Consider the following 55563-nt stretch of genomic DNA (forward strand, 5'->3'; position numbering starts at 1 on the left):
TGGCGCCGGGCGAGCGCATCGAGCGGCGCGGCCAGCCGGCGCCGGGCGATCAGCTCGCGCGCCGACTGCCGTCGCAGCCGCGCCGCGATCGGCGCCGCGACGAGATTGGCGATCAGCGCGCCGTAAAGCGTGGCGAGCAGCGCGGTCGCCATCGCCCCGCCGATCGTCGCCGGGTCGTCCATCGCCCGGAACATCCTGACCAGCCCGAACAGCGTGCCGATCATCCCCATCGCCGGCGCGGTCTCCGCCGCCGCCGCCCAGAATTCGTGAACGATGCCGTGGCGCCCGGCCCGCGCGGTCCGCTGCTCGCGCAACAGCGCCTCCATCGCCTCCGGCCCGGCGCCGTCGCCGATCGCGGCGATCGCCTCGGCCAGATCGGGGTCGGCGAGCAGTTCGGCGTCGACCGCGACCAGATTGCCGCGCGACACCCGCTCCGCCTTCACCACCCGCGCGCGCGCGGCGTCGGTGTCGAACGGCCGGCCGAACATGCGCGGCAGCGCGCGGAACGCCGCCAGCGTGTCGGCCAGCGGCCCGCGCGCAGCGGTCGCAGCCAGCGTCCCGCCGACAACGATCGCCAGCGCGGTCGGGTCGACGAAGGCGGCAAGGAGGATCGGGCTCGTCATCGCTCCGCGCGTTGCAAGGGGCGGGCCAACCGCTCCCCCGGCACCCGTCGCCCCTCGCCCGCCGCCCCGCCTTGCCGCCGACCGGCAAAATCTTGCCGCCCGTTGCCGGTTGCTTGCCGTCTCAGGCGGCTCGCACCCCGTTTCGGGCAGTTGGCACGGGCGTTGCTAGGAAGCGGGCGAACGATTGCGAGGACCCGAAGGCCATGGCTTTCAACGACGACCTGTTTGGAGTGAGCGGAAAGGCGCTGGCGCTCAGATCGCAGCGGCTGGGCCTGCTCGCGTCCAACATCGCCAATGCCTCCACCCCCGGCTTCAAGGCGAAGGACATCGACTTCGCGGAGGCGCTGCGCGCGGCGGAACGGCCGGGCGCGTCGCTCGGCACGGCCACCGCCTCCGCCACCAAATTCCGCATCCCGATGCAGCCGTCGCTCGACGGCAACACGGTCGAACTGAATACGGAACAGACCGCCTTCGCCGAGAACGCGGTCGCCTATCAGACCACCCTCTCCTTCCTCACCGGGCGGATCGGCACGATCACCCGCGCGCTCAGGGGCGAATGAGCATGGCCCAGCCGCTTTCCATCTTCGACGTCGCCGGGCGCGCCATGTCGGCGCAGCTGACCCGGCTCAACACCACCGCGTCCAACCTCGCCAATGCCGGCGGCGTGTCGGGCAGCGAGGCGGAAGCCTATCGCACGATGAAGCCGGTGTTCCGCACCAGCTTCGACAAGGCGAGCGGCCTGTCCACCGTCGACGTCGCCGGCCTGGTCACCGCCGGCCCGGCGCCGACCAAGCGCCACGACCCGACCCATCCGATGGCCAATGCCGACGGCGACGTGTTCGACGCCGCGGTGGACGAGACAAGGGAATTCATCGACATGCTCGAAACCGCCCGCAACTATCAGAACAATGTCGAGGTGATGCAGACCGCCAAGGGCCTGATCCTCGATACGCTGAAGCTCGGCCGATGAGCACGGTCGACAGCAGCGCGGCGTTCGATCAGGCGCTCGCCGGCCTCGGCATCAGCCGCTACGGCGTGGCGGGCGATACGGAGGTCAAGACCGCCGCGCAGGCGCAGACGCTGGGGCAGAAGGATTTCCTCGCCCTGCTCACCGCCCAGCTCAACAATCAGGATCCGTTCGATCCGGTGAAGAACGAGGACATGGTCGCGCAGATGGCGACCTTCTCGACCAACGCCGGCATCTCGGAAATGAACACCACGCTGAAAAGCCTGGCGGCGCAGATGCAGGCGCAGGTCGCCGGCCAGGCGCTCGGCTATGTCGGCAAGACGGTGCTGGTCAAGGGCGACACCGCCTATCCGCAGACCGGCGGCGGCTTCGCCGCATCGGTCGATCTCGGCGCCGACGCGAGCGCGGTCGAAGTGACGATCAGCGGCAGCGACGGCAATGTGCTGCGCACGCTCTCGCTCGGCCCGCAGGCGGCCGGCCAGGTCGATTTCGACTGGGACGGCAAGGACGAGGCCGGCAACGCGGTCGACGGCGGGCCGTTCAAGGTCGCCGCCCGCGCGGTCACCGCCGACGGCGGCGTCGCCGTGCCGGTGCTGGTCTGGGCGCCGGTCACCTCCGTCACCATGGGCAGCGACGCACAGGCGCCGATGCTCAACATCGTCGGCCTCGGCCAGCAACCGCTCACCGCCGTCCGCGAAGTCGGCTGAACCCCATCCCCCCAAGGAGTAACTCCCGATGTCCTTCTACACCTCGCTTTCGGGCCTGCAGGGCGCCCAGACCGAATTGTCGACCATCTCGCACAATCTGGCGAATGTCGGCACCAACGGCTTCAAGCGCAGCCGCGTCGAATTCGGCGACGTCATCGCCTCGTCGGTCACGCGCAGCCCGACGCAGATCGTCGGCTCCGGCACCTTCGTCAAATCGATCACCCAGCAGTTCGGGCAGGGCGGGCTTCAGCAGTCGCAGTCGTCACTCGACATCGCGATCAGCGGCGAAGGATTCTTCGTGATCAAGCCCAACGCCAATACCGCGCAGGTCGCCTTCACCCGCAACGGCGCCTTCTCGGTCTCGGCCGACCGCTATGTCGTCGACGCGCAGGGCTCGGCGCTTCAGGTCTATCCGGTCGACGGCAGCGGCACGGTCGTCGCCACCGGCATCGGCTCGACGGAAAGCCTGCGCCTGCCGCTGACCAGCGGCACCCCGCAGGCGACGCAGGACGTGCAGATCTCGGTCAACCTGTCGGCCAACGGCAAGGTGCCGTCCGCCGATCCGGTCTATTCGGCGACCAATCCCTATCAGTTCGATCGCTTCGATCCGGATACCTACAATTATTCGGCGGCGACGGTGATCTACGATTCCGTCGGCAATCCGATGACGCTGACCAGCTATTATGTCCGCGAAACCACGCCGACCTCGGCCGATCCGTCGAGCAACTGGACGGTCTACAACTTCGTCGGCGACAAGCAGTTGTCGTCCGATCCGGCGGACCCGGACGGCGGCGTGCCGGTCACGCTCAGCTTCGACAATAACGGCGTGCTGACCAACCAGAGCGGTCCGGTCCAGTTCGCGACGATTACCCCGGCCGGCGCCGCGCCGCAGGACCTGACGATCGATTTCTCGATCTCGACCACCCAGCGCGCCGCCGCCTATTCGATTACCGCGCAGAACCAGGACGGCGAACCGGTCGGCCAGCTGGAAGGCGTCACCGTCGATCCCAACGGCATCGTCCGCGCCAGCTTCTCCAACGGCCAGACCCAGGCGCTCGGCAAGATCGCCCTCGCCCAGTTCTCCAACCCGCAGGGCCTGCGCCAGCTCGGCAACAGCTACTGGTCGGCGACCGGCATCTCGGGCGAGGCGCGGCTCGGCGAACCCGGCCTCGGCGGCTTCGGCAATCTGATGTCGGGCGCGATCGAGCGGTCGAATGTCGACATCACCGAGGAACTGGTCGGCCTGATCGCCGCCCAGCGCAATTTCCAGGCGAATGCGAAGGCGATCGATACCGCCAACACGCTCAGCCAGACGATCATCAACATCCGCGGATAACTGACGGAGCGGATGGAGCGGCACGATGGATAAGCTGATCTACACGGCCTATTCGGGACTGCGCGGCCACATGGCCGCGCAGGCCGCGATCGCCAACAACATCGCCAACGGATCGACCACCGGCTTCAAGGCTGACAAGGTCGATTTCGAACGGCTGACGCTGACCGGCCCGACCTTCGAATCGCGCGCGCCGACCTCGGAAGAAGTCATCGATGCCGACCGGCAGGCCGGCGCCGTCACCCATACCGGCCGCGATCTCGACGTCGCGGTCAACGGCGACGCGTGGCTGGCCGTGCAGGCGGCGGACGGCACGGAAGGCTATACCCGGCGCGGCGACCTGACGATCGCGCCGTCGGGCGTGCTCCAGACCGGGGACGGCTTTCCAGTCATCGGCCAGAGCGGGCCGATCACCATCCCGCCCGCCGCGAAGGTGACGATCGCCGGCGACGGCTCGATCCTGGTCGTGCCGCCCGGCGGCGACCTCGACAAGCCGCAGATCCTCGACCGGCTGAAGCTGGCCAGCCCGAAGGGCACGGAAACGCTGAAGGGGCTGGACAACCTGCTGCGCGTCAAGGGCGGCGGCGCGCTGCCGGCCGATCTCGACGCCTCGGTCACCGCACAGTCGCTGGAAGGATCGAACGTCAACATGATGGAATCGCTGGTCGCGATGATCGAGAACCAGCGCAGCTACGAGATCCACGCGAAGCTGCTCTCCACCACCAAGGACATGGACGAAAGCGGCGCATCGCTGATGCGCATGCCGGGCTAAGGAAGGATTGAACGATGACCTCTGCCGCGATGCACATCGCCCGCACCGGGCTGGATGCCCAGAACGAGCGGATGCGCGTGATCTCGAACAACCTCGCCAACGTCAACACGACGGGGTTCAAGCGCGACCGCGCCAATTTCGAGACCCTCGCCTATCAGACGATCACCCAGAGCGGGGCGCCGTCCACGGCGGAAACCAAATACGCGACCGGGCTCAACCTCGGCACCGGCGTCCGGCTCGCCGGCACCTCGCGCATCGAAACCCAGGGCTCGCTGCAACAGACCGGCAACGCGCTCGACATGGCGCTCGACGGCGACGGCTATTTCCAGGTGCAGCTGCCCAACAGCCAATTGGGCTACACCCGCGCCGGCAATTTCGGCCGCTCGCCGGAAGGGCTGCTGGTCACCGCCGAGGGCTATCAGGTGATGCCCGGCATCACCATCCCGGAAGGCGCGACGGCGATCGCGGTCGGCAATGACGGCACCGTCTCTGCGGTCGTCCCCGGCCAGGCCGAACCGGCCCAGCTCGGCCAGATTCAGGTCGCCAGCTTTCCCAACCCGGCCGGGCTGACGCCGACCGGCGACAACTACCTGCTCGAAACCGCCGGCAGCGGCCCCGCCAATATCGGCATCGCCGGGCAGGACGGCCGCGGCCGCATCCGCCAGAACATGCTGGAAGGCTCGAACGTCAACGTCGTCGAGGAACTCGTCGACATGATCGAGACCCAGCGCGCCTACGAGGTCAATTCGAAGATGATCTCCGCCACCGACCAGATGCTGCAATATGTCAACCAGACCCTTTAAGCTCGCCCGCCATGCCGCCGTCGCCGGCGTGCTGGTCGCCCTCGTCGCCGCCGCTCCGGCGCTGGCGAAGAAGCGCCCGGCCGCCGATTACGCACCGACGCTGGCACCGGCGCCCGTCGCCGCGCCCGTCGCCAACGGCGCCATCTATCAGGCGTCCGCCGGCTATTCGGCGCTGTACGAAGGCACCCGCGCCCGCCGCGTCGGCGACATGATCACCATCCTGCTCGTCGAGCAGACGGTGGCGCAGAAGGTCGCCGGCTCGACGACGGCGCGGCAGGGCGGCATCGGCCTGACCCCGCCGAAGGTCGGCCCGCTGTCCTTCGTGCCGGACGGCGCGCTGCAGGCGTCGGGCGATCAGGGCTTCAACGGCAAAGGCACCGCCGAGCAGTCGAACAAGCTGCAGGGCGAAGTCAGCGTCACCGTCGCGGACGTCTTGCCCAACGGCATCATGCGTGTGCGCGGGCAGAAACAGGTCACGCTCAACCGCGGCGACGAATACATCCAGATCTCCGGCCTGATCCGCCCGGCCGACGTCGACGCCTACAACCGGGTGCTGTCGACCCGCGTCGCCGACGCCCGCATCACCTACACCGGCAAGGGCGACGTTCAGCGGGCCAGCCGGCAGGGCTGGCTCCAGCGCTTCTTCTCCGCCGTCAGCCCCTTCTAGGAACACCCATGCGCCCGATCCTCATCCTCCTCGCCGCGCTCGCCGCGCTCGCCGCCCCGGCCCATGCCCAGCGGGTCAAGGACCTCGGTGCCTTCGCCGGCGTCCGCGCCAACCAGCTTGTCGGCTACGGCATCGTCGTCGGCCTCGCCGGCACCGGCGACGACAATCTGGAATACACGATCCAGGGGATGAAGGGCGCCGCCGAACGCTTCGGCCTCGTCCTGCCGCCCAATGTCAACCCGACGCTGAAGAACGCGGCGGCGGTGATGGTGACGGCGGAACTGCCGCCCTTCGCCAAGCCGGGCCAGCGCATCGACGTCACGGTCGGCGCGATCGGCAAGGCCAAGAGCCTGCGCGGCGGCAGCCTGCTGATGACGCCGCTGCGCGGCGCCGACGGCCAGGTCTACGCAATGGCGCAGGGCACGCTCGCGGTCGGCGGCCTCGGCGTCGAGGGCAGCGACGGGTCGAAGGTGACGGTCAACGTCCCCTCCTCCGGCCGCATCCCGGACGGCGCCTCGGTCGAACGCGAAGTGGCGACCGGCTTCGCCGACAGCGCCCATCTCGTGTTCAATCTCGCCAAGGCGGATTTCACCACCTCCGAACGCGTCGCCGCCGCCATCAACGCCCGGCTCGGCGCCGGTACCGCCCGCGCGGTCGACGCCGTCTCGGTCACCGTCGCCGCCGCGCCGGGCGCCAGCGTCCGCACCGCGCTGATGAGCGATATCGAGAATATCCAGGTCGTCGCGGCGGAGCCGCCGGCCCGGGTCATCGTCAACGCCCGCACCGGCACCGTCGTCATCAACTCGGCGGTCCGCGTCGGCCCGGCGGCGGTCAGCCACGGCCGGCTGACGGTCAAGATCGACGAAAAGCCGCGGATCAGCCAGCCGATGCCGTTCAGCCGCGGCGAAACCGCGGTCGAACCGTCGAGCCGGATCGCGATCGAGGAGGAACGCCGGCCGATGTTCATGCTCGATCCCGGCCCGCAGCTCGGCGACATCGTCAAGGCGGTGAACGGCGTCGGCGCTTCTCCGGCCGACCTCGTCGCCATCCTCGAAGCGTTGAAGGAAGCCGGCGCGCTGCGCGCCGAGCTGATCGTGCTGTGACGGCGCCGGTCTCCGGCGTCGGCGGCGCCGCGCCCGACAGCAGCCGCCTCGCCACCGCCGACAATCTGAAGGCGGCCGGCGAGAAGTTCGAATCGCTGTTCATCGGCATGATGCTGAAATCGATGCGGCAGGCGAAGCTCGCCGACGGCCTGTTCGAAAACGACGCGCAGAACCAGTTCCGCGACATGCAGGATACTAAGCTTTCCGAAGCGATGGCCGTTCATACGCCCATGGGGATCGGCAAGGCGATGACCGAATTCCTCGCCCGCAGCCAGCCGGCTCTGGCCGATCCCGGCCAGCCGCCGCCACAGGGGAGTAAGGAATGAGCGATCTACTCTCCATCGGCGCCAGCGGCGTCCGCGCCTATCAGAGCGCGCTGAACGTCATCGGCGAGAATATCTCGAACGCCAGCACCACCGGCTATATCCGGCGCGACGCCACCTTGCGCGAGGTGGCTGGCGCCAGCGGCGGCATCTTGCAGATCAACGCGCCGATCGGCCACGGCGTGATCTCCACCGGCGTCACCCGCAGCTGGGATCAATTCCGCGCCGCCGAGGTCCGCACCGCCACCTCGGAATCGCAGCGCAGCCAGGCCGGCATCGTCTGGCTCCAGCAGATCGAGAGCAGCCTGACCAACGGCGGCCTCGCCGGCGCGATGACCGCCTATTTCAACGCCGCGCAGGGCGTCGCCGCCGATCCGACCGGCATCGCCCCGCGCCAGACGATGATCGACGCCGGCAGCGCGCTGGTCGGCGCGTTCAACCGCACCGCCGCCGGTCTCGCCGCCACCGCCGCCGATCTGGAAGCGACGGCGCAAAACAGCGTCGACAAGCTGAACGGCCTGCTCGGCAGCCTGGCCACCGCCAACGCCGGCATCGGCCGCGCCGCGCCGGGCAGCAACGCTCAGGCGCAGTTGTTCGACCAGCGCGACCAGCTTCTCGACCAGATCAGCGCGCTGGTGTCGATCAGCGTCACCACCGACGCGCGCGGCGCCGCCACCGTCAGCCTCAACCAGCCCGGCGGCCCGGTGCTGGTCGACAATGTCCAGACCCGGACGGTGTCGGTGGCGACGAACAGCGACGGCACCATCGCCTATACCCTGAACCAGAGCGGCGGACCGCAGGCGATCGCGCCAAAGGGCGGCTCCCTTGCCGGGCTGGCCGACGCCGCGCTGCGCGTCGCCGACGCCCGCCAGACCATCGACGCAATCGCCACCGATTTCGCCGACCAGACCCGGCAGGTCCAGCTTGCCGGCGTCGACCTCGACGGCAACGACGGCGCCGCGCTGTTCGACGCGACCGGCGGCGCCGCCGGGCTGGCGATGACCACTGACAATCCGCGCGCGATTGCCGCTGCCGCCCGCTGGGCGATCGGCGGCGCGGCGGGCAATGGCGGCAACGCGACAATCAGCGTCACCGGCGGCCCGGCCGGCGGCGCCTACGGCGTCACCATCGCCGGCGGCACGCTGACCCTGGTCGATCCGGTCACCGGCAGCGCCCTCGCCTCCGCCGCCTACACGCCCGGCACCGCCGTCACCCTCGGCGGGATGAGCATCACCGTCACCGGCACGCCGGCGGACGGCGACAGCTTTTCCGTCGCGCGCAGCGCGGCCAACAGCCGCGACAATACCAACCTCGCCGCGCTCGCCGCGCTGCGCACCAGCGCCGGCCTCGAAGCCGGGATCGCCGGGCTGACCTCGTCCAACGCGTCCGCCCTTGCCTCGCGCAAGTCGGTGGCGGCGGCGCAAAGCGCGATCCTCGACGGCGCGGTCGCCGCGCGCGATTCCGTCTCCGGCGTCAACCTCGACAACGAGGCGGTGGAGTTGATGCGCTTCCAGCAGGCTTACGCCGCGTCGAGCCGGATCATCCAGGTTGCGCGCGACACCTTCCAGACCATTCTCGATATCCGCTGAGGAGCCCGGCGATGCAGATCGGCACCAGCTATTCCTACGATCACGGCAGCGCCCTGCTGCGCAGCCTGTCCGATCGCGCGGCCAGCCTGCAGACAACGATCAGCCTCAACCAGCGCATCCAGACGCCGTCGGACGATCCGGTGGCGGCGGCGCGCATCGCCGTCATCGACCGCAAGCTCGGCGACATGCAGCAATACAGCACCAACATCACGCTGGCCTCGGCGCTGATCGCCCAGTCGGACAGCGCGCTCGAATCGGTGCAGACCCAGCTCCAGCGCGCCCGCGAACTGGCGATGCGCGCGGCGAGCGACACGATGAACGACGGCGACCGCGCCGCGATCTCGGCCGAACTCAGCGGCATCGTCGACGACCTGTTCGCCATCGTCAATCAGCGCGACGCGCGCGACACCCCGCTGTTCGGCGGCACCGGCACCGGCGATGCGTTCGTGCGCGGCGCCGGCGGCACCGTCAGCTATGCCGGCACCGGCACGCCGCCTGCGGTGCCGATCAGCGCCACCGGCAGCATCGCCGCCACCGACGCCGGCGACAAGCTGTTCGGCGGGATCAGCGTCAACGGTGTTTCCACCGACATGTTCGCGATCCTGACCGACCTCGCCGCCGCGCTCGCGCCCGGCGGCACGCCCGACGCGGCAACGCTGCGCGCGCGGATAGAGGATGGGCTGGCCGGGCTCGGCGCCGCCGACACGCGGGTCGCCACCGCCCGCGCCTCATTCGGCGCGCGCGGCGCCCGGCTCGATCTGGAAAGCGAAAGGCTGGCCACCGCCACCGCCGACGCCAAGGTTGACCGGACGACGATCGACGGCTTCGACCTGCAGGACAGCGTCGTCGAGCTGCAGCAGATGATGCTGACCCTCCAGGCCAGCCAGGCCAGCTTCTCGCGCCTGACCCAGCTCTCGCTGTTCGACTATCTGCGCTAGTTTGCCGCGCGCGGCGCGGGCCGGCGCGGCCGCCCGGACAAAAATTTCATTCAAGAACGGCCGACGATAGCCGTTTGTAAAGAGGGGGGACGGCATGGTCCTCCCGCACGCTTACCAACGGGGGGTTGTACAGACCGATGTTTCCGGCGATCGGCCTTGTTGTCCTCCTGTTCATGGTTTTCGGCGGCTTCGTTTTCACCGGGGGCGCGCTCGGCCCGATCATGCACGCGATCCCGCACGAGATGCTGATCATCGGCGGCGCCGCCGCCGGCGCGCTGATCATCGGCAATTCGATGAAGGAACTGAAAGCGCTGGGCGCCGGCGTCGCCAAGGTGTTCAAGGGCCCGACCTACAAGAAGCAGGACTTCCTCGACGTCATCTTCCTCGTCTCGCGGCTGATGAAGGTGCTGCGCAACGACGGGCCGGTCGCGCTTGAACCGCATGTCGAGGATCCGGCGAACAGCCCGATCTTCCAGGAATTCCCCCGCCTGCTGAAGGACAGGGCGCTGGTCGACCTGATCTGCGACACGCTGCGGCTGGTCGTCGTCTCGTCCGGCACGCTCGACGTCCACGCGGTCGAGGAGGTCGTCGACAATTCGATCAAGACCCACCACCACGCGGTGATGGCGCCGGTGACGACGCTGTCGACGCTGTCGGACGGGCTGCCGGCACTCGGCATCGTCGCGGCGGTGTTGGGCGTGGTCAAGACGATGGGCTCGATCGACAAGCCGCCGGCCATTCTCGGCGCGATGATCGGTTCCGCGCTGGTCGGCACCTTCCTCGGCGTGCTGCTCGCCTATGGCGTCGTCGGCCCGCTCGCCACCCGGCTGAAGCAGGTGCTCGATGCCGACACCGCGATCTACCACACGGTCAAGCAGATCATCATCGCCTCGCTCCACGGCCACCCGCAGCCGCTGGTCATCGAAGCGGCGCGCTCGGGCATCTCCCACGTCAACCAGCCCAGCTTCGCCGAGGTGTTCGACGGGCTGAGGGGCCGCTGAGCCGTGGCGTCGCGGGCAAAAGCCGGCTCGAACGAGCCGCCGAAGATCATCATCGTCAAGAAGGTCGTCAGCGACGAACATGGCGGCCATCACGGCGGCGCGTGGAAGGTCGCCTATGCCGATTTCGTGACGGCGATGATGGCGTTCTTCCTGCTGCTGTGGATTCTGGGCGCGACGACGGAGAAGCAGCGCAAGGCGCTCGCCGACTACTTCAGCCCGACGCTGGTCGAGTTCAAGCAGAACAGCGCCGGCTCCAACGGCCTGCTCAACGGCTCGTCACTGGTCGACGCCGACAATTATCCACACAAGGCGGCGCAGACCGGCTCGCGCCAGTTGACCGTGCCGATCGGCGCGCGCGGCGGCGTCGACGCGGGCAGCGGCCCGCAAGGCTCGCTGAAGCGGATGGAGGAGGATCGCGCCGCGTTCAACCGGCTGCGCCAGACGCTGACCGCGCGCATGGCCGGCCGCGCCGAGCTGCGCCAGATCGCCAAGAATGTCAGCTTCACCCAAACCCGCGAAGGGCTCCGCATCGACCTGATCGACGATGCCGATTTCTCGATGTTCGCGCTCGGCACCACCGCCCTCGCCCCGCGCGCCACCTCGCTGATCGACCAGATCACCGATCTCGTCCAGCCGATGGCCAATCAGTTGGCGATCCGCGGCCACACCGACAGCGTGCCCTACGGCAACCCCAACGCGATGAACAACTGGATGCTGTCCAGCGGCCGGGCGGAGGCGACACGCCGCCGCCTGCACGCCGGCGGCCTCGGCGACGGCCGCTTCGAACGGATCGAGGGCGTCGCCGACCGCGAACCCTATGTGCCTCAGGACAGCGCCGATCCGCGCAACCGCCGCGTGTCGATCACCCTACTCTACCGGCGCGGCTGACGGCGTCAGGCCGAAGGCCGTGGCGGCCAGTTCGTAACTCCGCCGCCGCGCCGCATGGTCGGGCATGATGTTGACCAGCATCATCTCGTCGGCGCCGTAGAGCGCCGCTACCGCCGCGATGCCGTCGCGCACCGCCTCCGGCGTGCCCAGCACCGTCCGCCGCCGCCGGCTCGGCCCGTCCGGGCTGGCCGCCAGCCAGGCCCGCGCCTCGTCGACCGTCGGCACCGGGATCAGCCGGCCACGGATCAGATGGGCGAACATCATTCGCGCCGGCAGCGCCAGCGCCTCGGCCTCCTCGCCGCTGTCGGCGGCGATCGTCCAGGTCGCAACCATCAGTTCCGGCTGCTCCAGCCGGGCGGAGGGGCGAAAGCTGCGCCTATACAGGTCGGCCAGCGGCACCGCATCGGAATTGATGAAATCCGCGATGCAATAGGGCAGGCCCATCTCGCCGGCCCAGCGCGCGCTGTCGGGCGAACTGCCGAGCATCCACACCACCGGCCGGCCGCCGACCGGCATGGTGTCCTGCAACACCCGGAACACATGGTCGTCGGGCATCGTCCCTTCCAGATAGGCGAGCAGCTCGGCGACCGAATCGGGAAAGTCGCTCGGCGGGATCTGCCGGCTGCGGTCGCGCTGCAGGGCAAAGGCGGTGCGTTGGTCGCTGCCCGGCGCCCGGCCCAGCCCCAGGTCGATCCGCCCCGGCGCCAGCGCGGCGAGCATCGCGAACGTCTCGGCGATCTTGAACGGCGAATAATGCGGCAGCATGATCCCGCCCGATCCGACGCGGATGCGCTGCGTCGCCAGCGCGATCGGCCCGATCAGCGCCTCCGGCGCCACCCCGGCCAGCGCCGGAGAGGCATGGTGCTCGGCCAGCCAGTAGCGGTGATAGCCCAGCCGGTCGGCGGTCTGCGCCAGGTCGATGCTGTTGGCGAGCGCGGCGGTAGCGGTCGATCCGGACGCGATCGGCGACTGGTCGAGGACGGAAAGACGGAACGGAGCGGTCATGGCCGGCAAGATAGGGCCCGCAAAGCCGCAGTTTAAGGGGCCGGCTCGTCGATTCCGCCGTTCGCGTTTACCATTTCGTCAGCACCGCGCGGGCAAGACGGCGGCATGGACCTGTCCTTTCATCTCGGCAAGGCGCTGGCCGACGGGCGCGCCGGTGGCTGGAAGCCGGAATCGCGCGAGGAGGTGCTGCTGCGCCTGCTGCGCAAACGGGCCGCCGCCCACCGCGCCGGCCTGTCCGAACAGGAATCTGCACTGCGCGACCAGATCGCCTGGGCGCTGCCGATCCATCGCCCCGACGAAGACTCCGACGCCTGATCTCACGCCCGGCACTCCCGCGAAGGCAGGAGCCCAGCCAGACTCTGACGCCATTGGACTGCCCCCATCGTCATTGCGAGCGCAGCGAAGCAATCCAGCGCAGTTTCACGCACACTCCGGATTGCCGCGTCGCTACGCGCCTTGCCATGACCATCCCAACGCATGACATCACAGTCCAGGCGTGAAACCGGGACGGCATCGGCCCGCCGCCGCACCTTCCACCCCCGCCCCGCAGCCCCTAGATAGGCGGGCCATGCCGCCGCTTCCCCCAACCGACAGCACCGAACCCGCCGGCTGGGTGCCGTTCCGCCGCTTCCTGCCCTATCTGTGGCCGGCCGACGACACCGGCCTGCGCGTCCGCGTCGTCGCCGCGCTGCTGCTGGTGCTGGTCGCCAAGGCGACGACGCTGTCGATGCCCTTCGCCTACAAGGCGGCGATCGACCGGATGGCGCCGGGGCTGGAACCGGGGGTGGCGATCGCCGTCGCGCTGGTCGTCGCCTATGCCGGCGCCCGCTTCGCCGGGGTGCTGTTCGACAATCTGCGCAACGCCGTCTTCGAACGCGTCGGGCAGCAGGCGACGGCGCGGCTCGCCGCCCATGTCTTCCGCCACCTGCACGCCCTGTCGCTGCGCTTCCATCTCGAACGTCGCACCGGCGCCGTCACCAAGGTCATCGAGCGCGGCACCAAGAGCATCGACACCATGCTCTATTTCCTGCTGTTCAACATCGCGCCGACGCTGATCGAGCTGGTCGCGGTCTCGGTGATCTTCTGGGTCAAGTTCGGCCCCGGCATGGTCGCGGCGACGCTGGTGATGGTCGTCGCCTACATCGCCTTCACCCGCTTCGTCACCGATTGGCGGACGCGGCTGCGCGCCGAGATGAACGATCTCGACACCGGCGCCGTCGCCAGCGCCGTCGACTCGCTGCTCAATTACGAAACGGTAAAATATTTCAACGCCGAGGAGCGGGAGGCCGCCCGCTACGCCTGCGCCGTCCAGCGCTATGCCGACGCCGCGGTCAAGAACGAGACTTCGCTCGCCTGGCTGAATGTCGGCCAGTCGGCGATTACCAACCTGATGATGGCGGGCGCCATGGGCTATACCGTCTGGGGCTGGTCGACCGGCCGCTTCACCGTCGGCGACGTCGTGCTGGTCAATACCCTGCTCGCCCAGCTTTTCCGCCCGCTCGACCTGCTCGGCATGGTCTACCGCACCATCCGCCAGGGGCTGATCGACATGGCGGCGATGTTCGACCTGATCGATACGGCGGCGGAGGTGGTCGACGCCCCCGGCGCCCAGCCCCTCGCCGTCACCGCCGGCGCCGTCCGCTTCGACGACGTGCATTTCGGCTACGACTCCGAACGCCCGATCCTGAAGGGCGTCAGCTTCGCCATCCCGCCCGGCGGCACGCTGGCGGTGGTTGGCCCGTCCGGCGCCGGCAAGTCGACGCTCGCCCGCCTGCTCTACCGCTTCTACGATCCGATCGGCGGCCGCATCCTGATCGACGGGCAGGATATCAGCGCCGTCACCCAGGCATCGCTGCGCGCGGCGATCGGCATCGTCCCGCAGGATACGGTGCTGTTCAACGACACAATCGGCTACAATATCGGCTACGGCCGCGCCGGCGCCGATCAGGCGGCGATCGAAAACGCCGCCGCCGGCGCCGCGATCGCCGATTTCATCGCCAGCCTCCCCGACGGCTACGCCGCCCGCGTCGGCGAACGCGGGCTGAAGCTGTCGGGCGGGGAAAAGCAGCGCGTCGCCATCGCCCGCACCCTGCTCAAGAACCCGCCGCTGCTGATCCTCGACGAAGCGACCAGCGCGCTCGACAGCCGGACCGAGGCGGAAATTCAGGCGACGCTGAAGACGGTCGAGCGCGGCCGCACCACCATCGTCATCGCCCACCGCCTGTCGACCATCGCCGACGCGGACGAGATCATCGTGCTCGACGCCGGTCAGGTCGCCGAACGCGGCACCCACGCCGCCCTGCTGCGCCACAACGGCCTCTACGCCGAAATGTGGCAGCGCCAGCAAGCCGAATCCGAAACCGTCCCCGCCTAGGACCGCCCCCCGCCGTCATTGCGAGCCTCCGAAAGGGGGCGCGGCAATCCACCCCGCAACACACCGCCCCACCCCAGTGCTCCTGCGAAAGCAGGAGCCCACCCCCCACCCACCGTCCTCGCAAATCCCCGCAGCACCGCCCGGCGACACGCCTTCAGGCCAGCATTACCGGATCCTCCAGCGCCGCCAGCATCGCCGCCACCGGCCGCTCCGCCGCCGCCTGGGCATAGACTTCCGTGAAAATGCCCGTCAGCCACCCGGCCAGCTCAGCGCGGCCGATCGGCCGGTCGCGCCCGTTCAGGTGAGCCAGAAGCTCCATCGCCGGCGGTCGCGCAGCGTTCAGCGCCGGCATCCGATAGGCAAGCCCCGCAATCTCCACGCAGCCCAGCCGGCGGTAAAAGCGCTTGCGCCGCCGCGCCGGGTCGTCCTCCGTCGCCGCCCGGTCCGAATCGACCTCGATCAGCATCGGCCGTCCCTCCGCCGCCGCCAGCGCCGCCGCGAATAGCTGCCCACCCAGCCCGCCGCCGCGCGCGTCCGGGTGCGTCGCCATATATTCGAGCAGCGCGACGCGCGCCGCGACGTACAGGATGGCGAAGCCGATCAGCCGCCCATCCGCCGCGCGGGCGCCGATCACCCGCCGGTCGGCGCGCCGCGGATAGGCGAGGATCGCCGCCGACGGCTTGCGCTCGGCGGGCGGCAGCGCGTCTTCGTACAGCGCGATCAGCGCCGCGCCGTCCTCCCGCCGCAGCGGGCCGATCGTCACCGCCGTCCGGGTCAGCGCGGAAGCCGGTACGGACCGGCCGGCATGTCCTCCAGCAGCAGCAGCAAAGGCTCGCGGCTGCGCGGAAAGCGGGTGGTCAGCAAATGCAGCGCTTCGGCGATCTGCAATTGCCGGTCGGCCGGCGACAGCGCCGCGCGCGCCCGCCCTTCCCAGCGGGCGATGACGGCGCCCAGCCGTTCGGCCAGCTCGCGGGCCGGCGGATCGTGGTCGGAACAGTCCATGGCCGCACCTTCCGTTGCATATTGGCCCGGCCCGGCCGGGCGCTTCGCCCCGCTGTCATCTTCTCACGTCCGGCGCCGGTCCGCTACCACCCTTGCAACGGCGCGCCGCCGGCCTGCCCTCGACTTGGCGCACCCGTCGTCGCTATGGAGCCGGCCATGCCTGTCGACGCGCGCGCCATTCTCCAGCAGACTTTCGGCTTTTCGGACTTTCGCGGGGTGCAGGCGCGGGTGATCGACCGCGTCCTCGCCGGCCAGCGGACGCTGGCGGTGATGCCGACCGGCGCCGGCAAATCGCTATGCTACCAGCTGCCCGCCGTCGCCCTCCCCGGCACCTGCGTCGTCATCTCACCGCTGATCGCGCTGATGCATGACCAGCTTCGCGCCGCCACCGCCGTCGGCATCCGCGCCGCCGCGCTGACCTCGGCCGACGACAATCGGGCCGAAACCATCGCGCGTTTCCGCGCCGGCGAGCTGGACCTGCTCTACGCCGCGCCGGAACGCGCCTCGGGCGAATCGTTCCGCGCGCTGCTCCAGCAGGCGCCGGTCGCGCTGTTCGCGATCGACGAAGCGCATTGCGTCAGCGAATGGGGGCATGATTTCCGGCCCGACTACCGGCTGCTCCGCCCGCTGCTCGACGCGTTCCCGGCCGTCCCCCGCCTGGCGCTGACCGCGACGGCGGACGCCCACACCCGCGCCGACATCCTCGTCCAGCTCGGCCTGCCGGACGACGGGTTGATCGTCGCCGGCTTCGACCGGCCAAACATCCGTTATGCGATCAGCCCGCGGCAGGGCACGACCCAGCAGATCGCCGCCCTGCTCCGCGACCATCCCGGCCCCGGCATCGTCTATGCCCAGACGCGCAGCGGCACCGAGAAGCTTGCCGCCGCTCTCGCCGCAACCGGACGGCCGGTGCGCCCCTATCATGCCGGGCTTGACCCGACGGTCCGCGCCCGCAACCAGGCGGATTTCGTCGCCTCGGAAGACATGGTGATGGTCGCCACCGTCGCCTTCGGCATGGGCATCGACAAGCCGGACGTCCGCTTCGTCGCCCATGCCGGCCTGCCCAAGTCGATCGAGGCCTATTACCAGGAAACCGGCCGCGCCGGGCGTGACGGCGACCCCGCCGTCGCCCATCTGTTCTGGGGGGCGGAGGATTTCGCCCGCGCCCGCCAGCGCATAGCGGAGGTGGAGGCGGACCGGCAGGGCAGCGAGCGTGCCCGGCTCGACGCGCTCGGCGCGCTGGTCGAAACCGCCGGCTGCCGTCGCCGCATCCTGCTCCGCCATTTCGGCGAGGAACCGCCCGAGCGCTGCGGCAATTGCGACAACTGCCTCAACCCGCCCGCCGCGGTCGACGCGACCCAGGTCGCGCGCAAATTCCTGTCGGCGGTGTTCCGCACCGGCCAGATGTTCGGCACCGGCTATCTCCACGACCTGCTGGTCGGCAAGTCGAACGAACGCAGCCTGATGAACGGGCATGAGGGGCTGTCGGTGTTCGGCATCGTCGGCGACGACGAAGCGCCTTTGGTCCGCCCGGTCGCGCGTGCGCTGCTGCTCCGCGACGCGCTGCGCGCCAACCCGCATGGCGGGCTGGAATTCGGCCCCGAAGCCCGCGCGATCCTGAAGGGGGAGGCGGCCGTGTCACTGATCGTCCCGCCCAAGCGTGAGCGCAGCCGCCGGCGCGGCGCCGGGGCGGGCGGCGGCGCCAACCCGGTCGGCGATCCGCTGTTCGAGGCATTGCGCGCCTGCCGCCGCGCGCTGGCGGCGGAGGCGCAGGTGCCGCCCTACGTCATCTTCCACGACGCGACCCTGCGCGAAATGGCCGCCGCGCGCCCGACGACGCTCGACGCCCTCAGTGCCATCTCCGGCGTGGGCGAGCGCAAGCTCGACGCCTACGGCGCCGCCTTCCTCGCCGTCATCCGCGACCAGGGCTGACCCGCGCCGCGGCGCTCAGATCACGCCCAGCGCCTGCATCGCGTCGGCGACGCGGACGAAGCCGGCGATATTGGCGCCCAGCACGTAATTGCCCGGCGCGCCATATTCCTCGGCGGTGGTCGCGCAATTGTCGTGGATGTCGCGCATGATCTGGGCCAGCCGCGCCTCGGTCTGCTCGAAGCTCCAGCTGTCGCGCGACGCGTTCTGCTGCATTTCCAGCGCGGAGGTAGCGACGCCGCCGGCATTGGCCGCCTTGCCGGGGGCGAACAGCACGCCGGCTTCCTGGAACAGCTCGACCGCTTTCGGGGTCGACGGCATATTGGCGCCCTCGCCGACGACGATCACGCCGTTGCTGATCAGCTTGCGCGCGTCCTTGGCGGTCAGCTCGTTCTGGGTGGCGCAGGGCAGCGCGACGTCGCACGGCACGTTCCAGATCGTCCCGCCCTCGACATAGCGCGCCTTGTCCTTGCGCAACTCGGCATAGTCGGACAGGCGGCCGCGCCGCACCTCCTTCACTTCCTTCAGCAGCGCCAGGTCGATGCCGGCCTCGTCAAGCACATAGCCGTTGGAATCGGAACAGGCGACGACCTTGCCGCCGAACTGGCGGACCTTCTCGATCGCATAGGTCGCGACATTGCCGGAACCGGAAACGACAACGATGCGCCCGGCAAGCGCGGTGCCCTTCGTCCCCAGCATCTTCTCGACGAAATAGACCAGGCCGAACCCGGTCGCCTCGGTCCGCGCCCGCGACCCGCCATAGGTCAGGCCCTTGCCGGTCAGCACGCCGGCCTCATAGCGGTTGCTCAGCCGCTTGTACTGGCCGAACATATAGCCGATCTCGCGCCCGCCGACGCCGATATCGCCGGCCGGCACGTCGGTATATTCGCCCAGATGCCGGTGCAATTCGGTCATGAACGCCTGGCAGAACCGCATGATCTCGCCGTCGGATCGGCCGCGCGGGTTGAAATCGGACCCGCCCTTGCCGCCGCCGATCGGCATGCCGGTCAACGCGTTCTTGAAGATCTGCTCGAAGCCAAGGAACTTGATGATGCCAAGGTTGACCGACGGGTGAAAGCGGATGCCGCCCTTGTACGGGCCGAGCGCGGAATTGAACTGGACGCGAAAACCGCGGTTGATCTGCACCTGCCCCGAATCGTCGACCCACGGCACGCGAAAGATGATCTGCCGTTCCGGCTCGCAGATGCGCTCGATCAGCGCGTGCTTGGCATAATCGGGGTGTTTGGTAATGACATGGCCCAGGCTTTCCAGCACCTCGTGCACCGCCTGGTGGAACTCGGCCTCGCCCGCGTTACGGCGCAACACTTCATCAAGAACCGGCTGCAGATTTTCATCAATCTTGCCCAACAATGCCTCCCGACCGCTCGTTTCGGTCGCGCCTGTGGACCATTTATCCTCCCTCCCGCAAGCCGCCGGACGCGGCACCGCGCTGCCCCGGCGCCGCCGTTCGACAATTATTCTTTTTAATACAGGGAATTATTACGATCCTCTCGGGCGACAATATATATTGCAGCGCAATAAAATTGCGCGCGAGCGCGGGTGCCTCCCGGCCGCGCTTTCCCCGCCGCCGTCCTTTCGCTACAGCCGGCGCAGGCAGGGAGTATCGCGATGTTCAGGACGTTGGACGACGGGTTGCTGGTTGCGCCGCAGATCAGCGCCGACGCGGTCGCGGCGGCGGCGGCGCAGGGCGTGACCCTCATCATCAACAACCGCCCCGACGGGGAGGAGGCGGGCCAACCCTCCGGCGACGTGATCCGCGCGGCGGCGGAAGCGGCCGGCATCGGCTATGTCGCGATCCCGGTCGGCCATGCCGGCTTCTCCCACCCGCAGATCGCCGCGATGCAGGCCGCGCTCGCCGGGGCGGACGGGCCGGTGCTCGCCTATTGCCGGTCGGGCACCCGCTCGACCTTCCTCTGGGCGCTGGCGCGCGCGCAGGCCGGCGACCCGGTCGACGCGATCGCCGGCAAGGCGGCCGCCGCCGGCTATGACGTCGCGTCGATCGCGCCGATGCTTCAGGCGCTGGCCGCACGGTAAACTCATGGGCGCCCGGCGGCGGAAGCGCGGGGCGGGGCGTTACGGCTGCGGCACCATCGGCCCCAGCGCGAACATGTCCTGGGCAATCCGCCAGCTGCCGTCGACGCGCTTCCACACGAACAGGCTCTTCGTCTGGAAATCGGGCTGGCCGTCGGCAAGGGCGACGGTCCACGTCACCCAGGTCGACGCGACGTCGGGCGCAAGCTGCTCGGCGCGGTAGATGGCGATGCTGACCGCCCTGGTGCCTTCCATCAGGTGGGAAATCAGCGCCGTCATCGCAGCGCGCCCTTCGGCGGGGGCCGGGTTCTGCTCGCCGGTCGCCACCGCATCGTCGGTGTAGACGGCGGCAACCGCCGGCGCGTCCCACTTCGCCCAGGCGTTCTCGATCGCCGCGAGGCGCGGCTGCAGCGCGGCGGCGATCGGCGCGGGGTCGGGCGCCGCAAGGCCCGCGCTGCCCTGCAGGCCGCCGATCGCGACGGCGGAAACGAGAAACGGAAGCGTCAATATGCGTGCCATGGTCCTGCCTTTCCTGGTGTCGGCGCCGCCCTATCCGCGGCGCAATGCGTCATGGACGATCCGGGCGGTGGCGATGCCCGTCTCCAGCGCGCCGTCGATGAAGCCGCGCCAGTGCGCCGCGATGTCGCCGCCGGCGAAATGGACGACGCCTTCCGCGCGCCGCAGCGCCTCGAACGTGCCGTCGGTCAACTGGCCGGGGCGGTAGAAGGCCCAGGTGCCAAGCGCATAGGGGTCCGCCGTCCAGGAATAGCTGACCGAATCGACCACCTCGGCGCCCGGCAGCAGCCCGCGCAGCGCCGCCTGCAACGCGTCCCGGTCGCCGGTGTTCAGGCTGTCGCCGGCGCTGAACGCGCACAATATCGTGCCGTCGTCCCGCTCCTGCTCGGTGAAGGCCAGGGTGATCGGGCTCGGATACGGCGCGCAGGCCAGCCAGGCGCCAACCTTCTGGCGGATATGGACATAGGTCTTGCTGCCGGTGCCGGTGACGCCCGCGCGGGATGCGGCCAGCTTGCGCGGGTCGAGGCCCGGCTCGAAGCGGATGCCCTTCAGCAGGTTGACCGGCAGCGCGCAGATGACCGCGCCGGCCGAATAGGCGCCGCCGTCGACGCTGACCGTCGCCAGCCCCCGCGCCTGCCGCACCGCCCGAACCGGCGTGCCAGGCAGGAAGTGGAAGCTGCCGTCGGCGAAGATGGCATTGGCGAGCGCCCCGGTGCCGTCCGCAAACTTGAAATGGCCGGAGCAGTCGAACAGCCGGCGCAGGTTGAAGTCGCCGCGCGCCCACCAGTGGAGCTGCTCGGCAAAGGAGGCGCTGCCGGGGTCGCGATGCGCGTTGATCGTGAAATTGGGCGCGACCAGATCCTCGATCTCCGGCGCAAGGCCGATCTGCGCCAGCCGGTCGTTCAGCGTCATGCGGTCGAACGGCCGCACCTGGTCGACGGCATGGAGCGGTTCCGGCGAACGCGGGAAGACGCTGTGGGCCAGGTCGCCGTCGACATCGCAATAGCGCTGCATTCCGTCGCTCAGCAGCGCGAAACCCTCCTCGCCCGATTTCTCGATCAGCCGTCCCCGGCTGAGCCACGCCATCCGGTCGGGCGTCGCCCCCGGCGTCTCGCTGAGCGCCAGGCCGTAGCGGGTGATCTCCGTCCAGACATGCGCCTGCTCCCAGTGGATCCAGGTGCCGCCCAGCTCGATGCGGTGGCCCTGGAACGCGCTGGTCGCGGTGCGCCCGCCGATCCGGTCGCGCGCCTCGATCAGCAGCACCCGCATGCCGCGCAGCGAGCAGTCGCGCGCCGCCACCAGCCCGGCGAAGCCGCCGCCGATGACGATCACGTCATAGGACGCGGCGCCCGTCGGCGCCCGCGCACCATCGGGCGCCGCCCGCTCCGTCGCCGCCGCGCGCGCCGGCGCCGCTGCCGAGGCCGCGCCGACGAGGGCGGCCATCCCTTTCAGGATCGCGCGCCGTCCTGCATCCGCGCGCCGCCCGGGCACGTTGCCACCGTCCATCCCGCCGTCTCCCCTGATCATTTTTGGTCAATTGACCAAATCAGGTTTAAAGCCGCCGCTTGCGATGTCAATCGGCTGTTGCGAAAGGGGAGCGCGGGGACGCCGCACCGTGCATCGCGGCAGGAAGGGACGGAATGGCGGCCGAACGCGCGACGACGGGCAGAACGGGCAACGCGACCGCGCGCCGGATCGTCGAAGCCGCGCTGGAAACACTGAGCGTCGCCGGCATCCGCGATTTCACGATGCGCGGCATCGCCAAGCGCGCCGGCGTCCGCCTGTCCGGCGTTCAATATTACTTCCCGACGATGGAGGCCCTCGTCCTCGCGCTGATCGACCACGTCGTTCAGCGCTACCGCGACGCCTACGCCGCTGCGCTCACCGGCGAAACCGACGCCGCCGCGCGGTTGAAGGCGGTCATCGCCTTCAACCTCTCCGATATCGCGCGGGAAGACACCAGGCGGCTGTTCGTCAATCTCTGGCCGCTGCTCGAAACCCAGGCGGACTATTCGGGCAGCCTCACCCTGAAGCTCTACGCGCCGCAATTCGCGTTGCTGGGCGAGCGGATACTGGATCTCCGGCCGGGCATCGGCGCCGACGAGGCGCGGCGCCGGGCCGAACTGATATCCGCCGTCATCGAGGGGCTGTTCGTCACCCTGCCGCCCACCGCCGAAAGCAGCGGCGACATCGCCCATCTTCAGGATCGCGTGATCGCCCTTTGCCTCGCCATAGCGACGGGGGATGCCTGACGCGCTTTGCTCCGCCGCCGCCCTTTCGCTAAAGCCTGTCCGCTTTAGGCGGCACCAGCCCGCTCCCCCACCCGGCCTCCCAACGGCAGTATTCTGAAATGGGAGGCCGGGTGGGGGAGCAGGCGGAAGCGCCCAAGGTTCCGGCGATGCATGGCATCGTTGGAATGGCGCTGGAGGGTGGTGCCGATTCCGCTTGAAGCGGGCAGCCTCCAAAGCGCGGCGGGCAGGGAGGATCGCGATGGGCGGGATACCGGATGATCGATGGCCGGCAGCGCGGCGGAGCGGCGCGACATGCGCCGCGCCCGGCGGCACCGGCGTCTCGTCGGCGCGGGCGGCGCAATGAATCCGTGGGTGCTCCTCGGCTCGCTGGCCGGGGTGCTCGGGCTTGCTGCCGTCGCCCGGCTGCTCGGCCTTGGCGGTGGTCGGATCGCGGACGCTGCGGAGGCGTGCCGGCTGGCGGAGGCGCATGTCAGCGGCTTCGTCGCCGGACAGGGCATCGCCTCGCTTGACGGCCAGGCCGCGTTGGTTCTCGCCGCCGCCGGCCCGCCGGTCGTCCTCAAGGTCCACGGTGCCCAACCAGCCGCTCGCAAGCTGCCTGAACATTTCCGCATAAATATCGTGAACAACACGATAATCATCGAGACCGGCGACCGCCCGTTCGGCGCCGTCATCCTCACCCTTGCCGATGCCGCCGCCGCGCGCGATACTGCTGACATTCTTGTCAGCAGCGGCGGAACACCCTGTGTTTGACCCGATAACCCATGCGGTACCCTTCTTCATCGCGCTGGTGCTCGCCGAAATGCTGGTCGCCCGCCTGCGCGACCGCCGCCGCTACTGCCCGCGCGACACGCTGACCTCGCTGATGCTCGGCTTCGGCAGCACCGTCGCCGGTGCCCTCTCCGCCGGCGCGGTGTTCTGGCTGGCGATGCAGGTCTGGCAACTGGCGCCGGTCCACATCCCCTATACCTGGTGGGCCTGGGCGCTGTGCTTCGTCCTCGACGATCTCGCCTATTACGCCTTTCATCGCTCGGCCCATCGTGTCCGCTGGTTCTGGGCCAGCCACGTCATCCACCATTCCAGTCAGCACTATAATCTGTCGACGGCGCTGCGGCAGACCTGGACCGGCTTCTTTTCCGCCGCCTTCGTCTTCCGCCTGCCGTTGTTCCTGCTCGGCTTCCCGCCGGCGATGGTGTTCGTCTGCGGCGGCATCAACCTGATCTACCAGTTCTGGATCCACACCGAGGTGATCGACCGGATGCCCCGCTGGTTCGAAGCGGTGATGAACACCCCCTCCCACCACCGCGTCCACCACGCCACCAACCCGCGCTACCTCGACCGCAACTATGCCGGCGTGTTCATCGTCTGGGACAAACTGTTCGGCAGCTTCGTCGCCGAGCGGCCCGACGACCGCCCGCGCTACGGCATCGTCAGGAACCTGGGCAGCTTCAACATCCTGTGGGCGGCGTTCCACGAATGGGTCGGCATCGCCCGCGACATCGTCTCGGCGCGCGGCTGGCGCAGCCACCTCGGCTATCTGTTCGGCCCGCCCGGCTGGACTCCGGACGGCAGTCGCGACACGTCGGACAGCATCCGCGCGCGCTGGCTGGCGCAAGGCGGCGGGGTATCGTAGCAACGCAGGCTCGGCTTTCGGGGAGGCTCAGCGATGACGACGATACCGCCCATTTTCTTCCGGCACCTGCGGCTGCTCGGCAGCCTCTCGATCCTGCTCAGCCTCGTCACCTGGGGCGTCGACCTCGCCGATCTCGTCTACCACTGCCCCTATTGCCGGGTGCAGCGCAGCGTCATCGGCCTGCTCGGCATCCTGATGCTGCTGCCCAACCCACATCACTGGCTGGCGCGCTACTGGGCGGCGGTGTTCGGCGTGCTCGGCCTGGTCGTCGCCGCCACCCAGCATTTCAACGGCTGGAAAAAGGTATTCGCCGGCACGTTCGAACTGGGTGCCAACTGGTACGTCAATTCCTTCATCCTGTCCGGCTTCGCGATCCTGATCATCGTCGGCCAGCTGAAGCTGATCCACGAAGGCCCGCAGGCGGAAGCGGCACCGGCCGAACCGGCATTTGCCTGACGCGACGACCGGCGGGCGCTACAGCCGTTCGACGATCGTCACGTTGGCGATGCCGCCGCCCTCGCACATCGTCTGCAGGCCCCAGCGCTTGCCGCGCTGCTTCAGCGCGTTGAGCAGCGTCGCCATCAGCTTGACGCCGGTCGCGCCGAGCGGATGGCCGAGTGCAATCGCGCCGCCGTTGACGTTCATCCGCGCCGGATCGGCGCCGATATGGCGCAACCAGGCGAGCGGCACCGGCGCGAACGCCTCGTTGACCTCATACAGATCGATATCGTCGATCGTCATGCCCGCGCGCTTCAGCGCTCGGTCGGTGGCGTAGAGCGGTTCCTCCAGCATCACCACCGGGTCGCCGCCGGTGACGGTCAGTTGGTGGATGCGGCCGATCGGGGTCAGGCCATGCGCCTTCAATGCCGCCTCGGACACGATCAGTGCCGCCGACGCGCCATCGCACATCTGGCTGGCGTTGGCGGCGGAGATCACCCCGCCTTCGCCGAGCAATTTGACCGATCCGATCCCCTCCAGCGTCGCGTCGGCGCGGATGCCCTCGTCGGTCTGGTGCAGCACGGTGCCGTCATCGGTCTCGACCGGGATCGGCACGATCTCGTCGGCAAAGGCGCCGGCCGCCGTCGCGGCGGCGGCCCGCCGGTGGCTTTCCAATGCGAAGGCGTCGAGCATTCCGCGGTCGAAACCGAACTTGCGGGCGATCATCTCGGCGCCGGTGAACTGGCTGAACGCGATGCCGGGGTAACGCGCTTCCTGGCGCGGGCTCTTCGGCTCGCCCAGCCCGGCCTTGGCAAACAGCGCCACCGGCGAGCCCATCGGCACCCGAGTCATCGACTCGACGCCGGCGGCGACGACCATGTCCTGGGTTCCGCTCATCACCGCCTGCGCGGCGAACTGGATCGCCTGCTGCGAACTGCCGCACTGCCGGTCGATCGTCACCGCCGGCACGCTTTCCGGCAATTTCGACGCCAACACCGCGCCACGCCCGACGTGGAAGCCCTGTTCGCCGGCCTGGCTGACGCAGCCCATGATGACATCCTCGATCGCGGCGGGGTCGATGCCGGTGCGATCGACCAGCGCGTCCAGCGTCGCCCCCGCCAGGTCGGCCGGGTGCCAACCGGCCAGCCGCCCGCCGCGCCGCCCGCCGGCCGTCCGCACCGCATCGACGATATAGGCCGTCGCCATGTCCTTCTCCTTACGTAAAGGGTAATTCACCCTTCTCCCTTGTCGCAACCGGCGCGCCGGCACAAGGGGAAGGGCGACGGGCGGAGGACGGACGTGGCTGCATCGGAAACCGGGGCAAGTACAGGGCGGCGCGGCTGACATGGCGCTGCCGAAGCTCGATCGCCGCGACCTGCTGCTGCTCGGCGGCGCGGTCGGCGTCGGCACGCTGGTCTCCTTCGCGCTGCGCCGGGGGCGCGACCTCGGCATCGACGTCGGCGACAACGCGATCGCCCAATCGGTGCTCCACGATACCGATTCGCCCCGCCTGCGCGCGGCGAACGCCGACCTAATCGCCGTCGTCTTCACCGATTACCTATGCCCGGTGTGCAAGGTCTCGGCCCCGGCGCTGGCGCGCGCGATCGCCGACGACGGCCGTGTCACCCTCATCTATCGCGACTGGCCGGTGTTCGGCGAACCGGCCGTCGCCGCCGCCCGCACTGCCCTCGCCGCCGCGCCGCAGGGCATCTATCCGGCGCTGCACGCCCGGCTGATGGCCGAACGCCGCCGGCTCGATCCACCCGTCCTGCGCCAGGCGGTCGAGGCGGTCGGCGGCGACTGGCCGTGGCTGCTCTCGGTGCTCGAATCGGGCGGGCGGGTCATCGACCAGCGGCTGGCGCGCAACGCCGCCGACGCGCGCGGCCTTGGCCTTGCCGGCACCCCGTCGATGCTGATCGGCCCGCTGCTGGTGCAGGGCGCGCTCGACGAACCCACGCTGAAACGCGCGTTTGCCGAGGGCCGGCGGCTCCAGATAAATCGTTGATCGCGGGGCGCCTCTCCCCTCTCGCGCGCTGCGTTGAAATATTATAACAAGGGCGCACAACGATGCGTCCGCCGGAGTCGGCCGAGCGGACCCGCCTGTATCGGGAGCAAGGATGCCTGTCGATCGTCCCAACGCCAACCTCAGGCCGCTCAGCCTGCACGTGCCGGAACCGAAATTCCGGCCCGGCGATACGGTTGATTTCAGCGACCTCGCGGTGCCGCCTGCCGGTGCCGCGCCGCGCCCCGCTTCCGATGCGGCGCCGGATTCGTTCCGCGACCTTGCCTATGGCCTCGTCCGGGTGCTCGGCGAAGACAACCGCGCCGTCGGCGCCTGGGATCCGAAGCTGTCGCCGGACCGGCTGCGCGCGATGCTGCGCGCGATGGCGCTGACCCGGGCGTTCGACGAGCGCATGTACCGCGCCCAGCGCCAGGGCAAGACCAGCTTCTACATGAAGTCGACCGGCGAGGAGGCGGTCGCCGTCGCCGCCGCCTTCGCGCTGTTGCCGGACGACATGTGCTTCCCCAGCTATCGCCAGCAGGGCCTGCTGATCGCCCGCGACTGGTCGCTGGTCGACATGATGAACCAGATCTATTCCAACCGGGCGGACCGGCTGCACGGCAAGCAGCTCCCGATCATGTATTCGGTCCGCGAAAAGAGCTTCTTCTCGATCTCCGGCAACCTCGCCACCCAGTATCCGCAGGCGGTCGGCTGGGCGATGGCCAGCGCCGCCAGGGGCGATACCCGCATCGCCGCCACCTGGTGCGGAGAGGGGTCGACGGCGGAGGGCGATTTCCACTCCGCCTGCACCTTCGCCAGCGTCTACCGCGCACCGGTGATCCTGAACGTGGTCAACAACCAGTGGGCGATCAGCAGCTTCTCCGGCTTCGCCGGGGCGGAGGCGACGACCTTCGCCGCCCGCGCCGTCGGCTACGGCATCGCCGGGCTGCGCATCGACGGCAATGACGCGCTCGCCGTCTACGCCGCAACCGAATGGGCGGCGGAACGCGCCCGCACCAACCAGGGCCCGACGCTGATCGAGCATTTCACCTACCGGGCGGAAGGCCATTCGACCTCCGACGATCCGTCGCAATACCGCTCCGCGCACGAGGCGGCGGAATGGCCGCTCGGCGACCCGATCAAGCGACTGAAGGACCACCTGATCGCGCTCGGCGAATGGGACGAGGAGCGCCAGGCGGCGATGGACCTGGAGTTGGCCGAAACAGTCAAGGCGGCAGCGCGGGAGGCGGAGAAGAACGGCGTGCTCGGTCACGGCCTCCACCAGCCGCTGGAAACGATGTTCGAGGAAGTGTTCGAGGATATGCCCTGGCACCTCGCCGAGCAGCGGCAGGAGATGCTCGACGAGGCGAAGGCCGCCGGGCTGGAGATCGGCCGATGACCCGGATGAACATGATCCAGGCGATCAACTCGGCGATGGAGGTGATGATGGCGCGCGACCCCGCCGTCGTCGTCCTCGGCGAGGATGTCGGCTATTTCGGCGGCGTGTTCCGCGCCACCGCCGGCCTGCAGAAGAAATTCGGCAAGACCCGGGTATTCGATACGCCGATCACCGAATGCGGCATCATCGGCGTCGCCATCGGCATGGGCGCCTATGGCCTGCGCCCGGTGCCGGAAATCCAGTTCGCCGACTATATCTACCCCGCGCTCGACCAGTTGGCGTCGGAAGCGGCGCGGCTGCGCTACCGCTCGGCAGGCGAGTTCACCGCGCCGATCACCATCCGCTCGCCGTTCGGCGGCGGCATCTTCGGCGGCCAGACGCACAGCCAGTCGCCGGAGGGCATCTTCACCCACGTCTCGGGCATCAAGACGGTGATCCCGTCCAACCCCTATGACGCGAAGGGCCTGCTGATCGCCGCGATCGAGGACAACGACCCGACCCTCTTCTTCGAACCGAAGCGGATCTACAACGGCCCGTTCGACGGCCATTACGACCACCCTGTCCAACCCTGGGCAAAGCATGACGGCAGCGAGGTGCCGGAGGAGTATTACCGCATCCCGCTCGGCACCGCGAAGGTCGTCCGCGCCGGCGAGGCAGTGACCATCCTCGCCTATGGCACGATGATCCATGTCGTCTCCGGCGTCGTCGCTGCCAGCGGTGTCGATGCGGAGATCATCGACCTGCGCACCCTGATCCCGCTCGACATCGACACAATCACCGCCTCGGTCGAAAAGACCGGCCGCTGCATGATCGTCCATGAGGCGACGCGGACCAGCGGCTTCGGCGCCGAATTGGCGGCGCAGGTGCAGGAACGCTGCTTCCACTCCCTGGAGGCGCCGATCGAGCGCGTCACCGGCTACGACACGCCTTACCCCCACAGCCTCGAATGGGCCTATTTCCCCGGCCCGGTCCGCATCGGCGAGGCGCTGAAGAAAATCCTGAAGGACTGATCGCGATGGCCCGTTTCACCTTCCGCCTGCCGGACATCGGCGAAGGCATTGCCGAGGCGGAGATTGTCGCCTGGCACGTCAAGCCGGGCGACCGGATCGAGGAAGACGGCAAGCTCGCCGACATGATGACCGACAAGGCGACGGTCGAAATGGAATCGCCGGTCGCCGGCACCGTCGTCGAAGTCGCCGGCGCCGTCGGCGATATCGTCGCGATCGGCTCGGCGCTGGCGGTGATCGAGGTCGAAGGCGCGGTCGACGAACCGCCCGCCGACGCCCCGGAGGAAAAGCGCATCGCCGCCGAAACCCCCGGCGCCGAAGCAGCCGCCCCACCCGCCACCCCCAGTGCTCCTGCGAAAGCAGGAGCCCAGGAGTCACCCTCCCCAACCCCGGCCCCCGCCTCGGCGCCCACGCCCGCCGCCCGCATCCTCGCCTCCCCGGCCGTCCGCGCCCGCGCGCAGACTCTCGGCATCGACCTGGCGCAGGTGAAGGCGGCGGCGGACGGCCGCGTCCGCCATGCCGACCTCGACGCCTATCTGACCTACAACGGCGCGCAGGGCTTCCGCCCCGCCGGCGCCGCCCGCCCCGACGAACAGGTCAAGGTCATCGGCATGCGCCGCCGCATCGCGGAAAACATGGCCGCGGCGAAGCGCCACATCCCGCATTTCACCTATGTCGAGGAAATCGACGTCACCGCGCTGGAGGACATGCGGGCCGACCTGAACGCCAATCGCGGCGCCCGCCCCAAGCTGACCATGCTGCCGCTGCTGATCGTCGCGCTGTGCAAGGCGCTGCCCGCCTTCCCGATGATCAACGCCCGCTATGACGATGAGGCCGGGGTGGTCACCCGCCACGGAGCCGTCCATCTCGGCATGGCGACGCAGACCGATGCCGGGCTGATGGTCCCGGTGATCCGCGACGCGCAAGACCGTAATATCTGGCAACTGGCGGCGGAAATCGTCCGCCTCGCCGACGCCGCCCGCAGCGGCAAGGCGAAGGCGGAGGAACTGTCCGGCTCGACGCTGACCGTCACCTCGCTCGGCCCGCTCGGCGGCATCGCCACCACCCCGGTGATTAACCGCCCGGAAGTCGCGATCATCGGCCCCAACCGGGTGATCGAGCGGCCGGTGATCCGCGATGGAGAAATCGTTGCGGCGAAGCTGATGAACCTGTCGATCTCCTGCGACCACCGCGTCGTCGACGGCTGGGACGCGGCGAGCTTCGTCCAGGCGGTCCGCAAGCTGCTCGAAACGCCCGTCCTGCTGTTCGCCGACTGATCGGCCGAACGGCCCGGCGCATCGGCGATGCGGATCGGATCCGCCCCAGCTATGCTTCCGTCGGATCAGTACGGGATCGTGCCATGACGCGTCTGCTGTTGTTGCTTATCGTGCCGCTGGCGCTACCGGGCTGCGTCGCCCGGACGGCGGCCAATGTCGTCACCCTGCCGGTCCGCGCCGTCGGCCAGACCGCGGACTGGATGACGACCAGCCAGGACGAGGCGGACCGCAATCGCGGCCGCGAAATCCGCAAGCAGGAAAAGCGCGAGGCCAGGGAACGCCGCCGCGCCGAAAAGCAGGCCACGCGCCGCCCGCACTAGCACGCCCGGGGACCGCCGTCGCGAGCGACCGGACAGGCCTTGTGCAACTGCAGCAAAGCAAATCTTCCCATGATGTTAGGAAAGCCACGTCGCAATTGTCGACCCAGTGGATAGAAATGACTCGGTCAAAGCCGGACCGGCGCGCAGCCGCGCGCCCGCCAGACCGAGCAGTCCGCATCAGGGAGTAAGACGACCATGCCGATCCACCCGAAAATCCGTCTCGCCGCCTCGGCCGCGCTGGTTCTGGTGACGCCGGGCATCGCTCACGCGCAGCAGCCCGGCGGCCAGCCGGGCGCCAGCAGCGGCGATGACGTGATCGTCGTCACCGGCACCCGCGCCGCCGGTCGCACCCGGCTCGATTCCGTCTCGCCGGTGGACGTGCTGACCGCCAACACGCTGCGCCAGCAGGGCACGACCGAAGTGGCGGAGGCGCTGTCCAGTGTCACCCCGTCGATCGATTTCCCGCGCGCCGCCGTGGTCGACGGCACCGATTCCGTCCGCCCCGCCACGCTACGCGGCCTGTCGCCGGACCAGACGCTGGTGCTGATCAATAATGTCCGCGGCCATTCGTCGGCACTGGTCAACGTCAACGGATCGGTCGGGCGCGGCTCGTCCGCCGTCGACCTGAACACCATCCCCGGCGTCGCCCTCGACCGGATCGAGGTGCTGCGCGACGGCGCGTCGGCGCAATACGGGTCGGACGCGATCGCCGGCGTCATCAACCTGCGCCTGCGCGAGGCGCGGTCCGGCGGCGGGCTCAACGCCAGCATCGGTCAATACCGCACCACCGTCGACGCGGCGCGTGGATCGCGCAACGCGCATGACGGCGAAACCTTCACCATTTCCGGCTGGCAAGGGCTGGCGCTGGGCCAGGACGGCTTCCTGACGCTCTCCGCCGAATATCTGAACCGCAACCCGACCAGCCGTGGTGATCTGGACCCCCGCGCCACCCCAGCCAAGCTCCGCTCGCGCTTCGGCGATCCGGATGTCGAGCAGTACACGCTCTATGCCAATGCCGGCGTGCCGCTGGGCGACGACTGGCAGCTCTACGGCTGGGGCGGTTACCAGCATCGCGACAGCGTCAGCGCCGCCTTCCCGCGCGTGCCGAGCAACGCCAACAACGTCGCCTCCGTCTATCCGGACGGCTTCCTGCCGCTGATCGGCGTCAAGTCGAAGGACCTGACGCTGGCGGCCGGCGTGCGCGGCGACCTCGGCGCGTGGAATCTCGACCTGAACGTCAGTTACGGCCGCAACCGGCTGGATTTCAGCACGCTCAACTCGATCAACGCGACCTACGGCGCGGCTTCGCCGACCGTGTTCGACGACGGATCGCTGATCTACAACCAGTTCATCACCGGGCTGGACCTCAACCGCGAATATGGACTGGGCGAAGGCACGCTGACCGTCGCCGCCGGCGTCGAATATCGTCGAGAGGGCTATGAGATCGTCGCTGGCCAGCACGAGTCCTACGATCGCGGCCCGCTCGGCGGCAACACCGCCCTCGCCGGCGGCGCCCAGGGCTTCATCGGCTTCCAGCCGGCGAACGAGGTCGACGTTCACCGCGACAACCTGTCCGCCTATCTGGACATCGAGGCGAAGTTCAACGATCGGCTGACCGTCGCCGCCGCGGTCCGCGGCGAACGCTATTCCGACTTCGGCGAAACGGCGACGGCCAAGCTGTCCGGCCGTTACGATGCGACCGACTGGTTCGCGCTGCGCGGCGCGGTGTCCACCGGGTTCCGCGCGCCGTCGCTCCAGCAGAGCTTCTTCACCTCGACGGCGTCGGTCATTTCGAACGGCAACCTGCTGGAAACCGGCACCTACCCGGCGACCAGCCCGATCGCGGCGGCGCTTGGCGGGCAGGCGCTCGATCCTGAAAAGTCGACCAACTATTCGCTCGGCTTCGTCGTCCGTTCCGGCGGGTTCGAGCTGACCGTCGATGGCTATCACATCCGCATCCGCGACCAGCTCGCTCTGTCGGAGAATATCCAAACAAGCTTCAGCCAGGATGTCGCCGACATCCTCGCGCCGTTCGGCGTGCAGGCGGCGCGCTTCTTCATCAACGGCGTCACCACGCGGACCAAGGGCGTCGATGTCGTCGCGCGCTACCGCCAGCCGACGGTTGCCGCCGGCACGTTCGATTTCACCCTCGCCGCCAATGTCAGCGACATCGCGGTCAAGAAGGTGCCGACGACGACGTCGACACTGAACCCGGCGCCGACCCTGTTCAACCGCCAGCGCATCCTGACCATTGAGCAGGGCACGCCGCGCACCAAGGTCGTCGGCTCGGTCGACTGGTCGCTCGGCGATCTCGGGCTGACCGCGCGCACCACCTACTATGGCGACGTCAACCAGCCGGGCACCCTGGCCGACGGCAGCGCGGACCTGCACACCGGCAAGAAGGTGATCGCCGACCTGGAGGCGCGCTACACCATCGCCGACCGGGTGACGCTGGCGATCGGCGCGGACAACCTGTTCGACACCTATCCGCGCCAGGTGCCTGCGTCGCTCAACTCGACCGGCGTGACCGCCTTCCCCTTCTACTCGCCATTCGGCTTCAACGGCCGCTTCCTCTACGCGCGCGCAAGCGTGAACTGGTGAACCCACCACAGCGGTTGCCGGCGCGGCACCTGCACCGGCAACCGACCAGCCGGACGGAAAGGGCTATTTCGCCGGCGCCGCCGGGCAGGGCCGCGGTCCTTGCGTACCCTCGGCCATATCGCGGATCCGCCGTATGTCGCACAGGGTGAGCCGCCCGTGCCGGCTGGCGAGGAAGCCGGCCTTCTGCCAGGCGGAAAGTAGCCGGCTGGCAGTGTAGAGGGTGATGCCGGCGAACGCCGCGACATCCTTGCGCCGCAGCGGCATCTCGATCGTCGTGCCGCACGGTCCGTCCCGTCCCGCCTGGGCGGCGAGGCGCAGAATAGCCTGGGCCAGGCGCGGCTCGGCACGTAGCGTCGTCAGTTCTCGCACCCGTTCCTGAAGCTGTGCGATCCGGGTACCGAGGATGCGGATCATGTTGGTTGAAATCGCACCGTGCCGCGCCATCAGCGCCAGCAGATCGCTGCCGCTCCAGCTGAACACGGTCGACGCCTCGACGGTGATCGCGTCGGCCGGAAAGCGCCGGTCGGTGAACAGCGGCGCCGCGCCGAACATCTCGCCGGGGCCGATGAAGCGGACAATCGCTTCCCCCCCGTCACTGCCGGTCTGGACGATCCGCACGCTGCCGGCACCCAGCGCATAGGCGCGCTCCACCACCTCGCCCTGCGCGCAAATCACCTTGCCCTTGGCCACCCGCTCAACCCGCATCGCGGCGCGCACCGCGTCGAGCGCTTCGGGGGACAGAGAGCGCAGCAGCTCGAATCCGTCCAGCCGCTCGCGCAGCGCCGCCATTCGCTCCCATCCGCGATAGTCCATCGGCTTTCCCCGCTCGTCCGCCCTCGCGACAATCGGCCGGCATGTTGCGCCAGCGCAAAACCGTCATCATGGATACATCTTATATGCGAGTAACTCGCAATAGCAAAGATGTGATATGCCCCCTTCCTGCCGATGCCGCCTGTCTCATTCGTCGTCACCCGCCGCCGCCCGCCTGTCGGCGGCGCTTGGCGTTTCGGCGCTGGCGGCGGCGCTGGTTCCCGGCGGCGCCCTCGCCCAGTCGGCGTCGCCGGGCGCGGCGGGCGAGATCGTCGTCGTCGCGCCGCACAGCCCGGTTGTTACCCGGCTCGACGCCGCGGCCGGGGCGACCGCCATCCTGTCAGCCGACGCGCTGCCGGCCAGCACCAACCTGACCATGGCGCGCGCGCTCGCCGCCGTGCCTGGCGTGGTGGTGCAGGATTTCTTCGGCGGCAACGATCAGCCGCGTATCCAGATGCGCGGTTCCGGCCTGCAGCAGAATCCGGTCGAACGCGGCGCACTGATGCTGCGCAACGGCCTGCCGCTCAACCGCGCCGACGGCTCCTATATTGTCGGCTTCGCCAATCCCGGAGAGGCGCAGGCGATCGAGGTCTATCGCGGCTACATGGCCAACCGGCTGGGCGCGACCGTGCTGGGCGGGGCACTCAATCTGGTGTCGCCGGACGGCCGCACCAGCCCCGGCGTCGCCCTGGCCGCGAGCGGCGGCAGCTTCGGCCAGTTCGGCGCCAGCGCGCGGGTTGGCTTCGCCGACGAACGTTCCGACATGTTGCTGCGCGGCGACTTCACCCGCCGCGACGGATACCGGACCTACAACGATTCGCGCCGCGTCGGCGTCGGCGGCAATGTCGGCGTGCGGCTGACCGACGCGGTGACCGTGCGGCTGTTCGCCAGCTATGCCGACCTCGGCTTCGACGTGTCCGGGCCGCTGACCATGGCGCTGCTGAAAAGCAACCCGCGCGCGGTGTTCACCGGCCCGACGGTGACGCCGGCCGGCGCGATCAACCCCGGCCCCAATGTCGTGCGGGACAGGCCCCGGCGGGAAGCGACGCAGTTCCAGGCCGGCGCCCGCGCGACCGGCGCGTTCGGCGCCCATGTCGTCGACCTCGCCTTCGGCTATGCAGCGACCGACGACATGTTCCGCTTTCCGATGTCCGCCGGCGTGCGCGACACCGACGGCGACGACGTGACGCTGGTCGCCCGCTATGCCTACAAGCCGGACGCCAGCCGCGCGCTGCCGCTGTTCGAGGCGACCGCCCAATATGTGGCCGGCACCGCCGACCGGGACAATTACCTGAACCTCGCCGGCAAGCGCGGCGCGCTGTTCGGGCGCAGCCGGCTGAAGGCGGATACGCTGGCGCTGAACGCCGGGCTGAACATCCCGCTCGGCACGGACCTTACCCTGTCGCCATCGTTGTCCTGGTCGCGCGCCACCCGCGACAACGCCGACCGCTTCGGCGCGGCGACCCGGCCGACCGCCGCCTACAGCCCGGCCAACCCCGGAATGGCACTGCCCGGCGGCGCGGTGCCGGCGGTCAGCACCAGCTACGCGCGCGCCTATGAGGGGTGGAGCCCGGCGCTCGGCATCGCCTGGCAGCCGTCGGGCGACCAGACGCTGTTCGTCGCCGTCAGCCGCAGCTTCGAGCCGCCAACCCATGACGACCTGCTGGCGACCGTCAACGGCACGCCGAACAGCAGTGCCGGGCGGCCGAACCCGGCCAACCCCGCCGTCCCCGCCGCTGCCTTCGTCACGCCGGCGCTGAAGGCGCAGCGCGCGACCACCGCCGAGGCTGGCTGGCGCGGCCGGTCCGGCGGCTTTTCGTGGGACGCCGTCGCCTACTATTCGTGGGTCCGCAACGAGCTGCTCAGCCTGCGCGACGAATCCGGCACCTCGCTCGGCGCCGCCAACGCGCCGCGCACCCGCCATCTCGGCGTCGAGCTTGGACTCAGTGCTCAACTCCTGCCGACGCTCAGCGGCCGGATCGCCTATACGTGGCAGGATTTCCGCTTCCGGCATGATCCGCTGCGCGGCGACAACCGGCTGGCAGGCGCCCCGCGCCACTGGCTGCAGGCCAGCCTCGACTGGCGGCCGGTCGACAGCCTTACCGCGCAGGCCGCCGTGCGCTGGGTGCCGACGAAGACCCCGGTCGACAATCTCGGCACGCTTTACAACCCTGCCTACGCCGTCGCCGACCTGCGCGGCGAATACCGGCTGGGCGACGGCGCCACCGTCTTCGCCGAAATCACCAACCTGTTCGACAAGCGCTACGCCGCCTCGACCCTGATCGTCGATCAGGCCCGGCCCGATCAGGCCGCCTTCCTGCCGGGAGACGGCCGCGCCTTCGGCGGCGGCATCCGCCTCAGCTTCTGACCCCCAAGAAAGGACCAGCCATGCACCAGCCCACCCTGCTCCTCGTCGCCGCCACCGCGCTGGCGGCCCCCGCCGCCGCGTCCGCCGCCACCGGCGGGTCGACGACGCTCGACATCGACAAGCTCGGCTACGAAATCGTCCACGACGTCGCCCGCCGCACGATCCTTGCGCTCGACAAGGACGGCCAGCCGCTCAGCCTGTTGCTCCGCATCGGCAACGGCCAGTTCCTGCCGCCGCACGGCGGCGGCGGCCCGATCCGCCTGTTGACCGTCGTTTCGGGCACGCTGACCTGGGGCGACGGCAACACGGTCGACCCGGCGGCGGAGCGCCGCCTCGGCCCCGGCACCGTCGTCGTCCTGCCCGCCGGTGGCGGCGAGCACTGGGCAGCCGCCCGCGACGGCGACGTGCTGCTTCAGGTCGTGCTGGTCAGGGGCGGCAGCCTGACGCCGACCGCCGCCGCCCAGGTCACGCCCTGAGCCAGCGCGCCGTCACGCGACGAAGCTTTTCGCATGTTCATCACGCAGGATGGTCTTTTGCACCTTGCCCATGCCGTTTTTGGGCAAAGCGGGCACGAAGACGATCCTGCGCGGCTGCTTGAAGCGGGCCAGGCGCTCGCTTAGCGCGCGGAGCAGCCGGTCCTCGTCCGAGAAGCCGGCTTCCTTGGGCACGACCACCGCGACCACGCCTTCGCCCATATCCGGGTGGGGCACGCCGATCACCGCGGATTCCAGCACCTCCGGCAGTTCGTCCAGCGCTGTTTCCACCTCCGCCGGATAGACGTTGTAGCCGCCGCAGATGATCAGATCCTTGCCCCGCCCGACGATGGAGACATAGCCGCGCGCGTCGATCATGCCGAGGTCGCCGGAGACGAAATAGCCGTCATGGAATTCCGCCGCCGTCTTTTCCGGCATCCGCCAATAGCCGGAAAAGACGTTGGGGCCGGCGATCTCGATCATCCCGACTTCACCGGCCGGCATCGGCGCGCCGGTCTCGGCATCGACCACGCGCACCGACACGCCGGGCAACGGCAGGCCGACGGTGCCGGCGATCCTGTCGCCGTCATAGGGGTTTGACGTGTTCATGTTCGTCTCGGTCATGCCGTATCGTTCGAGGATGGCGTGCCCGCTGCGTTCCCGGAAGCTGCGGTGGATATCCGCCGACAGCGGCGCCGAACCGGAAACGAACAGCCGCATGTGCGCGACCAGATCGCGGTTGAAGCGCGGGTCGTCGAGCAGGCGGATGTAGAAGGTCGGCACCCCCATCATCACCGTCGCGCGCGGCAGCGCATCGACCACCGCATCGTTGCTGAAGCGCGGCAGCAGGATCATCGCCGCACCGGACGCGAGCGTGACGTTGGTGGCGACGAACAGGCCGTGGGTGTGAAAGATCGGCAGCGCGTGCAGCAGCACGTCGTCGGCCGAGAACCGCCACGCGTCCTTCAGCGTGAAGCAGTTGGACGCCAGATTGTCGTGTGTCAGCATCGCGCCTTTCGAGCGGCCGGTGGTTCCGGACGTGTAGAGGATGGCCGCCAGATCCTGCCCGGCGCGCGCGACCGTGTCGAACCGGGCCGATGCCCGGCGCGCGGCAACGGTGAGCGAGCCTTCGCCGCCGTCGTCCAGCGTCTCGACCCGCGCGACATTGGCGGCGCCGGCGGTGCGGAGGCTCGCGTCAAGCTGCGGCGCGCTGCAGACGAACAGCGCCGGTTCCGCATCGCGCAGGAAATAGTCGATCTCGCCGGCCGTGTAGGCGGTGTTGAGCGGAAGGAAGATAGCCCCGGCACGCAGGCAGCCGAGGTAGAACAGCAGCATGTCGACGCTCTTCTCGGCCTGGATGGCGACGCGGTCGCCGATCCCCACCCCCAAATCCCGCAGAACGTTGGCATAGGCGGCCGACCGTTCCTCGACATCGGCATAACTAACCACCGTTCCGTCCGGCAGGTACGCGAACGGCCGCGTTGCGTCAGCAGGAAAGCAGGCGCTGAGCCGGTTGTAGAGATTGGACATTGGCGAGACCCTTTTTTGTGTAACGGCACAGGTGAGGAACGGAACGGCAATAGCGTATATCAGGCCGCCCGCTTTCGTTTCCCGGGAAGCGGCGGCGCACCGGGATCGACAAGCCGGTCGATCTCCCGGGACCGCGCGACTTCCCCGGCCAGTGAAAAACGCTCGTGATTGGCCTCGATCCTGGCGGGATCATACAGGTAGTTGACCATGATGCCCCAGGATTCCCGCATCCCCCGAGCGCCGGGATTGCCCATCCAGTTGATCCGCTCCAGCCGGGCACCGTTGCCGAGGTGGAACCGGGCGACCGGGTCGAACCGGCGCCGGTCCTTGTCGGCCGGCATCGTCAGGTAGAGCGCACAAAGCTTCAGAAGCAGCGGTTTCAGTTGTTCGCTGACGTGCGGATCCCGTTCCCAGCCATCGACCGCGAGCGCCGCGCGCAGGGCGGCCGCATCCCCGGCGATACCGCGCAATTCCACGCCGGCCCGCGGCGACACCATCTCTTGCGGCAGCGTGCCGTCCGCAAGCTGCTTGTCGAGCCAGCGGCGAAACCCCGGCACGGGGGAAAGCGTGGAGAAATTCCGGATGTGCGGCAGCTCAAGCCGCAATATCTCCACCACCTGCTTGATCAGGAAATTGCCGAACGAGATGCCCCGCAAGCCGTTCTGGCAGCTCGAGATGGAATAGAAGATCGCGCTGTCCGCGCCCGCCGCATTCCGGCGCTGTGCCGCCTCATCCGTATCGCAGGCCAGCAGCGGGCCGACAGACTGGGCCAGCCCGGCGACCAGCGCCACCTCAACGAAGATCAGCGGTTCATCCGGCAGCGCCGGGTGAAAGAAGGCGAAGCAGCGGCGATCGGGCGCCAGACGGCGGCGCAGATCGTCCCACCCCTGAATCTCATGCACCGCCTCATAGGCGATCAGCTTTTCCAGGATTGCGGCCGGAGTTTGCCAGTCGATCTGACGAAGCTCCAGGAATCCCCTGTTGAACCATGAAGAGAACAGGTGGCGCAGGTCCGCGTCCAGCGCTGCGAGAACCGGCGCCTCCGCCATCAATGCCGGGATATTTTCGCGCAGCGTGACCAGCATCCGTGTTCCGCCCGCCCCCATGTTCATTCGGCGGAGCAGTTCCTGTCGCGGGGGTTCAGCGGCGTCGGCGAGGCGCACGGCCGCTGCCCAGTCTGGACTGTCCAGATAGCCTCGCGCCGCATCAGCCAGCGTGGCTCCATCGACCTGGAACTGTTCCGCAAGAAAGATCAGGAAGCGTCGTACCTGGTCCGGTGACAGGCCGGCCACGACCGCAAGCAGTTCCTGCGAAATCGCCGCGCCGGATGCCTCTCCGCGCGTCGACAGCAGCGCGCGGGCCAGCGCCTCGGCGCGCGCGGACGCATCCATCGTCGCCGCCGGCCACGCCACCAGGCTACGCCCCCGTTGCGCGACCGATTGCCAGAAACGCTCAACCCAGGAACGCAGATCCTCCCGCACGTCCAGACGACGCGGCGCGGCGCGGCGTACGCGGTCAAGCGCGGCATTGCGGCCACCAATGTGCACGACACTCTCCTAATGCGACTTTGATACACAATACTTGTTTATAATCCAATTTTTGCGTACGAATAATAGAGAAATAGACCAATCAACATGCAAGAGAGGATTTTCATGCACATTCTGCGTTGGTTGGATCCTCCCTCGCCCCCACTTCCGGCAGCCGGCGATAAAGACGCGGCGCGATGACGATCTCCGGCGTCGCGCTGCTCGCGATCTGCACCCTCATCGGCGGCTTCCTGGGCGACCTGCTCGGCGCCTGGCTTGGCGTGAAGGCCAATGTCGGCGGCGTCGGCATCGCGATGATGCTGCTGATTGCCGCGCGGCTGTGGCTGGCGCGACGCGGCGCGCTCAGTGTCGGTGTCGAGTCCGGCGTCGGCTTCTGGGGGGCGATGTACATCCCGATCGTCGTCGCGATGGCGGCCAACCAGAATGTCGTCGCGGCGGTGGAATCCGGCCCGATGGTGGTTGTCGCCGCGATCCTGACGGTCGTTGCCTGCTTTGCCGCCGTCGCGCTGATCGGTCGCCTCAGCAGCGCCACGGAAACGATGGATGAGATCGAGGCACGCCAGAACGCGGCGCGGGCCGAAGGAGGGGCGGCATGAGCGACGCCATCGCCCTGCTTGAACATATCCTGGCCGCCAACGCGTTGCTGACTGCCTTCGCCTTCGTCGGCGTCGTCATGTGGATTTCAGCCGCACTGTCCAGATATCTGACGCTGGGCCGCATCCACGGGTCCGCCATAGCCATCATCATCGGCCTGGCGCTGGCTTTCGGCGGCGGCGTCTGGTCCGGCGGGAAGAACGGATTGAGCGACATTCCGATGCTGTCGGGCATCGGCATCATGGGCGGCGCGATGCTGCGCGACTTCGCAATCGTCGCCACCGCGTTCGAGGTCGACGTCGTCCGCGCCCGTCAGGCCGGCGCGATCGGCGCGACCGCGCTGGTGCTGGGCACGATATTGCCGTTCATCGTCGGCGCGCTGGTTGCCTACGCATTCGGCTATCGGGACGCGATCTCGCTGACCACGATCGGCGCCGGCGCGGTGACCTACATCGTCGGCCCGGTGACCGGGGCGGCGCTGGGCGCCAGTTCCGCGGTGATGGCGCTGTCGATCGCGACGGGCGTGTTCAAGGCGGTCCTGGTGATGATCGGCACGCCGTTCGTCGCCAAGGCAATCGGCCTCAACAACCCGCGCAGTGCGATGGTCTTCGGCGGCCTGATGGGCACGGTGAGCGGCGTTTCGGCCGGGCTTGCCGCCACCGACCGGCGGCTGGTGCCCTATGGAGCGTTGACCGCGACATTCCATACCGGGCTTGGCTGCCTGGTCGCGCCGTCGCTATTCTTCCTCGGCGTTCGCGCGATCATGGGCTAAGCAACGCAGGTGGGACGCGCGAAGACGATGAACGACGAACGGATGCTGCTATCCGACCAGATCCGCAATGCCCTGACCGACGAGATCGCCTCGGGCCAGTTGCTGCCCGGCAGCGCGCTCGACGAGACCCTGCTGGCCGCGCGGTTCAACGCGTCGCGCACCCCGGTTCGCGAGGCGCTGCGCGAATTGGCCGCCAGCGGGCTGGTCGAGGCGCGTCCGCGCCGGGGCGTGATCGTCGCGCGCACCACGCCCGAGCGGATCATGGATATGTTCGAGGCGATGGCCGAGATCGAGGCGACATGCGTGCGGCTCGCCACCTACCGGATGACCCCGCTCGAACGCGGCGAGTTGATCGACCTGCATAACGCGTCCGCCGACATGGTCGCGGCGGGCGATGTCGATGCCTACGACGCCTTCAACCGCAAGTTCCACGAGAAGATCTACCTCGCGACCCATAACAGCTTCCTTGCGGAGCAGGCTCTTGCCACGCGCCTGCGGATGGCGGCGTTCCGCCGCACCCAGCTGCGCGAAAGCAATCGCATCGCCCATTCGCGCGCCGAACATCAGGCGGTCATCTCTGCCATCGCGCAGGGCGACGGCGAACAGGCGGCGCGGAACATGCGGGCCCATATGCTGAACGCCGCCAGCGCCCTTGCCCGGTACATCGCCACCGTGATGCGCCGGCCTTCCGATTCCGCCCCGCCCCCGGCTCCGGCACCGTAGCCCCGCCGCTTTCACGGAAAGAACAGGTGATTTCGCTTTTCGTCGATTGCGATCGCCCCCGATATCCCGCCTCTCGCCAGATGGAGTGCAATGTGAGCAGACACTTCCGCCTTCGCATCCTCTCGATTCCGCTTGCTTTGCTGGTGGCAAGCCCGGTGCTGGCTGCGCCGGCGGATGACCGTGCAATCACGGAGGCGGCTGGGAAAAGCCTGCGCGAGTTCGTCGAATTCCTCCACATCCCCAACGTCCGGGAAAAGTCCGCCGCCGACATGCGGCGCAACGCCGACTGGCTTGTCGCCGCGTTCAAACGCCACGGGCTGCGCAGCGAGCTGATGGCGGACGGCGACATCCCATGGGTGTTCGCCGAAGTTCCCGGCGCATCGAAGGCGAAGAAAACCGTGCTTTTCTACGCGCATATGGACGGCCAAGCGGTGTTCGCCAAGGATTGGGACCAGCCAGATCCGTTCGTCCCGATCCTGAAGGAAAAGGGCGCTGACGGCAAATATGCCGCCCTGTCCCTCGACCGGCTGTTCGAGGCGTCGCCGAACCCGGAATGGCGCGTGTTCGCGCGCTCGTCGGCGGACGACAAGGCGCCGATCATGATGCTGATGGCGGCCGTCGACGCACTGAAGACCGCCGGAAAGCAACCGGCGATCAACATCAAGGTCATTATCGACCCGCGCGAGGAAGGCGGCCCACCGACGATCAAGGACGTCATTGCGCGCAACCTCGATCGGCTGAAGGCCGATGCGGTCGCCATGCTCGACGGGCCGATGCACCCCAGCAACAAGCCCACGATCGTCTTCGGCAACCGCGGCGGCAGCGTCTTCGACCTGACCGTCTTCGCCAGCCGGTACGAACTGCACAGCGGCCATTACGGCAACTACGCGCCCAATCCCGTCTTCGGCCTGGGCCACCTCCTTGCATCGATGAAGGATGCCGACGGCCGCGTGCAGATCCCCGGATTCTATGACGGGGTCGACATGACACCGGCTTTCAAGCAGGTGCTGGCCGCTGTTCCTGAAGACGAAGCGGCGCTGCGGGAACGGCTGGGTATCGCACAGAGCGAGAAGGTCGGCGACAATTACCAGGAAACGCTCAACTATCCGACATTGAACGTCACTGCGCTCAAGGCCGGCGAACCCGGCAGCGGCCGGTCGATCATCCCGGCATTCGCCACCGCGTCGTTCGACATGCGCACCGTACCCGGCACGCCTCAGCCCCGGCAACTGGGCCTCATTCGGGAATGGGTCAAGCAACAGGGCTACCACCTGATCGACGGCGAGACGCCGACGGAGCAGGAGCGGCGCACCTATCCCCGCCTCGCCGCGATAACCGGCAGCAGTCGGGGCGGGGAAGCGCTGATGACCCCGCTCGACGCGCCGGTCGGCCTGTGGGCGCAGGCAGCGCTGCGCAAGGCGTTCAACGCGGAGCCGATCAGAATTCCGATCATGGGCGGCGGCGTGCCAAGCGGCCCGCTCGCCGATGGCCTGCGGATACCCATTCTGTTGATCCCGCTGGTCAATTCCGACAACAACCAGCATGCGGCGAACGAGAATTTGCGGGTCGGCAACTATTTTTCAGGGGTCAAGAGCCTCTATCATTTGCTGCGCGAGCCCCTGCCGCCCGGCAGGAACTAAGCCCCAAATCCCGGCTGAGATGCCGTTCTGGATGGGCAGAGCGACCTGTGGGGCGGCCGGATCTGCTGGAACGTCGCGCTGAACGTCAATCGGACGAAGCTGACCGAGATCACGCCGCTGCCGGTGGCGTTGCAGGGGCTGCCCAACATCGGCACGCTGACTACATCGGCCGAATATGCGCTGCGTTACCGCGCCCCGCGCGACAAGCAGATCGTCGGCTTCACCTATGAGCACGGGCTGTGGAACTTCGGCGTGCGCGAAACGCGGTGCGGCAAGCTCCGCCGGCTGAACAGTCCGATCAACAGCGCTTATTACATCGCGATCGAGAAGGCATAACATCGTCCAATCGAAGGCCCTGCGTATGGGTTCCCCACCAATCGCGGGGAACGGTGCAGCGCCTCATCGTCGCCTCCGGGCAGTCCTAGAAGTCGACCTTCGCCGACAGCCACAGCCGGCGCGGCTCCTGGTTGTTGATGTAGCGGTTGACGAAGGTCGGGTTGCCGTTGCTCGCCGTCGCCGGTTGGTAGTCGACGAAATTGCGGTTGAACAGGTTGTAGACCGTCGCGCTGATCGTCACTGCCTTGCCGATCTGGTACGCGCCGCCCAGGTGGAAAACGCTGTACGCCCGATAGTCGCCGTACAATGCCTTGGCGTTGGCGGATCCGCTGTCCGGCGTGCGATAGCGCCGGCTGCGATGCTCGCCGCGCAGCCACAGGCTGAACGCTTCGCTGGCCGCCCAGCGCAACTGGCCGTTCAGCATGTGCCTGGGCGTGTTCGACAGCGGCTCGCCCTTCGACGGCCCGCTTTTCTGCTCGCTGTCGGTATAGGTGTAGTTGCCCGACAGGGTCACCACCGGCACCGGCTGCCAGCGGAAAGAGAATTCCACGCCTTCCGTCCGCGCCTTGTCGATGTTGACCGACTGCCCGAACGTCGCCGTCGTCGGGTAGAAGCCGACGTCGACGCAGCCCGTCTTGGCATAATTGCCGGCGCGGTAATCGGCTTCGCTCACCCCGAAGGCGCAGTTGTCGACAGGCTGGTCGCTCGACGAGATCTTGTCGTCGAAATCGTTGCGGAAGAAGGTCAGGTTGGCGCGGAAATTGTCGCGATTGTCGTAGTAGATCGCCAGTTCGGTCGCCACGCTGGTTTCCGGCGTCAGCGTCGGCGTACCGATCAGCGGCAGCCGCCCCTGGCTGCCGAAGCCGTTGATGCCGGGGGCAAGCTGCTCCAGCCGCGGCGCCTTGTAGCCGCTGCTGACCCCGCCCTTCAGCGTCCAGTTGTCGGTAGCGTTCCACACCAGATAGCCGCGCGGGCTGAAATGGCTGCCGAAGGTCGAATGGTCGTCGTAGCGGCCGCCGACGGTCAGCGCGAGTGTCTCTGCGATCCGCCATTCGTCCTCGGCGAACACCGCCCACTGCTCGAAGGTGAACGGCGCGCTGGCGACGCCGTCGACCATCTTCGCGTCCCAGTACTGGCCGCCGATCGTGAAGGTGTGGTTGGCGATCCGCGACGACAATTTGGTGTCGAGGATGGTGCTGGTGCTCTCCAGCGTGCGCGGCAGTCCGCCCTTTATTGGCACCAGCGCCGGGATCAGCCGGCCCATCGTCTCGGTCTCGTTGCGCGACAGCGTCGTCTCGAGCGCGCCGAACGGCAGGCGCCAGTTGTGCGCCAGCACATATTGCTGCCGCTTGAACTCCAGCGCGTCGGCATAGCCGCCGGCAACGGTGTTCGTCCCCATCTGGCCGCTGGAGTTGTCGTACCACTGGTCGCCGAACTCGACGTCCAGCCACAGGTCGTGGTCGACATGCGGCGTCAGGCTCAGCCGCCCGCCGGCCGACCATATCCTGTTCTTGGTCGGGCTCGGCCCGAAGCCGGTGACCGGCACTGGCGTGCCCGCCAGGTTCAGATACTGGAGCTTCGACTGCTCGCGCTCGGAATAGCTACCGCGCAGCGCGACACCCAGCAGGTCGCGGACAAGCGGCCCGTTCAGGTACAGGTTGCCGCCGTAGATCGCGCCGAAATCGCCGTCGCCCTGCAACGTGTAATGCCCGGTCGCGGAACCGCCCCAGCGGTCGCCGACCTTGCGGGTGATGATGTTGACCACCCCGCCCATCGCGTCGGAGCCGTAGAGCGTCGCCACCGGGCCGCGCACCACCTCCACCCGCTCGATCGCCGACACCGGGGGCAGGAAGCTCGTCGCCGTTTCGCCGAAGCCGTTCGGGGTCACGCTGCCGGCGGTGTTCTGCCGCCGGCCGTCGATCAGGATCAGCGTCTGGTCCGATCCCATACCGCGGATGTTGATCGTCGATCCGCCAGACTTGCCGACGGATTCGCCGACATCGACGCCCTCGATATTGGCCATGATCTCGGTGATCGACACCGCGCGGATCGTCTCGATCTCCTCGCGCGCGATCACGCTGATCGATGCCGGCGCCTGCTCCACCTTCTGCTCGAAACCGGCGGCGGTGACGACAATCTCAGGCGCGGCGGCATCGGCTTCGGCGGCCGATGCGGGCGCCACGCACATCGCCGCGACGACAAGGCTGCCGCCACCCAGCATGGCTCGGCGAAGCGCTATGGACATTTCCGACATTGAACCCCCCAGATATTGAGACTAATTAGCAACAGCAGGTCGACGGGGCGCCTAGCCGATCGCTGTCCTGGAAGTCGACCGGGAACGGCACATCACGCGGGGGAGCAACACTTTGTCACAATGGATCGGGACGGACCGGGGAAGAGGCATGGCCCCGTCACCGGCGCTGCCGCCGGGGTGGCAGCAACCGGACCATATCGTCATCGTCGACGACGATCCGGCGATACGGACGCTGCTCTCCCGGATCCTGCGGGAAGTCGGCTACGACGCGAGCGGCGCGGAAAGCGCCGCAGAGCTTGAACGGATCATGGCCGAGCGCGCGGTCTCTCTGGTCCTGCTCGACATCATGATGCCGGGCATGGACGGGCTGTCGCTGTGTCGCGCAATCCGTGCGCGCAGCAAGGTGCCGGTGATCATGATCAGCGCGCGTGGCGGCGAAGCGGACCGGGTGGCCGGGCTGGATGTCGGCGCCGACGATTACATCGCCAAGCCGTTCGGGCGCCCCGAAGTGCTGGCCCGCATCCGCGCGGTATTGCGGCGGAGCGGAGACCTGCACCTGCCGCTCGACGTGCCGGCGCCGGAGTACTTCGCCTTCGGCGGCTGGCGCTACCGTCCCCGCCGGCGCGAATTGCTGGCGTCGTCGGGCGCCGAGGTCGAACTGACCGGGGCGGAGCACGAACTGCTGCTCACCCTGCTGCGCCATCCGCAGCGGATGATCGGCCGTGAGCGGCTGCTCGAACTGGCGCGCAGCCGCCTCAGCCATTCCTCGGACCGCAGCGTCGACGTGCTGATCAGCCGGCTGCGGCGAAAAATGGGCGACGGCCGGAGAGGCGGCCGCCGGCCGATGATCCGCACCATCCGCGGCGTCGGCTATATGATGGCGGTGGACGTGGAGGCCGGCTGATGCCCCGCCTGTCGCTTCCCGCCGGCATGGCCGGCCGCATCGCGCTGATCCTGATCGCGGCGGTGACGGTCGAATTCATCGGCAATTCGCTGATCAACCTGTGGCAGGAAAAGGAGCTGCTTTCCGCCGAGCGCACCCGCCGCATCGCCGGGCAGATCGTCGTCGCCGAACGTGTGGTGGCGGATGTCCGGCCGGACCGGCGGTCGCGCGTCGCCGCCGACCTGTCGCTCGACGGGCTTGTGCTGAACTGGGTGCCGGCGACCGTCATCGCCGATTCGAGCGCGGCCCACGCCCGGTTGCAACAGGTGAAGCACCGGCTGGTCGGCATGGCCCCCGCGCTCGCCGGGCGCGACATCCGGCTGGTGCTGATCGCCTCCGCCAAGAGCGGCAAGCGCGACCTGATCGGCGCGCTGCGCCTGGCCGACGGCAGCTTCGTCACCTTCCGCGTCACCCCGTTCCTCAACGCCCCGCCCGCCTTCGCGCTGGTCCTTGCCCTGCATCTGCTGCTGATCGCGGCGGTGCTCGGCATGGGGCTGCTGCTGGTCCGCGCGCTGGTCCGGCCGCTGCGCGCGCTGGCCGCCCTCGCCGACGCCACCGGGCAGGGCAGCGCGCCGGCAATGGTCATCGAAGGCCCGCGCGAGGTGCGCCGCGTCGCCACCGCCTTTGCCGCCATGCAGGCCCGGCTGCTGAGCATCATGGCGGAACATACCCAGGCGCTGGTCGCGGTGTCGCATGATCTGCGCACGCCGATCCAGCGGCTGCGGCTGCGCGCGGCGCTGCTGGCGGACAAGGATGCGCGCGGGGCGATCGACCGCGACCTTGCCGAGCTTGAAAAATTCGTCGGCTCGATCGTCAGCTTCATGCGCGGCGACGGGGCGGAGGCGGCGCGGCTGGTCGATGTCGCGGCGATTGCGATGACCGCCGTCGACGACGCCGCCGATGCCGGCGCGGCGATCACCTATCAGGGGCCGGACGCGCTGGCCGCGACATTGCGCCCGCTGGCGCTGAAACGCGCGCTCGCCAATATCGTCGACAATGCCGTCGCCCATGCCGCCACCATCCGGGTCAGGCTGACGGCCGACGCGGCGGCGATCCTGCTGACCGTCGAGGATGACGGCCCCGGCATCCCGGCGGACCGGCGGGCGGAGGTGTTGCTGCCGTTCCGGCGGCTTGAACCGGCACGGCACGAGGACAGCGGCGGCGCCGGCCTTGGCCTGCCGATCGCCAGCCGGGCCGTCGCCACGCTGGCGGGCACGCTGACGCTGGGGGACAGCGCGCTCGGCGGCCTGTCGGTCACCCTGCGCCTGCCGCGCCACGGCGCGGCGCCGGCGGAATAGCGCCCTCGCCCGTACACGCACCACGCATCCGGCACCTGCCGGCGCCGCTAGAACAGGGCGCAGCCTATTCCAGCATCGCGCGGAACCCGGACGACATCGCCTCTCCGGCGTCGGACTGGATCAGCGCGGCAAGCCCTTCCGCCTCGGCCAGGGCCAGGCCCGCTTCCGGCCCGAGCACGGTCAGCGCCGTCGCCCAGGCGTCGGCCAGCATGCATTGCGGGTGCAGCACGGTCACCGAATGCACGCCGTTGGCCAGCGGCCGGCCGGTGCGCGGGTCGATGCTGTGGGCGTAACGCTGCCCGCCATGGGCAAACCAGCGGCGATAGTCGCCCGATGTCGCCACCGCCATGCCGTGCAGGGCAACGCGGCTTGGGGCGAAACCGGCACCGGGCGGCAATTCCAGGTCGACCCACCAGGGCTGGCCGTCCGGCTTCACCCCGGCGCCGCGCAGTTCGCCGCCAACCTCGACCAGGAAATGCGCGATGCCGCTGGCGAGCAGATGCTCGGCCACGCAGTCGACGCCATAGCCCTTGGCGATGCCTGAAAAATCCAGCTCGGCGGCGCGGGTCCGGCGGGCGCGCAGACAGGGCGCGTCCAGCTCGATCGCGTCATGACCGGCCTCGGCCAGCGCCGCGGCGATCGCGACATCGGTAGGGGGCGCGCCGCTACCCGGTTTCGGGCCGAAACCCCATTGGTCGACCAGCGCGCCGATCGCCGGGTCGAACGCGCCGCCGCTCAGCGCCGCCACATCCAGCGCCGCCCGCAGCACGGTCACGAAGGCCGGCGGCAGCGCCTGCCAAGCGCCGACCGGGCTGCGGTTGAACCGGCTGATGTCGGACCCCGGCTCCCACGGACTCATCTCGGCGACGACGGCGTCCAATATCCGCTGGATCGCCGCCGCCAGCCCCGGCGGCGGGGACACCGCCCGCACCGACCAGCTTGTCCCCATCGTCCGCCCGGCGAGCGCCGCAACGCTCCCCGCCGCGTCGCGCCGGGCGAAGGCGGCGGGGGACAACGCCGGCGGGATCAGGATGCGGGGTGGCTGCCGGTTCAGGGCGCCAGCACCTCAAGCGTCGCGACATAGCTGGCGACGCGGCCGGGCGCGGCGGCGGCGTCCGGGCCCATGCCGCGACCGGTCGTCACGTTCAGCCAGTACATGCCCGCCGTCGGCCAGGTGATCGTCACCTTGCCGTCCGCCCCGGTCTTCAGGTCGATCTGGTTCAACTGGTCGCGATAGCGGATGCCGCCGGGGATGACGGTGACCGGCAGGTCCGCCGCGGGCTTGCCGTCGAGCAGGAACTGGAAGGTCGCCGGTTCGCCGGCGATCAGGTCGTTCGGGTGGGTCACCGGCACCAGTTCCAGCCCATTGTTGGTCGGCGCCAGCGCCGTCGTCGTCGGCTCGCCGACGGTCACGAATATCTCGTTGCGGCTGCTGGTCGTCGTCGTCTTGACGTTGGTCGCACCGGCCGGAACCGCCTGCGCCAGCGTTGCGGCGGTGGTGCCGCGCGGCAACCGCTCGGTCTTGCCGTTCAGGTCGTAGCTGCCCATCATCCCGTCCGCCACCGACGCGATCTTGTAGGTGCCCTTCTGGGTCAGGTGGACGTCGAAGGTGCTGCGGTAGCGCGCGGTCAGCGCATTCTCGATCTTCGCCTCGCTGCCGTCGGGCGCCAGCGCCTTGACGTTGTTCAACCGCATCGGCTGATGCTCGAAATAGAACAGGTCGTTGGACACCGCGGCGTCGACATTGACCCAGACGTCATCGCCGGACAGGACGGTGGCCGACGGCAGCATCCACTGCCGGTGGGCCGCCGCCGGGCTGGCCAATGTCGCGGTAAACATGGCGGACAGGGCCAGGGTGGCCAGGCTGCGTGCGATACGGATGTTCATGACGATACTCCCCGATTAGCGCCGAAAGGCGATGGTGACTGCACCCAGTTCCGACATGCCGGCGGCACGCGCGGTCTGGCCCGGCTTTGGCGGCCAGGAAAACGGCAGGCGAAGCAGTTCACGGCCGCCGACCTCGCGGGACGCCTCGACGACCAGCGTGTAATCGCCGGCCGCCAATGTGCCGAGGGCGCCCTTGCCGGCGGTGAAACTGATCTTGTGGGTCCCCGGCGCGCGGGTCGCGCCGGTCACGCCGTCGGCCGGGAACTTCATGCTGCGGCCGGACACGCGCCACCATTGCCGCACGTCGCGCAGCCATTTGGTGCCCTCGTTGTCCTTCATGTCGAAATCGTACCAGACGGCGATCGTCTTCGCCGGCGCCCCGGCCTTCTCCAGCCAGAAGGCGACGTAAGGCCGGTGGTATTCGGCGACCTTCAGCTGCGGGATGGCCACGGTCACGTCCATCGTCTGCGCCGTCGCCGGCGCCGCGAACAGGACCGGCATGCCGATCGCCGATCCGGCCAGGATTACACGGTGGGAAAGCTGCATGACACGATGTCCTCAGTGGATGAAAATAATGGCGACCGCCGCCGGGATGAGCAGGCCGAAACCGACCAGCGGCCAGGTGCTGCGCCGCTTGGCCGCGTGCAGCTGGAGCAGGAACAGCCCGGTCAGCGCAAACACCATGCAGGCGAAGGCGAAGATATCGATGAACCATTTCCACGCGGTGCCGGCATTGCGGCCCTTGTGCAGGTCGTTCAGGTAGGAAATCCAACCGCGGCTGGTCGATTCGCTGGTCGCCTCGCCAGTCGCGCGGTCGATCGCGACCCAGCCGTCGCCGCCGGGGCGCGGCAAGGCCAGATAGACCTCGTCGGCCGACCATTCGGCATCGCCGCCGGACTTGACCGAAAATGTCTCGCTCACCCACTCCGCCAGCGCCGGGGGCAGCGGCTTCTTCTCGTCGCCACGGTCGTCCGGCGCGATCAGCGGCAGCAGCGCCTGCGGCAACTGGCCGGTTTTTTCCACCGTCACCGGGCTGGCCTCGATCTCCGCGGCATGGTTCAGGGTGAAGCCGGTGATGGTGAACAGCAGCAGCCCGATCAGGCTGATCGCGGAGCTCATCCAGTGCCAGGTATGAAGCTGTTTGAGCCAGAACGCCTTGCCGGTGCGCTTCGGAGCAGAGCTGGCACGCGTCGTTCGGGGCATCGGCGCCACGCATAATCCTCTAATTCACGAATGTCGGCGCATATCGAGATTGATTTTCATTTTCAACACCCCTGTTCCATCAGCACGCGTCCGGGGTCAACTGCGCGGCGGCTGGCGGCGGTAGCTGAGCGCCTCGGCGACATGGATGCGCCCGACGGCACCGCCGCCCGCAAGGTCGGCGATCGTCCGCGCCACGCGCAGCACCCGCACATAGCCGCGCGCCGACAGCCGCAACGCCTCCGCCGCCTGGGTGAGCAGCGCGCGGCCGGCCGCATCCGGCGTCGCCACCGCGTCGAGCACCGCGCCGTCCGCCTCGGCGTTGGTCCGCGCCGCCTGCCCGTCGTAGCGCGCGGTCTGCACCGCCCGCGCCGCTGCGACCCGCGCCGCGACCTCGGCCGATCCTTCCGCCGGCGGCGGCAGCACCAGATCGGCGGCGCTGACCGCCTGCACCTCGACATGCATGTCGATCCGGTCGAGCAGCGGGCCGGATATCTTCGCCTGGTAGTCGGCGGCGCAGCGCGGCGCGCGGGCGCAGGCCAGCGCCGCGTCGCCCAGATGGCCGCAGCGACAAGGGTTCATCGCCGCGATCAGCTGCACCCGCGCCGGGAAGGTGACATGGGCATTGGCCCGCGCGATGCTGACCGTGCCCGCCTCCAGCGGCTGGCGCAGCGAATCGAGCACCGCCCGCTGGAACTCCGGCAATTCGTCGAGGAACAGCACGCCAAGATGGGCGAGGCTGACCTCGCCCGGCCGCACCTTCAGCCCGCCGCCGGTCAGCGCCGCCATCGACGCGGAATGGTGCGGCGCGCGAAACGGCCTGGTGCGCGACAGCCGGCCACCCTCCAGCAGCCCGGCGACGCTCGCGACCATCGACACTTCCAGCGCCTCGGCGGCGGTCAGCTCAGGCAATATCCCCGGCAGGCACGCCGCCATCAGCGACTTGCCCGCCCCCGGCGGCCCGACGAACAGCAGGTTGTGGCCGCCTGCCGCCGCGATCTCCAGCGCCCGCTTCGCCGTTTCCTGCCCCTTTACCTGCCGCAGGTCGGGGCCGGCGCCCGGCGGCTCCGCCTCTCCCGGCGCGGGCGGCGCCAGCACCGCCGATCCCTTGAAATGGTTGAGCAGCGCCAGCAGGTCGGGGGGTGCCACCACCTCGACCGCGCCCGCCCAGGCCGCCTCCGCCCCCTGCGCCGCCGGGCAGACCAGCCCCCGCTCCCCTTCGGCCGCGAACAGCGCGGCGAGCAGCACGCCGCTGACCGGCGCGATCCGCGCGTCCAGCCCCAACTCGCCGAGCACGACGTAGCGCGCCAGCGTCTCGGCATCGACGACCCCCATCGCACCGAGCAGCGCCAGCGCGATCGGCAGGTCGTAATGCGATCCCTCCTTCGGCAGGTCGGCGGGGGAAAGGTTGACGGTGATCCGCTTGGGCGGGAGGGCAAGGCCGAGCGCGGCGATCGCCCCGCGCACCCGCTCCCGGCTTTCGGCCACCGCCTTGTCGGGCAGGCCGACGACGATGAAGGCCGGCACTCCGGGGGTTAGCTGGACCTGCACCTCGACGCCGCGCGCTTCCAGCCCGATGAACGCCACCGTCCCGACATGCGCGACCATAATCCCCCCTGTTACGCAATGCCTTACGCCGCCGCCCGTGCCAAAGTCGAGCCGCGAAATCGCACGGCGGAACCCGCTTGCGGAGGAGCCGTCGTCATTGCGAGCCGCGCAGCGGCGCGGCAATCCACCGCCGGCGCCCCGGCACCGCGCGCCGCGATCCCGTCCCGCGCCCCTTTCCGCCCCCGCCGGCGATTGACTCGCGCGGCGCTTTTGCCTATCCGCCCGCCTCGACACGGCCGCCGTCTCGGTGGCCCTTTTTGTTCGAATTCTAGGGAATGAGCGATGAAGCGCACTTTTCAGCCGAGCAAGCTGGTTCGCGCCCGGCGGCACGGGTTCCGCGCCCGCAAGGCGACGGTGGGCGGCCGCAAGGTGCTGGCGGCGCGCCGTGCCCGCGGCCGCAAGGTGCTATCGGCCTGACGACGCTTACGGCCCGCGCGGATTTCCTCGCGGCCAATTCCGGGCGCCGGGCGCCGATGCCCGGCTTCGTCCTGCTCGTCAGGGACCGTCGTGACGGCGACCCGGCGATGCGAATCGGCTACACCGTAACCAGGAAGATCGGCGGCGCCGTCGTCCGCAGCCGGATGAAGCGGCGCCTGCGCGCACTCGCGCGCGCTATCCTGCCGGAAGCCGGGGTTGCCGGGGCGGACCATGTGCTGATCGGCCGAGCCGGCGGCATAGAGCGCGATTTCGCCCGCCTGCGCGAGGAATTGCGCAAGGCCCTTCGCAAGGCCGGCGGATGATCGCGCGGCTCTGCATCGGCCTGGTCCGGCTGTGGCAATGGGGCCCGTCGGTCGTGCTGCCGCCCAGTTGTCGTTACGCGCCGTCCTGTTCGGCCTATGCAATCGAGGCGCTTCGCCGCTATGGCGCGGTGAAGGGCGGCTGGCTCGCGCTCCGGCGGATCGCGCGCTGTCATCCCTGGGGCGGATCGGGCTACGACCCGGTGCCATGACCAAGGCGGGAGTAATCGGTGGATAATATGCGCAACATGATCCTGGCGATCGTGCTGTCCGCACTTGTGCTGTTCGGCTGGAGCATGGTTTCGGAACGCTATTTCCCGGCGCCGAAGCCGGCGCCGACGGCAACCGCCACGGCCGCTGCCGGCCAGCCGCCGGCCACTGCCGACGCGACGCCCGCCGCCGCCGCGCCGCAGGCGTTGCGCAACCGCAAGCTGGTGCTGGCGGAAGGACCGCGCATCCGCATCGATACGCCGAACCTCGCCGGCTCGATCAACCTCAAGGGCGCGCGGATCGACGATCTGGTGCTGAAGCGCCACCGCCAGACGCTGGACAAGGATTCGCCGCCGGTCCGCCTGCTGTCGCCGGCCGGCGCCGCCCACGCCTATTTCGCCAGCTTCGGCTGGACCGGGGAAAATGTCGCGCTGCCGGGGCCCGACACGGTGTGGACCGCCGATGCCGACGCGATGGTGCCGGGCAAGCCGCTGAACCTGCGCTGGGACAACGGCGCCGGCCAGACCTTCACCATCCAACTGACCGTCGACGCCGACTATATGTTCACCGTCCGCCAGACAGTCGCTAATGCCGGCGCTGGGACGATCGCGGCGCGGCCCTATTCGCTGATCGCCCGCTACGGCGAATCTCCCGACCCGCACGACAAGAGCAGCTGGACGATCCACACCGGCCCGGTCGGCTTCTGGGCGGGCAAGGACCATTTCAACATCGACTACAAGAATCTCGATGAGGACGGCGCCCAGGGCACTCGCTTCCAGATCGACAAGGGCTGGCTCGGCTTCGGCGACAAATACTGGCTGACCGCGCTGATCCCGGACCAGAACGCGACGGTCGACGCGGCGCTGTTCGCGCGTACGCCCGGCGAATACAACGCGGTATTCAACCCGGCGCAGCCGACCCTGCTCGCGCCCGGCCAGGCGCTGACCACCGGCAGCAAGTTCTTCGCCGGGGCCAAGGACGTCCATCTGCTCGAACGCTACGAAAAGGAAGGCGCCTATCAGCTCGACCTGTCGATCGACTGGGGCTGGTTCTACTGGTTCGAACTGCCGATCTTCTACCTGCTCGACTGGCTGTTCAAGCTGTGCGGCAATTTC

Annotated in this window: 57 protein-coding genes (1 of these 57 only partly in view); 40 read left to right on the plus strand and 17 right to left on the minus strand. The window is 69.0% G+C overall.

Going from position 1 to position 55563, the window contains the following annotated elements; all coding sequences use genetic code 11:
* Positions 1–623 (minus strand): motility protein A (locus E4A53_RS10365; RefSeq protein WP_206366303.1); only part of this gene is annotated, 623 nt, incomplete at its 3' end.
* A 203-nt stretch (positions 624–826) separates the two neighbouring features.
* Here E4A53_RS10365 and flgB point away from each other — a divergent pair.
* From flgB to E4A53_RS10430, 13 genes are all read left to right on the plus strand, one after another.
* On the plus strand, positions 827–1183 hold the full coding sequence (gene flgB, locus E4A53_RS10370) for a flagellar basal body rod protein FlgB (protein ID WP_136163042.1): 357 nt from the start codon (positions 827–829) through the stop codon (positions 1181–1183).
* Positions 1184–1185: 2 nt separating this feature from the next.
* The gene (gene flgC / locus E4A53_RS10375; protein ID WP_136163043.1) at positions 1186–1593 is read left to right on the plus strand and encodes a flagellar basal body rod protein FlgC; all 408 of its coding nucleotides are present in this window, start codon (positions 1186–1188) and stop codon (positions 1591–1593) included.
* Positions 1590–2297, plus strand: coding sequence for a flagellar hook assembly protein FlgD (locus E4A53_RS10380; RefSeq protein WP_136163044.1), 708 nt, complete (start codon positions 1590–1592; stop codon positions 2295–2297). Before flgC ends, E4A53_RS10380 begins: the two co-directional genes overlap by 4 nt.
* 28 nt (positions 2298–2325) lie before the next feature.
* Entirely contained in the window at positions 2326–3633 is a 1308-nt protein-coding gene (locus E4A53_RS10385) for a flagellar hook protein FlgE (protein ID WP_136163045.1), read from the plus strand.
* Positions 3634–3658: 25 nt separating this feature from the next.
* Entirely contained in the window at positions 3659–4402 is a 744-nt protein-coding gene (locus E4A53_RS10390; RefSeq protein ID WP_136163046.1) for a flagellar basal body rod protein FlgF, read from the plus strand.
* Between the two features lie 14 nt (positions 4403–4416).
* Positions 4417–5205, plus strand: a complete 789-nt coding sequence (gene flgG, locus E4A53_RS10395) for a flagellar basal-body rod protein FlgG (protein WP_136163047.1) — start codon at positions 4417–4419, stop codon at positions 5203–5205.
* On the plus strand, positions 5186–5872 hold the full coding sequence (locus tag E4A53_RS10400; protein WP_136163048.1) for a flagellar basal body L-ring protein FlgH: 687 nt from the start codon (positions 5186–5188) through the stop codon (positions 5870–5872). The genes flgG and E4A53_RS10400 overlap by 20 nt, the downstream gene beginning before the upstream one ends.
* 8 nt (positions 5873–5880) lie before the next feature.
* Positions 5881–6975 carry a flagellar basal body P-ring protein FlgI gene (locus E4A53_RS10405; protein ID WP_136163049.1) on the plus strand — a complete coding sequence of 365 codons (1095 nt, stop codon included), beginning with the start codon at positions 5881–5883 and terminating at the stop codon, positions 6973–6975.
* Complete coding sequence (locus E4A53_RS10410; protein ID WP_136163050.1) at positions 6972–7301, plus strand: rod-binding protein; 330 nt, start codon at positions 6972–6974, stop codon at positions 7299–7301. Before E4A53_RS10405 ends, E4A53_RS10410 begins: the two co-directional genes overlap by 4 nt.
* Entirely contained in the window at positions 7298–8887 is a 1590-nt protein-coding gene (gene flgK, locus E4A53_RS10415) for a flagellar hook-associated protein FlgK (RefSeq protein ID WP_136163051.1), read from the plus strand. The genes E4A53_RS10410 and flgK overlap by 4 nt, the downstream gene beginning before the upstream one ends.
* 11 nt (positions 8888–8898) lie before the next feature.
* Positions 8899–9825, plus strand: a complete 927-nt coding sequence (flgL, locus tag E4A53_RS10420; protein ID WP_136163052.1) for a flagellar hook-associated protein FlgL — start codon at positions 8899–8901, stop codon at positions 9823–9825.
* 137 nt (positions 9826–9962) lie between these two features.
* A complete protein-coding gene (motA, locus tag E4A53_RS10425) occupies positions 9963–10826 on the plus strand; it encodes a flagellar motor stator protein MotA (RefSeq protein WP_136163053.1) in 864 nt (287 codons plus the stop codon).
* 3 nt (positions 10827–10829) lie between these two features.
* Positions 10830–11714, plus strand: coding sequence for a flagellar motor protein MotB (locus tag E4A53_RS10430; protein WP_136163054.1), 885 nt, complete (start codon positions 10830–10832; stop codon positions 11712–11714).
* On the opposite strand, the gene E4A53_RS10435 is transcribed toward E4A53_RS10430, so the two are convergent.
* Positions 11694–12719 (minus strand): LLM class flavin-dependent oxidoreductase, encoded by a 1026-nt coding sequence (locus E4A53_RS10435; RefSeq protein ID WP_136163055.1) that lies wholly within the window; start codon positions 12717–12719, stop codon positions 11694–11696. The genes E4A53_RS10430 and E4A53_RS10435 overlap by 21 nt on opposite strands.
* 105 nt (positions 12720–12824) lie before the next feature.
* Here E4A53_RS10435 and E4A53_RS10440 point away from each other — a divergent pair, with 105 nt between their 5' ends.
* Together E4A53_RS10440 and E4A53_RS10445 are read left to right on the plus strand one after the other, a co-directional pair.
* A complete protein-coding gene (locus E4A53_RS10440; protein ID WP_136163056.1) occupies positions 12825–13034 on the plus strand; it encodes a hypothetical protein in 210 nt (69 codons plus the stop codon).
* Positions 13035–13287: 253 nt separating this feature from the next.
* Positions 13288–15093, plus strand: coding sequence for an ABCB family ABC transporter ATP-binding protein/permease (locus tag E4A53_RS10445; protein ID WP_136163057.1), 1806 nt, complete (start codon positions 13288–13290; stop codon positions 15091–15093).
* A 154-nt stretch (positions 15094–15247) separates the two neighbouring features.
* Here E4A53_RS10445 and E4A53_RS10450 read toward each other — a convergent pair whose 3' ends face one another.
* Together E4A53_RS10450 and E4A53_RS14660 are read right to left on the minus strand one after the other, a co-directional pair.
* The gene (locus E4A53_RS10450; RefSeq protein WP_168694363.1) at positions 15248–15856 is read right to left on the minus strand and encodes a GNAT family N-acetyltransferase; all 609 of its coding nucleotides are present in this window, start codon (positions 15854–15856) and stop codon (positions 15248–15250) included.
* An 11-nt stretch (positions 15857–15867) separates the two neighbouring features.
* A complete protein-coding gene (locus E4A53_RS14660; RefSeq protein WP_168694364.1) occupies positions 15868–16095 on the minus strand; it encodes a hypothetical protein in 228 nt (75 codons plus the stop codon).
* 156 nt (positions 16096–16251) lie between these two features.
* On the opposite strand from E4A53_RS14660, the gene recQ reads away from it, so the two are divergent.
* Complete coding sequence (recQ, locus tag E4A53_RS10455; RefSeq protein WP_136163059.1) at positions 16252–18027, plus strand: DNA helicase RecQ; 1776 nt, start codon at positions 16252–16254, stop codon at positions 18025–18027.
* 15 nt (positions 18028–18042) lie between these two features.
* Here the strand turns inward: recQ and gdhA are convergent, their stop codons facing one another.
* Positions 18043–19392, minus strand: a complete 1350-nt coding sequence (gdhA, locus tag E4A53_RS10460) for an NADP-specific glutamate dehydrogenase (protein ID WP_136163060.1) — start codon at positions 19390–19392, stop codon at positions 18043–18045.
* A gap of 261 nt (positions 19393–19653) precedes the next feature.
* On the opposite strand from gdhA, the gene E4A53_RS10465 reads away from it, so the two are divergent.
* Positions 19654–20079, plus strand: coding sequence for a protein tyrosine phosphatase family protein (locus tag E4A53_RS10465; protein WP_206366304.1), 426 nt, complete (start codon positions 19654–19656; stop codon positions 20077–20079).
* A gap of 39 nt (positions 20080–20118) precedes the next feature.
* Here the strand turns inward: E4A53_RS10465 and E4A53_RS10470 are convergent, their stop codons facing one another.
* Both E4A53_RS10470 and E4A53_RS10475 read right to left on the minus strand, forming a co-directional pair.
* Entirely contained in the window at positions 20119–20595 is a 477-nt protein-coding gene (locus tag E4A53_RS10470) for a YybH family protein (protein WP_136163061.1), read from the minus strand.
* 30 nt (positions 20596–20625) lie between these two features.
* Positions 20626–22035, minus strand: a complete 1410-nt coding sequence (locus tag E4A53_RS10475) for a flavin monoamine oxidase family protein (protein ID WP_136163062.1) — start codon at positions 22033–22035, stop codon at positions 20626–20628.
* A 197-nt stretch (positions 22036–22232) separates the two neighbouring features.
* Between E4A53_RS10475 and E4A53_RS10480 the strand changes: the two genes are divergently transcribed.
* From E4A53_RS10480 to E4A53_RS10495, 4 genes are all read left to right on the plus strand, one after another.
* Complete coding sequence (locus E4A53_RS10480) at positions 22233–22844, plus strand: TetR/AcrR family transcriptional regulator (RefSeq protein ID WP_136163063.1); 612 nt, start codon at positions 22233–22235, stop codon at positions 22842–22844.
* Between the two features lie 261 nt (positions 22845–23105).
* Complete coding sequence (locus E4A53_RS10485) at positions 23106–23594, plus strand: hypothetical protein (protein WP_136163064.1); 489 nt, start codon at positions 23106–23108, stop codon at positions 23592–23594.
* Between the two features lie 49 nt (positions 23595–23643).
* A complete protein-coding gene (locus E4A53_RS10490) occupies positions 23644–24474 on the plus strand; it encodes a sterol desaturase family protein (RefSeq protein WP_239018268.1) in 831 nt (276 codons plus the stop codon).
* A gap of 33 nt (positions 24475–24507) precedes the next feature.
* Complete coding sequence (locus E4A53_RS10495) at positions 24508–24930, plus strand: hypothetical protein (RefSeq protein ID WP_136163066.1); 423 nt, start codon at positions 24508–24510, stop codon at positions 24928–24930.
* A gap of 18 nt (positions 24931–24948) precedes the next feature.
* Here the strand turns inward: E4A53_RS10495 and E4A53_RS10500 are convergent, their stop codons facing one another.
* Positions 24949–26118 (minus strand): acetyl-CoA C-acetyltransferase, encoded by a 1170-nt coding sequence (locus E4A53_RS10500; RefSeq protein WP_136163067.1) that lies wholly within the window; start codon positions 26116–26118, stop codon positions 24949–24951.
* Between the two features lie 139 nt (positions 26119–26257).
* Between E4A53_RS10500 and E4A53_RS10505 the strand changes: the two genes are divergently transcribed.
* The 6 genes from E4A53_RS10505 to E4A53_RS10530 all read left to right on the plus strand — a co-directional run bounded on the left by E4A53_RS10505 (position 26258) and on the right by E4A53_RS10530 (position 33518).
* Positions 26258–26917 (plus strand): DsbA family protein, encoded by a 660-nt coding sequence (locus E4A53_RS10505; protein WP_136163068.1) that lies wholly within the window; start codon positions 26258–26260, stop codon positions 26915–26917.
* Positions 26918–27029: 112 nt separating this feature from the next.
* Positions 27030–28313 carry a thiamine pyrophosphate-dependent enzyme gene (locus E4A53_RS10510; protein ID WP_136163069.1) on the plus strand — a complete coding sequence of 428 codons (1284 nt, stop codon included), beginning with the start codon at positions 27030–27032 and terminating at the stop codon, positions 28311–28313.
* A 5-nt stretch (positions 28314–28318) separates the two neighbouring features.
* Entirely contained in the window at positions 28319–29323 is a 1005-nt protein-coding gene (locus E4A53_RS10515; RefSeq protein WP_136163138.1) for an alpha-ketoacid dehydrogenase subunit beta, read from the plus strand.
* A 5-nt stretch (positions 29324–29328) separates the two neighbouring features.
* Positions 29329–30597, plus strand: a complete 1269-nt coding sequence (locus E4A53_RS10520) for a dihydrolipoamide acetyltransferase family protein (RefSeq protein ID WP_136163070.1) — start codon at positions 29329–29331, stop codon at positions 30595–30597.
* Positions 30598–30680: 83 nt separating this feature from the next.
* Positions 30681–30917 carry a hypothetical protein gene (locus tag E4A53_RS10525; protein ID WP_136163071.1) on the plus strand — a complete coding sequence of 79 codons (237 nt, stop codon included), beginning with the start codon at positions 30681–30683 and terminating at the stop codon, positions 30915–30917.
* A 195-nt stretch (positions 30918–31112) separates the two neighbouring features.
* On the plus strand, positions 31113–33518 hold the full coding sequence (locus tag E4A53_RS10530) for a TonB-dependent receptor plug domain-containing protein (protein ID WP_136163072.1): 2406 nt from the start codon (positions 31113–31115) through the stop codon (positions 33516–33518).
* A gap of 63 nt (positions 33519–33581) precedes the next feature.
* On the opposite strand, the gene E4A53_RS10535 is transcribed toward E4A53_RS10530, so the two are convergent.
* The gene (locus E4A53_RS10535; protein ID WP_239018258.1) at positions 33582–34331 is read right to left on the minus strand and encodes a Crp/Fnr family transcriptional regulator; all 750 of its coding nucleotides are present in this window, start codon (positions 34329–34331) and stop codon (positions 33582–33584) included.
* Between the two features lie 115 nt (positions 34332–34446).
* On the opposite strand from E4A53_RS10535, the gene E4A53_RS10540 reads away from it, so the two are divergent.
* Both E4A53_RS10540 and E4A53_RS10545 read left to right on the plus strand, forming a co-directional pair.
* On the plus strand, positions 34447–36696 hold the full coding sequence (locus E4A53_RS10540; RefSeq protein WP_136163073.1) for a TonB-dependent receptor family protein: 2250 nt from the start codon (positions 34447–34449) through the stop codon (positions 36694–36696).
* 20 nt (positions 36697–36716) lie between these two features.
* Entirely contained in the window at positions 36717–37172 is a 456-nt protein-coding gene (locus tag E4A53_RS10545; RefSeq protein ID WP_136163074.1) for a cupin domain-containing protein, read from the plus strand.
* 12 nt (positions 37173–37184) lie between these two features.
* Here E4A53_RS10545 and E4A53_RS10550 read toward each other — a convergent pair whose 3' ends face one another.
* Together E4A53_RS10550 and E4A53_RS10555 are read right to left on the minus strand one after the other, a co-directional pair.
* Complete coding sequence (locus E4A53_RS10550; RefSeq protein ID WP_136163075.1) at positions 37185–38699, minus strand: malonate--CoA ligase; 1515 nt, start codon at positions 38697–38699, stop codon at positions 37185–37187.
* Between the two features lie 59 nt (positions 38700–38758).
* Positions 38759–40246 (minus strand): malonyl-CoA decarboxylase domain-containing protein, encoded by a 1488-nt coding sequence (locus E4A53_RS10555; protein WP_206366305.1) that lies wholly within the window; start codon positions 40244–40246, stop codon positions 38759–38761.
* Positions 40247–40422: 176 nt separating this feature from the next.
* Here E4A53_RS10555 and madL point away from each other — a divergent pair, with 176 nt between their 5' ends.
* The 5 genes from madL (at position 40423) to E4A53_RS10580 (ending at position 44311) form a co-directional block, all read left to right on the plus strand.
* Positions 40423–40842, plus strand: a complete 420-nt coding sequence (gene madL, locus E4A53_RS10560; protein ID WP_136163076.1) for a malonate transporter subunit MadL — start codon at positions 40423–40425, stop codon at positions 40840–40842.
* Positions 40839–41612 (plus strand): malonate transporter subunit MadM, encoded by a 774-nt coding sequence (madM, locus tag E4A53_RS10565; protein ID WP_168694365.1) that lies wholly within the window; start codon positions 40839–40841, stop codon positions 41610–41612. The genes madL and madM overlap by 4 nt, the downstream gene beginning before the upstream one ends.
* 9 nt (positions 41613–41621) lie before the next feature.
* Positions 41622–42335, plus strand: coding sequence for a GntR family transcriptional regulator (locus E4A53_RS10570; protein ID WP_239018259.1), 714 nt, complete (start codon positions 41622–41624; stop codon positions 42333–42335).
* A gap of 92 nt (positions 42336–42427) precedes the next feature.
* Complete coding sequence (locus E4A53_RS10575) at positions 42428–43975, plus strand: M20/M25/M40 family metallo-hydrolase (RefSeq protein ID WP_136163077.1); 1548 nt, start codon at positions 42428–42430, stop codon at positions 43973–43975.
* Positions 43976–44098: 123 nt separating this feature from the next.
* Positions 44099–44311: a hypothetical protein gene (locus tag E4A53_RS10580; RefSeq protein WP_136163078.1), complete on the plus strand. Its 213-nt coding sequence runs from the start codon at positions 44099–44101 to the stop codon at positions 44309–44311.
* Between the two features lie 85 nt (positions 44312–44396).
* Here the strand turns inward: E4A53_RS10580 and E4A53_RS10585 are convergent, their stop codons facing one another.
* Positions 44397–46532, minus strand: coding sequence for a TonB-dependent receptor domain-containing protein (locus E4A53_RS10585; RefSeq protein WP_239018260.1), 2136 nt, complete (start codon positions 46530–46532; stop codon positions 44397–44399).
* Between the two features lie 181 nt (positions 46533–46713).
* Between E4A53_RS10585 and E4A53_RS10590 the strand changes: the two genes are divergently transcribed.
* A complete protein-coding gene (locus tag E4A53_RS10590; protein WP_136163080.1) occupies positions 46714–47469 on the plus strand; it encodes a response regulator transcription factor in 756 nt (251 codons plus the stop codon).
* Positions 47469–48806 (plus strand): ATP-binding protein, encoded by a 1338-nt coding sequence (locus E4A53_RS10595; RefSeq protein ID WP_136163081.1) that lies wholly within the window; start codon positions 47469–47471, stop codon positions 48804–48806. Before E4A53_RS10590 ends, E4A53_RS10595 begins: the two co-directional genes overlap by 1 nt.
* Positions 48807–48870: 64 nt before the next feature.
* Here the strand turns inward: E4A53_RS10595 and E4A53_RS10600 are convergent, their stop codons facing one another.
* The 5 genes from E4A53_RS10600 to E4A53_RS10620 form a co-directional block, all read right to left on the minus strand.
* Entirely contained in the window at positions 48871–49755 is an 885-nt protein-coding gene (locus E4A53_RS10600) for an FAD:protein FMN transferase (RefSeq protein WP_136163143.1), read from the minus strand.
* Between the two features lie 101 nt (positions 49756–49856).
* Positions 49857–50693: a DUF4198 domain-containing protein gene (locus E4A53_RS10605; protein WP_136163082.1), complete on the minus strand. Its 837-nt coding sequence runs from the start codon at positions 50691–50693 to the stop codon at positions 49857–49859.
* Positions 50694–50708: 15 nt separating this feature from the next.
* Positions 50709–51239: a DUF2271 domain-containing protein gene (locus E4A53_RS10610; protein WP_136163083.1), complete on the minus strand. Its 531-nt coding sequence runs from the start codon at positions 51237–51239 to the stop codon at positions 50709–50711.
* Positions 51240–51251: 12 nt separating this feature from the next.
* A complete protein-coding gene (locus tag E4A53_RS10615; RefSeq protein WP_136163144.1) occupies positions 51252–51896 on the minus strand; it encodes a PepSY-associated TM helix domain-containing protein in 645 nt (214 codons plus the stop codon).
* Positions 51897–51992: 96 nt separating this feature from the next.
* Positions 51993–53501: a YifB family Mg chelatase-like AAA ATPase gene (locus tag E4A53_RS10620; protein ID WP_136163084.1), complete on the minus strand. Its 1509-nt coding sequence runs from the start codon at positions 53499–53501 to the stop codon at positions 51993–51995.
* Between the two features lie 282 nt (positions 53502–53783).
* Between E4A53_RS10620 and rpmH the strand changes: the two genes are divergently transcribed.
* The 4 genes in view from rpmH to yidC are tightly spaced (at most 18 nt apart) and all read left to right on the plus strand, a layout consistent with a single transcriptional unit that may run on beyond the window.
* Positions 53784–53918: a 50S ribosomal protein L34 gene (rpmH, locus tag E4A53_RS10625; protein WP_136163145.1), complete on the plus strand. Its 135-nt coding sequence runs from the start codon at positions 53784–53786 to the stop codon at positions 53916–53918.
* Positions 53915–54241, plus strand: coding sequence for a ribonuclease P protein component (rnpA, locus tag E4A53_RS10630; RefSeq protein ID WP_136163146.1), 327 nt, complete (start codon positions 53915–53917; stop codon positions 54239–54241). The genes rpmH and rnpA overlap by 4 nt, the downstream gene beginning before the upstream one ends.
* Positions 54238–54450 carry a membrane protein insertion efficiency factor YidD gene (yidD, locus tag E4A53_RS10635; RefSeq protein WP_136163085.1) on the plus strand — a complete coding sequence of 71 codons (213 nt, stop codon included), beginning with the start codon at positions 54238–54240 and terminating at the stop codon, positions 54448–54450. Before rnpA ends, yidD begins: the two co-directional genes overlap by 4 nt.
* Before the next feature lie 18 nt (positions 54451–54468).
* Positions 54469–55563, plus strand: partial view of a membrane protein insertase YidC gene (yidC, locus tag E4A53_RS10640; protein WP_136163086.1) — the 5' portion only. The gene runs 630 nt beyond the window's last position; only the first 1095 of its 1725 coding nucleotides appear in the window; it begins with the start codon at positions 54469–54471; the stop codon falls past the right edge of the window.

The organism is Sphingomonas flavalba, from assembly GCF_004796535.1.
Taxonomy (GTDB): domain Bacteria; phylum Pseudomonadota; class Alphaproteobacteria; order Sphingomonadales; family Sphingomonadaceae; genus Sphingomonas_L; species Sphingomonas_L flavalba.

Excerpts from the sequence above, each read along its gene's own strand:
- madL (WP_136163076.1), top strand. The coding sequence starts at position 40,423 with ATGACGATCTCCGGCGTCGCGCTGCTCGCGATCTGCACCCTCATCGGC.
- flgK (WP_136163051.1), top strand. The coding sequence starts at position 7,298 with ATGAGCGATCTACTCTCCATCGGCGCCAGCGGCGTCCGCGCCTATCAG.
- E4A53_RS10475 (WP_136163062.1), bottom strand. The coding sequence starts at position 22,035 with ATGGCCGCCCTCGTCGGCGCGGCCTCGGCAGCGGCGCCGGCGCGCGCG.
- recQ (WP_136163059.1), top strand. The coding sequence starts at position 16,252 with ATGCCTGTCGACGCGCGCGCCATTCTCCAGCAGACTTTCGGCTTTTCG.
- E4A53_RS10590 (WP_136163080.1), top strand. The coding sequence starts at position 46,714 with ATGGCCCCGTCACCGGCGCTGCCGCCGGGGTGGCAGCAACCGGACCAT.
- madM (WP_168694365.1), top strand. The coding sequence starts at position 40,839 with ATGAGCGACGCCATCGCCCTGCTTGAACATATCCTGGCCGCCAACGCG.
- E4A53_RS10490 (WP_239018268.1), top strand. The coding sequence starts at position 23,644 with ATGCTGGTCGCCCGCCTGCGCGACCGCCGCCGCTACTGCCCGCGCGAC.
- E4A53_RS10550 (WP_136163075.1), bottom strand. The coding sequence starts at position 38,699 with ATGTCCAATCTCTACAACCGGCTCAGCGCCTGCTTTCCTGCTGACGCA.
- E4A53_RS10400 (WP_136163048.1), top strand. The coding sequence starts at position 5,186 with ATGTCAACCAGACCCTTTAAGCTCGCCCGCCATGCCGCCGTCGCCGGC.
- E4A53_RS10480 (WP_136163063.1), top strand. The coding sequence starts at position 22,233 with ATGGCGGCCGAACGCGCGACGACGGGCAGAACGGGCAACGCGACCGCG.
- E4A53_RS10535 (WP_239018258.1), bottom strand. The coding sequence starts at position 34,331 with ATGGACTATCGCGGATGGGAGCGAATGGCGGCGCTGCGCGAGCGGCTG.
- E4A53_RS10510 (WP_136163069.1), top strand. The coding sequence starts at position 27,030 with ATGCCTGTCGATCGTCCCAACGCCAACCTCAGGCCGCTCAGCCTGCAC.
- E4A53_RS10595 (WP_136163081.1), top strand. The coding sequence starts at position 47,469 with ATGCCCCGCCTGTCGCTTCCCGCCGGCATGGCCGGCCGCATCGCGCTG.
- E4A53_RS10620 (WP_136163084.1), bottom strand. The coding sequence starts at position 53,501 with ATGGTCGCGCATGTCGGGACGGTGGCGTTCATCGGGCTGGAAGCGCGC.
- E4A53_RS10545 (WP_136163074.1), top strand. The coding sequence starts at position 36,717 with ATGCACCAGCCCACCCTGCTCCTCGTCGCCGCCACCGCGCTGGCGGCC.
- E4A53_RS10405 (WP_136163049.1), top strand. The coding sequence starts at position 5,881 with ATGCGCCCGATCCTCATCCTCCTCGCCGCGCTCGCCGCGCTCGCCGCC.
- rpmH (WP_136163145.1), top strand. The coding sequence starts at position 53,784 with ATGAAGCGCACTTTTCAGCCGAGCAAGCTGGTTCGCGCCCGGCGGCAC.
- flgG (WP_136163047.1), top strand. The coding sequence starts at position 4,417 with ATGACCTCTGCCGCGATGCACATCGCCCGCACCGGGCTGGATGCCCAG.
- E4A53_RS10485 (WP_136163064.1), top strand. The coding sequence starts at position 23,106 with ATGGCCGGCAGCGCGGCGGAGCGGCGCGACATGCGCCGCGCCCGGCGG.
- E4A53_RS10440 (WP_136163056.1), top strand. The coding sequence starts at position 12,825 with ATGGACCTGTCCTTTCATCTCGGCAAGGCGCTGGCCGACGGGCGCGCC.
- E4A53_RS10465 (WP_206366304.1), top strand. The coding sequence starts at position 19,654 with ATGTTCAGGACGTTGGACGACGGGTTGCTGGTTGCGCCGCAGATCAGC.
- E4A53_RS10390 (WP_136163046.1), top strand. The coding sequence starts at position 3,659 with ATGGATAAGCTGATCTACACGGCCTATTCGGGACTGCGCGGCCACATG.
- E4A53_RS10470 (WP_136163061.1), bottom strand. The coding sequence starts at position 20,595 with ATGGCACGCATATTGACGCTTCCGTTTCTCGTTTCCGCCGTCGCGATC.
- E4A53_RS10515 (WP_136163138.1), top strand. The coding sequence starts at position 28,319 with ATGAACATGATCCAGGCGATCAACTCGGCGATGGAGGTGATGATGGCG.
- E4A53_RS10600 (WP_136163143.1), bottom strand. The coding sequence starts at position 49,755 with ATGGGGACAAGCTGGTCGGTGCGGGCGGTGTCCCCGCCGCCGGGGCTG.
- E4A53_RS10520 (WP_136163070.1), top strand. The coding sequence starts at position 29,329 with ATGGCCCGTTTCACCTTCCGCCTGCCGGACATCGGCGAAGGCATTGCC.
- E4A53_RS14660 (WP_168694364.1), bottom strand. The coding sequence starts at position 16,095 with ATGGACTGTTCCGACCACGATCCGCCGGCCCGCGAGCTGGCCGAACGG.
- E4A53_RS10615 (WP_136163144.1), bottom strand. The coding sequence starts at position 51,896 with ATGCCCCGAACGACGCGTGCCAGCTCTGCTCCGAAGCGCACCGGCAAG.
- yidD (WP_136163085.1), top strand. The coding sequence starts at position 54,238 with ATGATCGCGCGGCTCTGCATCGGCCTGGTCCGGCTGTGGCAATGGGGC.
- E4A53_RS10605 (WP_136163082.1), bottom strand. The coding sequence starts at position 50,693 with ATGAACATCCGTATCGCACGCAGCCTGGCCACCCTGGCCCTGTCCGCC.
- E4A53_RS10435 (WP_136163055.1), bottom strand. The coding sequence starts at position 12,719 with ATGACCGCTCCGTTCCGTCTTTCCGTCCTCGACCAGTCGCCGATCGCG.
- E4A53_RS10500 (WP_136163067.1), bottom strand. The coding sequence starts at position 26,118 with ATGGCGACGGCCTATATCGTCGATGCGGTGCGGACGGCCGGCGGGCGG.
- E4A53_RS10525 (WP_136163071.1), top strand. The coding sequence starts at position 30,681 with ATGACGCGTCTGCTGTTGTTGCTTATCGTGCCGCTGGCGCTACCGGGC.
- E4A53_RS10540 (WP_136163073.1), top strand. The coding sequence starts at position 34,447 with ATGCCCCCTTCCTGCCGATGCCGCCTGTCTCATTCGTCGTCACCCGCC.
- E4A53_RS10495 (WP_136163066.1), top strand. The coding sequence starts at position 24,508 with ATGACGACGATACCGCCCATTTTCTTCCGGCACCTGCGGCTGCTCGGC.
- E4A53_RS10385 (WP_136163045.1), top strand. The coding sequence starts at position 2,326 with ATGTCCTTCTACACCTCGCTTTCGGGCCTGCAGGGCGCCCAGACCGAA.
- motA (WP_136163053.1), top strand. The coding sequence starts at position 9,963 with ATGTTTCCGGCGATCGGCCTTGTTGTCCTCCTGTTCATGGTTTTCGGC.
- flgC (WP_136163043.1), top strand. The coding sequence starts at position 1,186 with ATGGCCCAGCCGCTTTCCATCTTCGACGTCGCCGGGCGCGCCATGTCG.
- E4A53_RS10505 (WP_136163068.1), top strand. The coding sequence starts at position 26,258 with ATGGCGCTGCCGAAGCTCGATCGCCGCGACCTGCTGCTGCTCGGCGGC.
- E4A53_RS10445 (WP_136163057.1), top strand. The coding sequence starts at position 13,288 with ATGCCGCCGCTTCCCCCAACCGACAGCACCGAACCCGCCGGCTGGGTG.
- E4A53_RS10585 (WP_239018260.1), bottom strand. The coding sequence starts at position 46,532 with ATGCTGGGTGGCGGCAGCCTTGTCGTCGCGGCGATGTGCGTGGCGCCC.
- E4A53_RS10530 (WP_136163072.1), top strand. The coding sequence starts at position 31,113 with ATGCCGATCCACCCGAAAATCCGTCTCGCCGCCTCGGCCGCGCTGGTT.
- flgL (WP_136163052.1), top strand. The coding sequence starts at position 8,899 with ATGCAGATCGGCACCAGCTATTCCTACGATCACGGCAGCGCCCTGCTG.
- flgB (WP_136163042.1), top strand. The coding sequence starts at position 827 with ATGGCTTTCAACGACGACCTGTTTGGAGTGAGCGGAAAGGCGCTGGCG.
- E4A53_RS10380 (WP_136163044.1), top strand. The coding sequence starts at position 1,590 with ATGAGCACGGTCGACAGCAGCGCGGCGTTCGATCAGGCGCTCGCCGGC.
- E4A53_RS10610 (WP_136163083.1), bottom strand. The coding sequence starts at position 51,239 with ATGCAGCTTTCCCACCGTGTAATCCTGGCCGGATCGGCGATCGGCATG.